Below are 42689 nucleotides of genomic sequence, written 5' to 3'. Positions count from 1 at the left end.
GCCCCTATAGCTCAGTTGGTAGAGCTACGGACTTTTAATCCGCAGGTCCTAGGTTCGAGTCCTAGTGGGGGCACCGAGAATCTGTATGAGCCCGGCTGATGCTTGAGGTCGCGGCCGACGGGTATGCCCCTCGTCATGTCCACCATCAGCCACTGCGGCTCGAGTACCGTGTCACCCCGCTGGTGAACCTCCGCTTCGCCAGCGCGCGGGACAGCCTGCGAACTCAGCTGTGGCCGCTGCCGGTAGCAGGGATCGTGCTCGCGGTCGCAGCAGGCGTGCTGATGCCACACTGGGACGCCCTCGTCGACGCCGAGTTGCCGTCGTGGTCGACCTCCCTGTTCTTCGGTGGCGACGCCGGCGCGGCCCGCAGCCTGCTCGACACCATTTCCAGCTCACTCATCACTGTCACATCCTTGACGTTCTCGCTGACCGTCGTCACGTTGCAGCTTGCCAGCAGCCAGTTCTCGCCGCGGTTGCTGCGAACGTTCACCAGTGACATCTTCGTGCAGGCGACGCTGACGATCTTCCTGTCGACCTTCACGTACGCCCTGACGGTTCTGCGCGCTGTCCGCAGCGGAGACACCGGCGGTACGGCCTTCGTGCCTAGGATCTCCGTCACGTTCGCGTTCATCCTGGTCGTCGTCAGCGTATTGGGCCTGGTGTTGTTCCTGGCTCACCTCGCCCGGCAGATCCGGGTGGAAACCATGCTGCGCGACGTCCACGACGATGCCAGCGCCACCGTCCATAGCTCGACCAATCCGCTCGACGAGGCACGCCCGCTACCCGCGCTTCCCCACCCCCCGCCCCACGCGCTCGACATCACCGCGCCCTCGTCCGGCTTCATGACAAGCATCAACGAACACCAATTACTCTCGGCAGCAACAGAAGCGGACGCAACGTTGACGATCGACTGCTACCCGGGAAACTCCATCGTCGAGGGTGTTCCGATCGGGACCGCGTGGTCGACCACCAATGACCTCGTCGGCGACGCCTTCGAGCGGCTGCAGGCGGCGGTCCGCGGCGCGATCAAAGTCGGCTACGAGCGAACGGCAGCCCAGGACGTCGGGTACGGGCTGCGCCAACTCACCGACGTCGCCAACAAGGCACTGTCTCCGGGGATCAACGATCCGACGACGGCCATCCACGCGCTGGGACACATCTCGGCGATCCTGTGTCAGCTCGCCGGCCGCGACCTGCGCTCGATCGTGCTGCGCGACAGCGACGATCGTGTTCGCGTAGTGCTGCGCCGACCCAGCTTCGCTGAGGTGCTCGACGCCGCCATCACTCAACCCCGCCGCTATGGTTCGTCGGACCCGCAGCTGCTGAATCGAATTCTGCAACTGCTTGAGGAATTGGCCTGGCATCTCGACGATGCGACGCCGATTCGTCAACAGCTGGAGCGGCTGCGAACCACGGTGGAGCACTCCGACTTCGACACGACCGAACGCGGACAGCTGACCGACGCGGCGAAGCGAGTCGAGTGGGCGATCGACCGCCGTGTCGCCAGGAGCATTCCATGATCACCGAATCGCCGCTGGCCAGCGCAGTTCGACCGGTCAGCCTTTCACCGCGTTGAGATACGTGATGTCACCGAAGGCTTGGGCGAGCTCGTCGTCGGCGTAGACGAAGCCGTTGGCGGCATGCATCTCGGCGACCGTGCGATGCGACACCTGCCAGCCCAGCTTGGTCAGGTCTTCGATGATGTGACTGCGCTCGTAGTGGTAGACAAGCTCGTCGAAGTCGACCTCGAAGCCGAGCTCGGCCATCCGGTCGTGGTGGCTGCGCCACCGAGGGTCTTTGAAAATCGTTGTGTCAGGCACGAATTCAGATGCAACCTGGCTGTCCGGCGCACTCAGCGCGGTGATGTTGCCGAACAGCGCGTCCTGCGCCTCGGGCGGCAGGTACACGACCAGACCTTCGGCGCTCCACGCCGAGGGGGCCTGCGGATCGAAGCCGGCGGTTCGCAGAGCGGCGGGCCAGTCGTCGCGTAAATCGACGGCGACGGTGCGGCGCTCGGCCCTGGGCTCGGCGCCGAGACCCCGCAGAGTCGAGGTCTTGAATTCGATCACATCCGGCAGGTCGACCTCGTAGACCACGGTGCCCTCCGGCCACGCCAGCCGGTAGGCCCGCGCATCCAGGCCGGCCGCGACGATCACCGCCTGCCGGATGCCGCTGCGCGTGGCGTCGAGGAAGAAGTTGTCGTAGAACCGTGTCCGGACCGCCATTCCGCGAGCCATCCGGGCCGGGTCGAAATCAGTGCCGTCGGTGACCGGGATCTCGCCGTTGACCAGCCGGGTGTAGACGTCGATGCCGACCGCCCGCACCAGCGGCGCGGCGAACGGATCGTCGATCAGCCCGGCGTCGGACGATAGCGCCCGCTGGGCGGCGACCATGGTTGCCGTCGCGCCGACGCTGGTCGCAAGATCCCAACTGTCGCTCTCGCTGCGTGTGGACACCCGGACTCCCCTCTCGAAGTACCAATTAATATAGAACAGCTAGTTATTTGCTCGACGCTGGGAGGGAGGACCGTGATGGACTTCGCGCAACGGACCATCGACCTGGCGCGGCAAAATGTCGAAGAGGGCGGTCGGCCATTCGCGACGGTGATTGTCCGGGATGGCGAAATTCTTGCCGAGAGCGCCAATATGGTTGCGCAGAGCCATGATCCAACTGCCCACGCCGAGATCCTCGCCATTCGTCAAGCTTGCGTGAAACTGGGCACCGAGCATCTGGACGGCGCCACCATCTACGTGCTGGCCCATCCGTGCCCGATGTGTCTGGGTTCGCTGTACTACTGCTCACCCGACTTGGTGGTATTCCTGACGCAGCGCGACCAGTACGAGCCCTACTACGTCGACGACCGCAAATACTTCGAGCTGTCCACGTTCTACGGCGAGTTCAGCAAGGACTGGCAGCAACGGCGCCTGCCGATGCGCTACGACCCGCGCGACGCAGCTGTCGACGTGTACCGCCGCTGGCACGAGCGCAACGGGACCAAGACCCACTACACCCCGGGGCAGTAGTGCTTTGGATCGCCGCGCTCGTCGAGCGGCGGCAGGTTACGGGCCGGCGTCTGCACCAGCGGGGCGTCGGCGGGAATTCGGCCGCTGGCCCGGTCCAAGCCGGCCCGGGCCCGTGGATGCTTGCGGTAGCGCGACGGCACGACCGCGAAGATCAGCCGAACAAGGTCGCCGAAGCGGCGGTGCAGCCACTCGTCGCGGCGTGACCAGCTGTAGCCCATCAGCTTTCGCACCGGCGGGTCGTAGAGACCGACCGTCACCCAGACGAAGAACGGTGACAGCAGCTTGCGCTGCAGCGCCCACAGCGGATCTGGAATCCATTCCGCGAAAGGCGGTTTCGGCAGCTCGGTCAGGTTGAGCACCTCGCGCGCCGCGACGTTGTTCTCCAGCACCTCGCTGCACATGTGATCCCAGTAGACTCCGAAGTCCTCCCACGTCGTGGGCACCGGGCGCATGCTCATGCCGTACATCCGGTACCACTGGATGTGTTCGTCGAACAGCTGCCGCTTCTGCTCTGCGGTCAGACCACCGCAAAACCGTTCGGCCACATGGATTGTGCCCATGAAGAACGTCGAGTGCGCCCAGTAGAAGACGTCGGGGTTCATCGCGTGATAGCGGCGGCCCCGGCTGTCGGTGCCCTTGATCTCCAGGTGGTAGTCACGAACTTCGGCCCCGGTGGTCGGCGCGCGCTCGCCGTCGAACACCACACCGCCGATCGGATACAGCGACCGCAGCAACCGCGGCCAACGCTCACGGAAGAACGTCGAGTGATCCTCGACCGCCGCGCCCAGTTGCGGATGCATGTTCTGCATCGAGCCGGCCCAGGGGCCCTGCAGCATGCCACGCCAGTCACCGAAATACCGCCAGGTCAGCGAGTCCGGGCCGAGCGGTTGCGGCGGGGCCTGGTATCCCAGCGGCGAAATCGGGCAACCGGACCCAACTGGGGAACACTGCGACGTATCTTGAGTCACTGCGAAGTTTCCTGTCGATCGTCAGGCAATCTGACTACATGCGTTGTCATCAAGAGCTTAGGAGAGCCGTGCCGTCCGGTCAACGTGCGCGCCGCTGGTCCGGTGTCCCCTTGGAGAACCGCCAGGCCCTGCGCCGCGATCAACTCGTCGCCGCCGGTGTGCAACTACTCGGCGAGGCAAGCGGACCGGCCGTCACCGTGCGAGCGGTGTGCCGGCAGGCCGCACTGACCGAGCGGTACTTCTACGAGAGCTTCGCCGACCGCGACGAGTTCGTCCGCGCCGTCTACGACGACGTCTGCGCCCGGGCCATGTCGGCGCTGATGTCGGCCACCACGCCACGCGACGCCGTCGAGCAATTCGTCGCGCTGATGGTCGACGACCCGGTGCGGGGCCGGGTGCTGCTGCTGGCGCCGGCGGTGGAGCCGGTGCTGGTCCGGTCGGGCGCTGAGTGGATGCCCGACTTCATCGATCTGCTGCAGGGCAAGTTGACCCAGATCGGCGATCCGGTTCGGCAGAACATGATCGCCACTAGTTTGATCGGCGGGCTGACCGCGCTGTTCACCGCCTACCTGGACGGACGACTGGCGACCACCCGCGAGCAGTTCATCGATTTCTGCGTCGACATGCTGCTCAGCAGGGCCGCGACGGGCTAGTGACGACACCGGCCGCGACACGTAATATCGAGCGCGAGCGAAACTTGATGTCACCGACGTACACAGATATATTGCCGAAACCGACAGACACAGATAACTGGGAGGTGTGCTGTGCCGGACCGCACGGACTTGGACCTGCTGCGTGAACTCGAGCCGGTTGTCGAAAAGAACTTGAACCGGCATCTGAGCGTGCACAAGCCCTGGAACCCGCACGACTACATCCCATGGTCGGACGGCAAGAACTTCTACGCGCTCGGTGGCCAGGACTGGGAGCCCGGACAGTCCAAGCTGACCGACATCGCGCAGGTGGCGATGGTGCAGAACCTGATGACCGAGGACAACCTGCCGTCGTACCACCGCGAGATCGCGATGAACTTCTCGATGGACGGAGCCTGGGGGCAGTGGGTCAACCGTTGGACCGCCGAGGAGAACCGGCACGGCATAGCGCTGCGCGACTACCTGGTCGTCACCCGCGCCGTCGACCCGGTCGAGCTGGAGAAGTTGCGTATGGAGGTGGTGAACCGGGGCTTCAGTCCGGGCCAGAACCAGCAGATTCGCGCAGACCTGTTCGCCGCGAGCCTGTTCGACTCGGTCATCTACGTCACCTTCCAGGAGCTGGCCACCCGGATCTCGCACCGCAACACCGGTAAGGCCTGCAACGAGACGATCGCCGACCAGCTGCTGGCCAAGATCTCCCAAGATGAGAACCTGCACATGATTTTCTACCGCGACGTCAGCGAGGCCGGGTTCGAGATCGCACCGAATCAAGCGATGACGTCGCTACACAAGGTGCTGCGCAACTTCCAGATGCCCGGCTACCAGGTGCCCGAGTTCCGGCGCAAAGCCGTGATGATCGCCGTCGGCGGCGTTTACGACCCGCGTATTCACCTCGACGAGGTCGTGATGCCGGTGCTGAAGAAGTGGCGCATCTTCGAGCGCGAGGATTTCACCGGTAAAGCCGCCGCGATGCGGGACGACCTGGCGGTACTGATCAAGGAACTCGAAGTGTCCTGCGACAAGTTCGAGATCTCCAAGCGGCGCCAACTCGACCGCGAGGCCCGTACCGGCAAGAAGGTCACCGCAGCCGAACTGCATCGCACCGAAGGCACGCTCAGCATGAGCCGGCGGTAGCCGGTCTTGCGTATCGGCCCCATCACGCTGGCCAGCCCGGTGGTGCTGGCACCGATGGCCGGCGTCACGAACGTCGCCTTCCGCACGCTGTGCCGGGAGCTCGAGTTGCAGCGCGTCGGCACCGTCAGCGGGCTATATGTCTGCGAGATGGTGACCGCGCGCGCCCTCGTCGAGCGGCATCCCGTCACCATGCACATGACGACGTTTTCCGCCGCCGAGTCGCCGCGGTCGCTGCAGCTCTACACCGTCGACCCGGGCACCACGTACGCGGCGGTGCGGATGATCGCCGACGAGGGCCTCGCCGACCACGTCGACATGAACTTCGGCTGCCCGGTTCCCAAGGTCACCCGTCGTGGCGGCGGAGCGGCGCTGCCCTACAAGCGGCAGCTGTTCGGCCAGATCGTCGCGGCGGCGGTGCGCGGCACCGCAGGCACCGACATCCCGGTGACCGTCAAGTACCGGATCGGCATCGACGACGAGCACCACACCCACCTCGAGGCCGGCAAGATCGCCGAATCCGAGGGCGCGGCGGCGGTCGCACTGCATGCCCGCACCGCGGCCCAGCGCTACTCGGGGAGCGCCGACTGGGAGCAGATCGCCCGACTCAAGCAGCACGTGCAGACCATCCCGGTGCTGGGTAACGGCGACATCTTCGAAGCCAACGACGCGTTGACCATGATGGCCGTGACCGGCTGCGACGGCGTCGTGATCGGTCGCGGCTGCCTGGGCCGGCCGTGGTTGTTCGCCGAGCTCTCCGCGGCGTTCACCGGCAGCCCGCCGCCGACGCCGCCGAATCTGGGCGAGGTCGCGAACATCATCCGGCGGCACGGCGAGTTGCTCAGCGCGCACTTCGGCGAGGACAAGGGCATGCGTGACATGCGCAAACACATCGCCTGGTATCTACACGGCTTCCCGGCCGGCTCAGACCTGCGGCGGGCGCTCGCCCTGGTCCGGACCCGCGATGAGCTGGACCGGCTGCTGGACACCCTCGACGGCGATACACCGTTCCCGACCGCGGCGAGCGGGCCGCGCGGCCGGCAGGGGTCGCCGGCGCGGGTGGCGTTGCCGGACGGCTGGCTGGCCGACCGCGACGACTGCACGGTTCCAGCTGGCGCCGACGTCATGCACTCGGGCGGCTGATCCCTCCCGACCGCGCAGCGGCCAGGGGCCAGGGGCCAGGGGGACAGTCGAGGGCGCTCCTGAGATCGCGTTTCCGGTGCCCCCTCTATACGATGTTGATCTTGTCGCATCACGCGCCGGTGGCCCAGACCAGAACCACCACCGCGGTACGGCTGTATGCAGGAACGACGCGACCGCCGTGCGGGTGCGGATACGGTGCGATGCATCGACGTGCGCACTCGAGCATCATCGGAGATTCGGAGGCGGAAGGACATGAGTGACGACGATTCAGCCACTCACGACGCCGACGCCGACGCCGACGCCATAGGGCTGACCGGAACGCCGCCCGGATCGCGAAGCACCGCGCCGTGGGAACGGTTCGGGGCGACCCAGACAGCCATCATCGCCCATCGACGGGTCAGGCCGTCGGCGATGCCCGAACCACCTGAACCGCACGTGCCGGCCAGGCCGGTCGAACCCGCCGGCAACGGCAACGCCCACAGCAACACTGGAAGCCACGCCGAGGGCGGACTCAGCGTCGCAGATCTGATCGCCAAGATCGGCGCACCGGTCGCCGACCGGCCACGCCATCACCGTGCCGCCCCCGACGAGACCGCGGCATTCGACCCCGAACCCCCGCCCCTGGATGAGCCGGTCAGCGACTACGACGCCGACGAAGTACTGAGCCCGGCCGACTACGCCGACGAACTTCCCGACCTGGATGCCATCCGCCGCACGTCGATGCGCGGGCATGCTGCCGACATCGAGCAGACCCCAGTGCCGCCGGGTGCCGCAGCCCGCCTGGTCGACCCCGCCACACCCGACGGCACGGTGGACGAAGACCTCGCGCCGAAGCCGAAGCGTCGCCGGCACGGTGGTGCCCTGCTCGCCGGCCGCATGGCGGTCGCCACGATCGCGGCGGCGGCGCTGGCGATGACCGGTGGGGCGTACCAATGGAGCACCTCGAAGAACCACCAGCTGAACACCGTCAGCGCGCTGGACCTCGGTTCGCACGACATCGTCGACCCGAACGCGCAGTACGGCGACGAAGACTTCCTGATCGTCGGCATGGACTCGCGCGCCGGCGCCAACGCCAACATGAACGTCGGCAGCACCGAGGACGCCGGCGGCGCCCGCTCGGACACCATCATGCTGGTCAATATCCCAGCCAACCGCAAACGTGTTGTCGCAGTGTCATTTCCGCGCGACCTGGCCATCACGCCGATCCAGTGCGAGGCCTGGAACCCCGACACCTTCGAGTACGGCCCGCTCTACGACGCGGACACCAAGAAATGGGGGCCGAAGAACGTCTACACCGAGACGAAGCTGAACTCGACGTTCTCCTTCGGCGGGCCGAAGTGTCTGGTGAAGGAAATCCAGAAACTGTCCGGGTTGAGCATCAACCGTTTCATCGCCGTCGACTTCGCCGGCTTCGCAAAGATGGTCGACGCACTCGGCGGCGTGGAAGTGTGCAGCACATCTCCGCTGAAGGACTATGAGCTGGGCACCGTGCTGGCGCACGCCGGCCGTCAGCTGATCGACTCCAGGACCGCGTTGAACTACGTGCGGGCCCGCAACGTCACGACCGAGAACAACGGCGACTACGGCCGCATCAAACGTCAGCAGCTGTTCCTGTCGTCGCTGCTGCGTTCGCTGATCTCCAAGGAGACGTTCTCCTCGCTGAGCAAGCTCAACAGCGTCGTGAACATGTTCATCAGCAACAGCTATGTCGACAACATCAAGACCAAAGACCTCGTTCAGCTCGGCCAGTCGGTGCAGGGCTTGCACGCCGGCCACGTCTCGTTCGTCACCGTGCCGACCGGCGTCACCGACGAAAACGGCGACGAGCCGCCCCGCACGTCCGACATGCGGGCGCTCTTCGACTCGATCATCAACGACGACCCGCTGCCGGGCGAGAACAACGTGAACGCGACCTCGAGCCCGCCGACCACGACGGCGAACAGCAAGGCGTCCCAAACCAATCAGCCCGCAGGCCCGCACCCGGAGCACGTCCAAGCAGTGGCCGCCGCACCCCAGAACGTCACCGTGCAGGTGTCCAACTCGACCGCCAAGTCCGGGCTGGCCGGGACGGCCAGCGGCCAGCTCAAGCGCCGCGGATTCCGGGTGAAGTCGCCCGACGACTATCCGAGCCCGCTCAAGACCACCAAGGTGTTGTTCTCTCCGGGTAACGAGGGAGCCGCCGCCACCGTTGCGGCGTCGTTCCCGAACTCCACAGTCGAGCGCATCACCGGAACCGGGAACGTGGTGCAGGTGGTCCTCGGATCGGACTTCCGCGCCGTGGGCGCTCCCCCGCCGGTCGGCTCACCGGTCAGCCTGCAGGTCGAGCGCAACGCGAGCAGCCTGCCGAGCAAGCTGCCTGACGACTTGTCGGTGACCAACGCCGCCGACACCCACTGCGAGTAGGTTCCTTGGCGGATTAGCAGCTCGACGCGCATTTACCGCGAGTTCATGCTGCACTCCGTGCCGGTTCACGCCGCACCGGGGATCCGGAACGTACGCTTGAGTTCATGCGCACGGTCTACCACGAGCAGCTCACCGAGCTCTCCGAACAGCTCGGCGCGATGTGCGGGCTGGCCGGGGCGGCGATGGAGCGGGCGACGCAGGCACTGCTGCAGGCCGACCTGGTGCTCGCCGAGCAAGTCATCTCCGACCACGAAAAAATCGCTGAGCTCAGCGGGCAGGCGGAGGAGAGCGCCTTCGTGCTGCTCGCCCTGCAGGCCCCCGTCGCCGGCGATCTTCGCTCGATCGTGAGCGCCATCCAGATGGTCGCCGACATCGACCGGATGGGAGCGCTCGCCCTGCACGTCGCCAAGATCGCCCGACGCCGTCATCCCCAGCACACACTGCCCGAAGAGGTGAACGGCTATTTCGCTGAAATGGGCAGGCTCGCAGTGGAATTGGGAAACAGCGCGCAGGAGGTTCTACGGTCGCGCGACCCGGAGAAGGCCGCCCGCATCCGCGAAGAAGACGACGCGATGGACGATCTGCACCGCCACCTGTTCACCGTCTTGATGGACCGGGAGTGGAAATACGGCGTGGCGGCCGCCGTCGATGTGACCTTGCTCGGCCGTTACTACGAGAGGTTCGCCGATCACGCCGTCGAGGTGGCGCGCCGGGTCATCTTCCAGGCGACCGGCCGGTTTCCGGAGGACGAAACAGTCGCCAAATCCAGTTAGCCGAAACGGCCCGAGATGTAGTCCTCGGTGGCCTTCTGCGTCGGGTTGGAGAAGATCTTTTCGGTGTCGTCGACCTCGACCAGTCGGCCCGGTTTCCTGACATCTTCGAGGTTGAAGAACGCGGTGTGGTCGCTGACCCGGGCCGCCTGCTGCATGTTGTGGGTGACGATCACGATGGTGTACTCCTGCTTCAACTCGGCGATGAGATCTTCGATCGCCATCGTCGAGATCGGGTCCAGCGACGAGCACGGTTCGTCCATCAACAGCACGTCGGGTTGCACGGCGATCGCTCGCGCGATGCACAACCGCTGCTGCTGACCGCCGGACAGTCCGCCGCCGGGCCGGTCCAATCGGTCCTTGGCCTCGTCCCAGAGGTTGGCAGCGCGCAGCGCGTATTCGGCGGTGTCGTCGAGCAGTTTGCGGTTACGCACCCCCTGCAGCTTCAGCCCGGCCACCACGTTGTCACGAATTGACATGGTAGGGAACGGATTTGGACGCTGGAACACCATTCCGATGGCCCGCCGCACGCCCACCGGGTCGACACCGGAGCCATAGATGTCGTCGTCGTCGAGCAGCACGCTGCCTTGCATACGCGCACCGGGCGTCACTTCGTGCATCCGGTTGAGCGTGCGCAGCACCGTGGTCTTGCCGCAACCAGACGGCCCGATGAACGCCGTCACGCTTCGCGGCAGAACCGTGAGCGTGACGTCGGCGACCGCCTGGAAAGCGCCGTAGAAGATGCTGACCTCTTTGAGGTCCAACCGCTTAGCCACCGGGACTTCCGCCTGACCGTTGGGGAGCAAAGATTTGTGAGACGACCCTGGCCGACAGGTTTATCACGGCAATCAGCACAATCAGCGTCAGGGCGGCGCCCCACAGCCGATCGGTGGGAATCGGATTGGTCCCGGCCCCAGCCGAGGTCTGGTCGTACATCATCCCCGGCAACGAACCCATGAAACCGCCGAAGATGTTGAAGTTCATCGCCTGCGAGTAGCCCACCAGGATCAGCAGCGGCGCCGTCTCGCCCATCACCCGGGCCAGCGCCAGCAGGATTCCGGTGATGATGCCGGACATCCCGGCCGGCAGCACGATCTTGGTGATGGTCCGCCACTTCGGAACGCCCAGCGCATAACTGGCTTCACGCAGTTCCACCGGGAAGATCAGCAACATCTCCTCGGTGGTGCGGACAATCACCGGGATCATCAGCAGCACCAGCGCCAGCGACACCGCGAAGGCGGATCGCGGAAGACCGAACGTGGCGATAAACAGCGCATAGATGAACAACGCGGCCACTATCGACGGCACCCCGGTCAAGATGTCCACCATGAAGCTGGTCAGTTTGCCCATCGCGCTGTCGCCGCCGTACTCGACCAGATAGATGGCGACGAAGACGCCGATCGGGATGGAGATCGCCGCGCACACCAGCCCTTGCAAGACCGTCCCGACGATCGCGTGGTAGGCGCCGCCGCCGGCCACGAAGGCCGTCATATCGGCTTGCGAATGAGTCCACCACACAGTGGATTTGACCGTGTCGAACCCTTTGGAAACCACCGAGTACAGCAACCAGCTCAACGGCCCCAGAGCCACCCCGACCGCGCACGTCACCAACACGGCGGCGACGACATTTGCGGCGCGCCGACGCAGACTCACGCCGATGAACCTTCGCGCCTTGAGCGGGCGCTCCAGCATCGACGTCATCGACCGCCCCTGCCCGCGACAGCGGCGCGCGCCATCGCATTCACCAACAACGTGAGCAAGAACAGCACCAAGCCGGCGGCAATGTAGGCGCCGGCCTTGTACTGATTGTTGAAGTCGTAGGCGGTCGCCGCGATCTTGGTGGCAAAGGTGTAGCCGCCGTCGAACAGCGACCAGCCGAATGCCGCCTGGGTGCCGCGCAGGATGATCAGCAATGCGATGGTCTCGCCCAGGGCGCGGCCCAGACCCAGCATCGCGCCGCTGACATACCCGGACCGCCCGAACGGCAACACCGCAGTCTTGACCACCTCCCAGCGGGTGGCACCGAGTGCGAGCGCGGCCTCGATGTGGCCCTGCGGCGTCTTGATGAAGACCTCACGCGTGACCGCGGTGATAATCGGCAGGATCATCACCGCCAGCACGATTCCGGCGGTGAAGATGGTGCCGCCACCGGACACCGACGCATTGCCCGTCGCGAACAGAAATACCCCGCCCAGGTGCTGGTTGAGCCACGTTGCGACCGGTCGTAACCGCGGCGCCAGCACGAAAAGACCCCAGACACCGTAAATGATCGACGGGACCGCCGCGAGCAGGTCGATGATGTAGGCCAACGGTCCGGCGACCGGCCGCGGGGCGTACTGGGCAAGAAAGATGGCAATTCCCAACGCAATTGGCATCGCCAGCGCCAAAGCGAACAGCGCCACCATCATGGTCACCTGAACCAGGTCGAATACCCCGAAGCGCAGCGCCTCGATGTTCGTGGTGGCCCAGTTACCGCCATAGGTGAAGAAGTTGACCTGGTCCCGCGCCAGCGCGGGGATCGCGCGCATCAGCAGGAACAGCCCGATCGACACGATCAGCACGATGATCAGCACGCCCGACCCCTGGGACACCCCGCGGAACAGCCGTTCACCACGGCTGTGCTTGACGACGCCCCATCCCAGCGGGGTACCCGTCAGACTGCGCGACGACGCGACGACGATCTCACCCGAGCCGGTCTCACCCGAGCCGGTCTCGGCTGGATTCGGTGTCGTCACGGTTTCCCCATCAGTCCGGTTTCCCTATCAGTCCGCAGCTCTGGATACGAGGGTAATTCGTCCGGTCACTCGATCGCGTTGATCGCCGTCAGCAGGCGCTTTTTGAGCTTGTCCGGCAGCGGGATGTAGCCGGCACTCGACAGTCCGCCCTGGGCGTCGTCGACGGCGACGGTCAGCAGCGACTTCACCGCGGCGCTGGTCGCGGGGTCATAGCCCCGGGAGCAGACGATCTCGTAGGTGGCCTGCACCAGCGGATAGGCGCCTGCCGCCCGGGTGCGGTAGATCGAATTCAGGTTGAGTTTCAGGTCGTTGCCGACCCCGGCGAAGGTGGCACCCTCGATGGCCGTGCGCGCCGAGTCATCGGTGAGCGCGACCGGACCGCTACCGTCGTTGATCTGTGCATACGGCACGCCGCTGTGATCGGCAAAGCTTTCTTCGACGTAGCCGATCGCGCCGGGCACCGAGTGCACCGCCTGGATGATCCCGGCAGACTTCTGCGCACCTTCACCGACGCCGCCCTGAAATTCGCTGCTGGCGCCGCGGGTCCAACGGTCCGGGGCAGCCGCGCCGAGGTATTCCTGGAAGTTGTCGGTCGTGCCCGAGGAATCCGAGCGGTAAATCGGGGTGATTCTGATATTCGGCAACGACCGGCCGGGATTGAGCTTGGCGATCGCCGCATCGCCCCAATTGGTGATTCCGCCGCTGAAGATCTCGGCCAGCACGCCGGCGTTGACCACGAGCTGTGTGACCCCGTCCAGGTGGAAGACGACCGCGATCGACCCGAACACCAGCGGGAGTTGCCAGGCCGGATTTCCGTTGCAGCGAGCGGCGGCTGGACCGATCTGCTCGTGGGTGAGCGGCGAGTCCGATCCGGCAAAGTCCACGTGCTTGGCGATGAACTGCTCGCGCCCGGCGCCCGAGCCGGTCGGGTTGTACGCCAACTGCTTACCTGGACACAGCTGCGACCAGTCCATGTTGAACAGAGCAATGGCGTTCTGCTGCGCGGTCGAGCCCTCGGCGGTCAGGTCGGATTTGCCGCCGCAGTTCACCGGGTCAGCCGGCACCGACAGACCGTGCAGGTTGTTATCGCTACCGCAGCCGGTGGCCACGGCCGCCGCGATCGCTGCGACCGCCAGCACAGTGCGCACCGGGTGGAGCCGCACCGATCTCGCTTCCTCGAGGATGCTGTCCGCCGGCGAAAGCATGCGTCGGGTATAAGCCGGCACCCGCCAGAACAGTAAACGCCAGGCGAACACGTCAGACCCGCGCATAGGCGGTGTCTACGCTGTACTGGGAAAACCCCAGGCGGCGATACGTGCGCACCGCCGCAGTGTTGTCCGATTCGACGTAGAGCAGCACCGTCGGACTCGGCTCTGCGGCCAGCCTGCGGGACAGGTAGGCGACGCCCACCGCCGTCAGCACGCCACCCAGACCACCACCTTGGGCCGCCGGGTCGACACCGACGACGTAGACCTCACCGAGGCCGCTTTTTTGCGCGTGCACCTTGGTCCAGTGGAAACCCAACAGCGCGCCGGTCTGTTCGCTGAACGCCAGAAACAGCCCCTCCGGAGCGAACCACGGCTCGGCACGCCGCTCGGCGATATCGGCATCGGTCCAGCCGCCCTGCTCCGGGTGCGTTGCGAAAGCAGAGTTGTTGACCCGCAACAGCTCTGCGTCGTCGGCAGCACCGGCGTAGGTCCGGATGCGTACGCCGTCTGGCACGGCGGGCTCTGCGATCCCGGCGAGGCTACGGCGCATCTGCACGAGTTCCCGAACCGCCGACAGTCCCAACGCCGACGCGGTCGCACGCGCCGGATCCAGGGTGCCGTGTGCCCAGAAACGATTCTTCTCATCGGTTTTGCAGAGCGCAGCCCGGATCATCGCCGCGCCGATACCGCGTCGTCGCGCATCCGGATGCACCACCAGCTCGGCCATCGCGGATCCATCTCGCGGCTCCGCGGACAGATTCAAGTATCCGACCACGCTGTTGCCGTCGGCGACCAGCAGATGCTCGGTTCGGTCCTGCGGCAGCTCGCGCAGCACCTGTTCGCCGACGGGTGCGACTGCATCGAAATCTGTTGCCGCAGTGATAAGTTCGCGGATTTGCCGTTGCTCGTCAGGATCGAGTGACACCCGCCATTGCGGTGCCGTCACTGGCGGTGCAGCGGGTCGGCCAACGTCTCTTGGTGATTGTCGGCGTCGGCCTCGTCATCGTCGGACACGGCACTGGGCGGTCTGCCGCGGGCCGGACGGACAGCCTTGTAACCCACGTTGCGGACCGTGCCGATCAGCGCCTCGTACTCCGGTCCGAGCTTGGCGCGCAGCCGCCGCACGTGCACGTCGACGGTGCGGGTGCCACCGAAGAAGTCGTAACCCCACACCTCGTGCAGCAATTGAGCGCGGGTGAACACCCGGCCTGCGTGCTGGGCGAGATACTTCAGCAGCTCGAACTCCTTGTAGGTGAGATCGAGGGGACGACCGCGCAGCCGGGCGGTGTAGGTGCCTTCGTCGATCACGAGGTCACCGAGGCTCACCTTGCCGACGCCCTCGTGGTCCTGCAGGTTGCCTCGCCGGCCGATCAGCAGTCGCAGCCGGGCGTCGATCTCGGCGGGCCCGGTGCCGGGCAGCAGGATCTCGTCCAGCCCCCAGTCCGCGTTGACGGCCACCAACCCGCCCTCGTGGACCACGACCACCACCGGGATCGACCGGCCGGTGGAACCCAGCAACCGGCAGAGTCCGCGCGCTGCCGGCAGGTCCAGCCGCGCGTCGACGATCAAGATGTCAGCGCTGCCGGCCTCCAGCAACGACGAAACGTCGGGCGGCGCGGTGCGCAGGTTGTGGGCGAGCAACGACAAGGACGGCAAAACGACATCCGGATTCGGCTCGGGGGTAAGCAGCAACAGGTCCAAGCAAGCCCCTCCAGCTTTCATGGGAAAGGCGTCTCCCAAAATTCATCGAGAGATACGAAGTTTAACGGCCAGGTCACTAAACGATAGCTTGCAACCAGGTCGTTCGCGCGGCGACGATGCAGACCGGCACGGTCTGAGGAGGAGGCGCGCCATCAAATCACCCGCGGCGACCACGGTGACAATGCGCGTCCGGACGTGCAGGTAGGCCACAATGTGCGGATGCGTAAGGCGCTGGTCGCAGTGGCCGCGGTGTTGTCGGCGGTCGTGCTGGTGCTGTTGGCGGTCGTCGGCGCCGACTTCGGGACCAGCATCTACGCCGAGTACCGCCTGGCGCGGGTGGTACGGGAGCAGGCCCACCTGGGCTTCGACCCGTTCGTCGCGATCATTGCGGTCCCGCTCGTCGCGCAGGCGCTGCGCCACAACTACGAAGACGTGGAGATCAAGGCCACCGCAGTCGAGCGACCAGTGATCGGAAAGGCCACCCTCGAGGCCACCATGCACTCGGTCGACCTGACCGACGCGTCCTGGCTGATCAGGCCAAATGCCAAGCTGTCGGTGGGCAAGCTGGAGAGCCGGATCATCATCGACTCGCTGCATCTAGGCCGCTACCTGGGCATTCGGGACCTGATCGTCGAGGCGCCGGCCAAAGACACCAACACCGCCAGCGGCGGCACCACCGAATCCGGCATCTCCGGCAGCCATGACCTGGTGTTCAGCGGCACCCCGCTGGCGGCCCACTTCGACAAACGCGTCAGCGTCGCCGTGGACCTGTCGATGGCCGGCGACGACAACACCACGCTGGTGTTCACCCCCACCGGTATGCTCACCGGGCCTAACACTGCCAATCAGAGCGTGCCGGACGACAAGCGCGACGCGGTGCTCGCCGCGTTCGCCGGCGAACTGCCCGATCAGAAGTTGCCGTTCGGCGTGGCGCCGACCACCCAGGGCGCCCGCGGCTCGGACGTGATCATCGAAGGTATAGCGACGGGATTAACGATCACCCTCGACGGGTTCAACCGGGCATGACGTGCGCCGGCGACGATGCAGCGCGCAGCAATGCGCAGGAGCGGTGCCGATGACGACGGCAGTTGTGACGGTTCTCGCAGCGCTGGTGGGGGCCGGGAGCGTCGGCTGGCTGATGACCCGCCGGTCGGGTGCTGTTCGCGCGATCGATCCCACCGAGGATGTCGACACCACCGGCTTGGGCCTGTCCTCGGAGGGGCCCACCGTCGTGCATTTCAGCGCATCGTGGTGCGGGCCCTGCACGCAGGTGCGCCGCGTGGTCGACCAGGTGTGTGACGGTCTCGGGCAGGTTGCACACGTCGAGATCGATATGGACGCCAATCCGGGCGCTGCACGGCGTCTTTCGGTGCTCTCGCTGCCCACCACGTTCATTTTCGACGCCGATGGCCGGCAGCAGTACCGCACCACGGGCGTGCCGAAAGCCGACGACCTGCGGTCGGCGCTGGCACCGCTGTTGGCTTCATGACGACACCATTGGGTAAGCTGAGCGACGTGTCCGCCCGCGTCGAGCTGATGCTCACCCAGCGCCGCGCACTTGTGCTGCGCCGCGTTGCGGGCTGTTGCTGTTGTAGCTGCTGAGTAGCCGCGCCTTCTCGCGCCGCGCTCGGAGCAACCAAACCCCCGTGGCGCGCCGCCACAAAGTCGTGGATAGAGCAATTCAGGAGCAGCATCATGTCCAACACCAACACCCCCGATCAGGTCGACGTCCGGGGACCGCGCTTCGCGGCCTGGATCACCACCGCGGTGCTGGTCGTCACCCTGCTCGTGTCCGGCGTGAACTCGCCGGCCGCCGCCGTCATCCTGAGCGTGCAGTCCGTCGTCTTCGCGATCGGCGCTTCTGCCGGGCCCCGGCGCCACCCGTACGGCCGGGTGTTCGCCACGCTCGTCGCGCCGCGGCTGAGCCCGGTACGCGAGCGTGAGCCCGTTCCCCCGCTGAAGTTCGCTCAGCTGGTCGGGTTGATCTTCGCCGCCCCGGCCGCGATCGGATTCGGCACCGGCGCCGCACTATTGGGCGTCGTGCTCACCGCGGCGGCGCTGGTCGCCGCTTTCCTCAATGCAGCCTTCGGCATCTGTCTGGGCTGCCAGCTCTACCCGCTGGTGGCGCATCTGAAGCCGGTCCACAGCACCTCATAGCGATCGAAAGGATCATCCATATGGCACGCTCCGATGCCCTGGTCTCCGCGGACTGGGCCCAGAGCAATCTCGATGCCGACCACGTGGTCTTCGTCGAGGTCGACGAAGACACCAGCGCCTACGACGACGGTCACATCGCCGGGGCGATCAAACTGGACTGGCGTACCGATCTGCAAGACCCCGTCCGCCGCGACTTCGTCGACGCCGCGCAGTTCGCCAAGCTGCTCAGCGACCGCGGCATCGCCAACGACGACACCGTGGTGCTCTACGGCGGCAACAACAACTGGTTCGCCGCCTACGCCTACTGGTACTTCACGCTGTACGGTCACCAGGACGTCAAGCTGCTCGACGGCGGCCGGAAGAAGTGGCAACTCGACGGTCGGGCGTTTTCCACCGACGCGGTGAGTCGGCCTGCCACCAGCTACGTCGCGCAGCCCGCCGACAACTCGATCCGGGCCTTTCGCGACGAGGTACTGGCCGCGATCGACGAGAAGAACCTGGTCGACGTGCGCTCGCCGGATGAGTTCTCCGGCAAGATCCTGGCGCCGGCCCACCTGCCGCAGGAGCAGAGCCAGCGGCCCGGTCACATCCCGACCGCCATCAACGTGCCATGGAGCAAGACCGCCAACGACGACGGCACCTTCAAGTCCGACGACGAGCTGACCAAGATCTACGCCGACGCCGGACTGGACGGATCGAAGGAAACGATTGCTTACTGTCGAATCGGGGAGCGTTCGTCGCACACCTGGTTCGTTTTGCAGGAACTGCTCGGATACCGGAACGTCAAGAACTACGACGGCAGTTGGACCGAATACGGCTCCCTGGTGGGAGCCCCAATCGAGTTGGGAAGCTAATTATGTGCTCTGCGCCGAAGCAAGGACAGACTCTGCCGGCCAGCGTCGACCTGGAGAAGGAAACGGTGATCACCGGCCGGGTCGTCGACCATCGCGGTCAGGCCGTGGGCGGTTCATTCGTGCGACTGCTGGACTCCTCGGGCGAGTTCACCGCCGAGGTCGTCGCATCGGCTACCGGCGACTTCCGGTTCTTCGCCGCTCCCGGGTCGTGGACGCTGCGTGCGCTGTCGGCCGCCGGCAACGGCGACGCGATCGTCGAGCCGCGGGGGGCCGGCATCCACGAGGTCGACGTCAAAGTCGCGTGACCGGTCCGTCGAACTAGACTCATCATCGTGATTCTGTTCTTCGAGATCATGCTCGTCGCGGCCGTCGTGTTCATCTCCTGGTTCGCGTTGTACACGCTGTATCGGCTAATCACCGACGAATCGTGATCGCCGACGACTCTGACGCCGACGACGCGGTTAGCGTGCCGGGCTCCGGTGACAGCGCGGTGGCCGCAGCGGCCGAACGCGCGAAGGCGACGGCGATGCGCAACGTCCCGGGCTTCGACGACTTGCCGATCCCCGCGGACACGGCCAACCTGCGCGAGGGCGCCAACCTGAACGATGCGCTGCTGGCGTTGCTTCCGCTGGTGGGCGTGTGGCGCGGCGAAGGCGAAGGCCGTGGGGCCGACGGCGACTATCGGTTCGGCCAGCAGATCGTCGTCTCCCATGACGGCGGCGACTACCTGAACTGGGAGTCCCGCTCCTGGCGGGTCAGCGGCGCCGGTGAGTACGAGGCACCCGACCTGCGCGAGACCGGCTACTGGCGCTTCGTCGACGAACCCGACGACCCGTCCGAGTCGCAGGCCATCGAACTGCTGCTGGCGCACTCCGCCGGCTACGTCGAGCTGTTCTACGGTCGCCCGCTCAACCAGTCGTCGTGGGAGCTGGCCACCGACGCGCTGGCCCGCAGCCGGTCGGGCGTATTGGTCGGCGGGGCCAAGCGGCTCTACGGGATCGTCGAGGGTGGCGATCTGGCCTACGTCGAAGAGCGGGTGGACGCCGACGGCGGGCTGGTTCCGCATCTGTCGGCGCGGCTGTCGCGTTTTGTCGGCTGACGCGATATCGGTGCCGGAGAGGACGTTTGCGGGCTGCCCTGGCCTGGCTGCCCTGGCCCGGCTGCCCTGGCCTGGCTGCCCTGGAAAGGGGGCAGCCCCCGAGCCGTTAGTTCCAGGGTGGACAAACCGGAGGCTCGGGGGCCGGGTGACTGCAGGGAATTCGCCAGCGCAGTGCTGCTGGTTCTTTCCAGCCAGGTGCTGCTAGCGGGCAGCCACCTCACACGTCCAATGAGCTATCAATTTCTCGGACCACCTCCTCTCCTGTGTACTGGCGAAGGTACCGTTGCGCGTCACCGGAGACAACCGATTTCAGCGATCGCTGACGATCGCGGCGTCGACCAGTTCGGCGAATTCCGCGGTCAAGGCCGCGCGCGGCAGAGCCCGGCCGTCGAGGGTGTGCACGCGAGCGGCGAGCGTCATGCTTGATACCAGCCAAATTCCCTGTGCGGCAAGCAGATCGGCAATACGCAGCGCGCGGTAGTCGCAGTCGTAGCCCTTGACGCGAGCGACAGCGAACAGGGCCTGCTGGGTGGTACCGCGCAGGATCGGATACCAGGGCGGCGGGGTCAGCAGGCACACGCTGCCGTCTTCACCGGCGGTGGCGATCACAACCGTCGAGCGTGGCCCTTCCAGGATGTAGCCGTCGGAGCTGACGAAGATGACGTCGCCTGCGCCCTGGCGGTTCGCGTGCCGCAGCGCAGCCATGTTGATGGCGTACGACAGCGTCTTGGCGCCGGCCAGCAGCCACGGCATGTGCTCGGTGCCGGCCGACGGCAACTCGCGGGGCAGGGTGATCGCGGCCAGCCCGTCTTTGCGGACCGCCGCGATCCGGTCGGCGACGGGGTTCACCGTGACGTACGCGGTTGGCGCCGAGCCGCGCTCACGGCCTCGGCTGCAGACCAGACGCATCGCGGCCTCGTCGTCGGTATCGCCCACCCACTGCTTGGTGGCCAGGTCGATCGCGTGCCGCCACGCGGGAAGGTCCGGGTCCGGCAGCTCGAGCAGCTTCGCCGAATGGCGGAGCCGGTTCAGGTGCGCTTCGACCAGGCAGGCACGGCCATCGCGGACCAGCAGCGTCTCGAAGACGCCGTCGCCCCGCACCGCGGCGAGGTCGTCGGCGAACAACAGCGGTGTCCCCGGCGGATGCACCTCGCCGTCGAGCGTCACGATCACGCCCGGATGGCCAGTCATGGAGGGAAAGACTAGTGGTGATCGCCAGAGCGGCGCAGCCGGTCGCCGCGGGTCACCACCATAGGGTCGAGTCCGCGGGCCCGTAGAGTTGGTGTGTGTTCGCTGTTCCCGTACCCGAAAACGGCCCAGACGCCGGCGCGATCTGGCACTACGGCGACCCGCTGGGCGAACAGCGCGCCGCCGAAACCGCTGCCGCTCTGGTGGATCGGTCGCATCGCGGTGTGCTCACCCTGACCGGCGCCGACCGGCAGACCTGGCTGCACAGCATCTCCACCCAGCACGTCAGCGAACTTCCGGACGGTGCCAGCACGCAGAATCTCAGCCTCGACGGTCAGGGCCGGGTCGAAGACCACTGGGTTCAGACCGAGCTCGACGGCGTCACCTATCTCGACACCGAACCATGGCGCGGCGAACCGCTGCTGGCATACCTGCAGAAGATGGTGTTCTGGTCGCAGGTGACGCCGGCCCGAGCCGACCTGGCGGTGTTGTCGCTGTTGGGGCCGCAGCTCGCGGACCCGGCAGTGCTCGGCGCGCTCGGCGTCGACGCATTGCCCGCCGAACAGACCGCGATGCCGCTGAGCGGCGGCGGTTTTGTCCGCCGGCTGACCGAGGCCAGCCCGGGCCAGATCGAGCTCGACGTGGTGGTCGACCGGAGTCGGTCCGCCGCCGTGCAACAGCGGTTGACCAGCGCCGGGGTGCGCCCGGCCGGAGTCTGGGCCTACGAGGCCCACCGGGTGGCGGCGCTGCGTCCACGGCTCGGCGTCGACACCGACGAACGCACCATCCCGCACGAGGTGGGCTGGATCGGCGGGGCCGTCCATCTCGACAAGGGCTGCTATCGCGGTCAGGAAACCGTCGCCCGGGTGCATAACCTGGGCAAGCCGCCGCGGATGCTGGTGCTGCTGCACCTGGACGGGTCGGTGGACCGGCCGGTCACCGGCGACGTGGTATCAGCCGGCGGCCGCGCGGTGGGCCGGCTGGGAACGGTCGTCGAACACGTCGACCTCGGACCGGTGGCGCTGGCGCTGCTCAAGCGCGGCATACCCGCCGACACCGCCCTGAGCACCGGCGGCGACACCGACGCGGCGGCGATGATCGACGCCGGATCGCTGCCGGCGCTCGACGGGCCGGGCGCCGGTCGGGTGGCCGTCGAGCGATTGCGGGGAGCAGCCCGATGACGGCCGTCGAACCGTGCGGGGCGCAACCGCGCACAGCCACCGGGCACGCTAAACTATCGACAGGACAATAAAGACAAGAGATCGGAGCCGCCTACTCGTGGGCCGCTCCGTTATTGCGCGAGGGGGTTCCCCCAATGGGCCGTGGCCGGGCTAAGGCGAAGCAGACCAAGGTCGCTCGAGACCTGAAATACAGCTCACCGCAGACCGATTTCGATCGGCTGCAGCGCGAGCTGTCCGGTTCCGACGGTGACGACGCGGACCAGTCCGAGGGCGACGATCCCTGGAACGACGTCCGCCGCTAGGGCGCTACGCGGCTCGCCTGACCGGCGGGCCGAATCTAGAACCTGGGGTGCTGTCCGACGAGTTTCGCTCGCGGACCGCTTTTTCCGCCTTTATTGATCGTGCCGAGGACCCAGCAGGTCAAGTGCCGGGCGGTCAAGATGGCCAGCGCGCGGTCGGTGTCTTCGGGAGCGACGACTGCGATCATGCCCACGCCCATGTTGAACGTCTTCTCCATCTCGGCTCGCGAGACGCGGCCACGCTGAGCGATCATCGCGAACACCGGCGCCGGCGTCCAGGTTCCGCGATCCATCTCGGCGAGCAGGCCGTTCGGGATGACGCGCTCCAGGTTGCCGGCCAGCCCGCCGCCGGTCACGTGACAGAAGGTGCGGACCTGAGTTTCAGCGGCCAGGGCCAGGCAGTCTTTGGCGTAGATGGTGGTCGGCTCCAATAGCTCCTCGCCGAGTGTGCGGCCGAATTCCTCCACGTAGCCTTCCAGGTTGCCCCGGTCGATCTCCAGCAGTACCTTGCGGGCCAGCGAGTAGCCGTTGGAGTGCAGCCCGGACGATCCCATCGCGATGATGACGTCGCCCGGCTTGACCCGGTCGGGTCCGAGCAGGTCGTCGGCTTCGACCACGCCGACACCGGTGGCGGAGATGTCGTAGTGGTCCGGCTCGATCAGGCCGGGGTGCTCGGCGGTCTCACCGCCGAGCAACGCGCAGCCCGCGCGCATACATCCTTCGGCGATACCGCCCACGATCGCGTTGAGCCGTTCCGGCACGATACGGCCCAGCGCGATGTAGTCCAGCAAGAAGAGTGGTTCGGCACCACAGACAACCAGATCGTCGACGACCATCGCCACCAGGTCCAGCCCGACGGTGTCGTGCTTGTCCATCGCCTGGGCGACGGCCAGCTTGGTGCCCACCCCATCGCTGGATGCGGCCAGCAGCGGCTCGCGGTAATCACCGCGCAGCGCGAAGAGTCCGGCGAACCCTCCGAGCTTGCCGACCACCTCGGGTCGGGTCGCTTTGGACGCCAATGGCTTGAACAGTTCGACTGCGCGATCACCGGCTTCGATATCGACTCCGGCCGATACATATGTCGCGCCCGGGGTGGCCGGGTCTTTTCCGCGGGCGGTCATCGCGCTAAAGGCTACCGGTCGACGCCGGCACGGGTATCTCCCACTCGTGCAAGAGGAACGTAAAACTACGGATGCCGTAGCACGGCGGCCTGCTCGACCTCCGGCGAGAGCTCGGGGACCATCTCTGCGTGCGCGGCCCCGCGCGCGGCGTTGGCCAGCATCTGCTCGATCACATTCTTGCCAAGCGCTGTCTCGCTTGGCAATTCGATCGGATACTTGCCGTCGAAGCACGCCGAGCACAGTCGCGAGGTGGGCTGCTCGGTCGCGGCGACCAGACTCCGCAACGAGATGTAGCCCAACGTGTCGGCGTTGATCGCATGCCGGACCGCTTCGAGCATTTCGTCTTCGTCTTCGACGGCGTTGGCGATCAGCTCGGCCGGCGACGGGAAGTCGATGCCGTAGAAGCACGGCCACTTCACCGGCGGCGACGCGATCCGCACGTGCACTTCGACCGCCCCGGCCTCGCGCAGCATCCTGACCAGCGCGCGCTGGGTGTTGCCGCGCACGATCGAGTCGTCGACGACGATCAGCCGCTTGCCCCGGATGACTTCTTTGAGCGGGTTCAACTTCAGCCGGATTCCGAGCTGACGGATGGTCTGCGAGGGCTGGATGAAGGTGCGGCCGACGTAGGCGTTCTTCATCAGGCCCTGGCCGTAGGGGATGCCGGACTCCTGCGCGTAACCGACCGCGGCGGGTGTGCCGGATTCCGGCACACCGATCACCAGGTCGGCCGCGATCGGATGTTCGCGGGCCAGTCGGCGGCCGATCTCCAGCCGGGCGCCGTGCACCGACCGGCCGGAAATCGTGCTGTCTGGCCGGGCCAGGTACACGTATTCGAAGATGCAGCCCTTGGGTTCGGGGTTGGCGAACCGGGTCGACCGCACGCCGTCGGCGTCGATGGCCAGCAGCTCACCGGGCTCGATCTCGCGAACGAACGATGCGCCGACGATGTCCAGGGCGGCGGTCTCCGACGCCACCACCCAGCCGCGGTCCAGTCGCCCCAGGCACAGCGGCCGCACCCCGTGCGGGTCGCGGGCGGCGTAGAGGGTGTTTTCGTCCATGAAGGTCAGGCAGAACGCGCCGCGCACCGTCGGCAGCAGCTCCAGCGCCGCCTGCTCCAGGGTGGAATCGGCAGCGCCGTGCGCCAGCAGTGCGCCCAGCACGTCAGAGTCGGTATTGGCGGCACCGGGAGCGCGCGGGTTGATCAGTCCGGCTTCACGGGCACGGGTGACGAGCTCGGCGCTGTTGACCAGGTTTCCGTTGTGCCCCAATGCGACGCCGGTACCGGCCGCGGTATTACGGAAGACCGGCTGGGCGTTCTCCCAGGTCGGCTGGCCGCTGGTGGAGTACCGGCAGTGCCCGACCGAGACGTGGCCTTCCATGGATGCCAGCGTCTGCTCGTCGAAGACCTGACTGACCAGGCCGAGATCCTTGAACACCAGCACCTGCGATCCGTCCGCGACGGCGATGCCGGCCGCCTCTTGGCCGCGGTGTTGCAGCGCGTAGAGGCCGTAGTAGGTCATCTTGGCGACGTCTTCGCCGGGGGCCCACACCCCGAATACACCACATTCTTCGCCGGGCGGGTTCTCATCGGGTATCGACTGCTGGACGGTCACAGTGTGGCGGCTCCCCAGGGAACGGATGGTGACGCGGTGAAGTCTACGTAAACGTTCGGCGTGTCCACGAATTGATCGCGCGTGTTGAAGCATGACATGAGCGACTTTTGCAGCTCGGCAGCCCCATGAGGACGCAGATGTCACATACGTCACAGCAGCCACTGCTCAGGTGTGATGGGAATCGCTCAAGCGCACGACCGGAAGCCAGGTTGCGATCTCCGCGGCCCGCGAACCGGACAGGCGCAGCGCCCCGGTGGTCGTCGCGTCGGGCACCTGCAGGAGGCCGGTCGCCAGCAGCAGCCAGGTTCGCGGATCGGTCTCGACGACATTGGGCGGCGTGCCGCGGGTGTGTCTCGGGCCCGCGATGCACTGCACGGCGACAAAAGGCGCAACACGGACCTCGACGCTGCGACCCGGGGCTTCGGCGGCCAGGGTGCGCGCGGTGAGCCGGACCGCTGAACCCAGATCGGCCCGGCTCGGCACCGGGCGGCTGTCGTTGCGCAACCAGGCTTCGATGGCGTGCACGGCGGCGCGGGTCTGGGCCGGGTCGGCGTGCTGACGGGCGGTGCTCATTTCAGCAGTGCGGCCAGCACCCCGTCGGACGTGCTGCGCAACTCGGCCAGTGACACGGTGAACAAGCCCTGCACGTCGACCGCGTCCGAGCCTTGATCGACGACGCCGATCCGGGTGGCGGGCAGGCCGCGTGCCTTGCACATCGAGGTGAAGCGGCTCTCCTCGGTGCGCGGCACCGCCACCAGCACCCGTCCGGACGACTCGGAGAACAACGCGACGAACGGGTCGGCGCCTTCGGGAAGCAGGATGCGACAACCGGTTTCACCGGCCATCGCCGACTCGACCACGGCCTGCGCCAGTCCGCCTTCGGACAGGTCGTGGGCCGCGGACACCAGCCCGTCGCGGGAGGCGGCGCTCAGCACGTCGGCCAGCAGTCGCTCGCGGGCCAGGTCGACCGCGGGCGGCCGCCCGCCCAGATGGTCGGCGGTGACCTGCGCCCAGATCGAGCCGTCGAATTCGTCGCGGGTGTCACCGAGCAGGATCAGCGTCTCGCCCGGCTCGGTGCCCATCGCCGTCGGGATACGGCGGGTGACGTCGTCGATCACGCCCAGCACCCCGACCACCGGGGTCGGCATGATCGCCGTCGTCCCGGTCTGGTTGTAGAAGCTGACGTTGCCGCCGGTCACCGGAATGCCCAGGGCCGCACAGCCATCCGCCAGGCCGCGGACCGCCTGGGCGAACTGCCACATCACCCCCGGGTCCTCCGGCGAGCCGAAGTTGAGGCAGTTGGTCACTGCGACCGGGGTGGCGCCGGTGACGGCGACGTTGCGGTAGGCCTCGGCCAGCGCGAGCTGCGCTCCGACGTAGGGATCGAGCAGCGTGTAGCGGCCGGATGCGTCGGTCGACACCGCGATGCCGCGGCCGGTGGTCTCGTCGACGCGCAGCATGCCGCCGTCGGCGTGCTCGGCCAGCACGGTGTTGCCGCGCACGTAGCGGTCGTACTGCTCGGTGATGAACGCCCGGCTGCACAGGTGCGGACTGCCCAGCAGCGCAAGCAGAGTCGCGCGCAACTCGGCACCGGAGACGGGCCGCTTCAGGGCGGCCGAGGTGTCGGCGATCAGCGCGTCCTGCGACTCCGGGCGAGCGACCGGCCGCTGGTAGACCGGGCCCTCGTGGGCGACGGTTCGGGGCGGCACGTCGACGACCGTCGCGCCGTGCCAGGTGATCTGCAGCCGGTCGCCGTCGGTGACCTCGCCGATGGTGGTGGCCAGCACCTCCCACTTGCGGCAGACCGCCATGAACGCGTCCACGTTCTCCGGTGCCACCACCGCACACATCCGTTCCTGCGACTCGCTGGACAGGATCTCGGCGGGTGTCATGTCTTTGGCCCGCAACGGCACGGTATCCAGTTGGATCGCCATGCCGCCGTCGCCGGCCGAGGCGAGTTCCGATGTGGCGCAGGATAATCCAGCCCCACCGAGGTCCTGGATACCGATCACCAGACCGGCGGCGTACAGCTCCAGGCAGCACTCGATGAGCACCTTCTCGGTGAACGGGTCGCCGACCTGCACCGAGGGCAATTTTTTTCGGCCCGATCCGGGCTCGTCGCCGCCGAAAGTCTCCGACGCCAGCACCGACACCCCGCCGATGCCGTCGAGTCCGGTCCGGGCGCCGAACAGGATGATCTTGTTGCCGGCACCGGAGGCGAACGCCAGGTGCAGGTCTTCCGTGCGCAACACCCCGACGCACAACGCATTCACCAGCGGGTTCCCGGCGTAGCAGGCGTCGAAAACGGTCTCGCCGCCGATGTTGGGCAGGCCCAGCGAGTTGCCGTAGCCGCCGACGCCGCGCACCACACCGTCGAGCACGCGGCGGGTGTCCGGGGCGTCCGCGGCGCCGAACCGCAGCTGGTCCATCACCGCGACCGGCCGGGCACCCATCGCCATGATGTCGCGGACGATGCCGCCGACCCCGGTGGCCGCGCCCTGGTAGGGCTCGACGTAGGACGGGTGGTTGTGCGACTCGACCTTGAAAGTGACCGCCCAGCCGTCGCCGATGTCGACGACGCCGGCGTTCTCACCGATGCCGGCCAGCATACCGGCCCGCATCTGGTCGGTGGTGGTCTCACCGAAGTACCGCAGATGCACCTTCGACGACTTGTAGGAGCAGTGTTCGCTCCACATCACCGAGTACATGGCCAGCTCGGCGTCGGTCGGCCGGCGACCGAGAATGTCGCGGATTCGCTGGTATTCGTCGTCTTTGAGACCGAGTTCGCGGAACGGTTGCGGCTGGTCAGGAGTGGCTGCGGCCCGCTCGACGGTATCTATCGCGGGAGTGAGCCCAGACGTCACAGCGACCAGTCTAGGTGGCCCGATTCCGACCGGGGATCGGGTGAGGAACTGCTGGTCTTGCACTAGCGGTCGGGTGACAGGAACGCCTTCAGCGCCGCCGCGTAAGCCGGCACGTCGCCGGCGCCCATCAGTTCGCGTGCGGAGTGCATCGCGAGCTGGGGGGCGCCCACGTCGACGGTCGGGATCCCGGTCCGGGCCGCGGTCAACGGGCCGATCGTGGAGCCGCACGGCAGGTCGGCGCGGTGCTGGTAGCGCTGCAGCGGCACCCCGGCCTGTCGGCAGGCCAACGCGAACGCCGCGGCGGTCCGACCGTCGGTGGCATACCGCAGATTCGGGTGCACCTTGAGCACCGGGCCGCCGTTGATCGCGATCAGATGGCCCGGCTCGTGCCGCTCCGGGTAATTCGGGTGCGTGGCGTGTGCCATGTCCGCCGAGGCCACCATGGATCCCGGCAGCCTGCGCAGGAAGTCCGCGCGCCCACCGCCGCCGGCCAGCTCGATGCGTTCCAGCGTGACCGCCAGCAGCGTCGAATCGGCGCCGTGCGCCGAGGTCGATCCGACCTCTTCGTGGTCGAACAACGCCAGCACCGGCAGGTACTGGTTGGATCGGGCGTCCAGGAACGCCTCCAGACCGGCGTAGCAGGACGCCTGGTTGTCCAGCCGTGGCGCGCTGACGAATTCGTAGTCGGCGCCGGTCAACCGCGACGGAGTCAGGTCGTGGGTCATCAGCTCGGCACCCAGCACGTCAGCGGGGTCGACGTCGGCCCGTCGGGCGACGTAGTCGATGAGCGAGGGAGCTCCGCCGGCACCCCACACGGCGTTGACGTGCCGCTGGGGATCCAGCGTGAGCGACTTGCGGTCCTCGGCCAGGTGGATGGCCAGTTGCGGCACCCGCAGGATCGGGTCGTCGATACGGACCAGTCGATGCGAGATGCCCGCCCCGTCGCGCACCGACAGCCGTCCGCTGATACCCAGATCGCGATCCAGCCACGAGTTGAGCCAGGCACCGCCGTAGGGCTCCAGCGCGACCACCTGCCACCCCGCAACCTCACGATCGGGATGCTGCTTGACCCGCAGGTTGGGACTGTCGGTGTGGCCGCCGATGATCCGAAACGGCCCAGCACCTGCGTCGTTGCCGCTGTTCCAAGCCACTAACGACCCGGCCCGGACGATGAAGAACGTGCCGGCGGGTGGCCAGTTGTCCGCCTCGGCGAGCTCGGTGTAGCCGGCCGAGCGCAGCCGCGACGCCGCGGTGGCGCAGACGTGAAACGGCGACGGGGAGGCGTCGATGAATTCGCAAAGCCCTTGCGGGGTGGCCACCATGGACCGATCTTTTCATCACGGGCCCGGCGAAGACGTTAGGGTCAGATACGTGCCCGATCCGCAGCCGGTACTCGCACCGTTGACAGCGGCCGCGATCTTTGTGGTGGTCACTATCGACAAAGGCGGCGAAAAGGCGGTGCACGATGCGCTGGCCGGAATTTCCGGTCTGGTGCGCTCCACCGGTTTCCGCGATCCCGCCAAGCAGCTGTCGGTGGTCACCTCGATCGGGTCGCACGCCTGGGACCGGTTGTTCGCCGGCCCGCGGCCGGCCGAGCTACACCCGTTCGTTGAGCTGGACGGCGACCGCCATAGGGCCCCGGCCACGCCGGGCGACCTGTTGTTCCACGTTCGGGCCGAGACGCTGGATGTGTGCTTCGAGTTGGCCAACAACATCTTGCGATCGATCGCCGGCGCGGTGACCGTGGTCGACGAGGTGCACGGGTTCCGGTTCTTCGACAATCGCGACCTGCTCGGTTTCGTCGACGGCACCGAGAATCCGACGGGCGCGCCGGCGGTCGCGGCGACCGGGATCGGCGCCGAGGACCCGGACTTCGCCGGCGGCAGCTACGTGCACGTGCAGAAGTACCTGCACGACATCAAGTCGTGGGATTCGCTGCCGGTCACCGAGCAGGAGCAGGTGATCGGCCGAACCAAACTGGAAGACCTCGAGTTCGACGACGACGAGAAGCCGGCCAACGCGCACATCGCGCTCAATGTCATCACCGACGACGACGGAGTCCAGCTCCAGATCGTGCGGCACAACATGCCGTTCGGCGAACTCGGCAAGGTCGAGTTCGGCACCTACTTCATCGGCTACTCGCGCACACCGCGAGTGACCGAGCAGATGCTGCACAACATGTTTCTCGGTGACCCGCCCGGCAACACCGACCGGATCCTGGACTTCTCCACCGCGGTCACCGGTGGACTGTTCTTCTCCCCCACCGTCGACTTTCTCGACGACCCGCCGCCGTTGCCGATCTCACCGGCACCGACTGCGGCGGTACGCACGACATCCGCGGACGGCTCGTTGGCCATCGGCAGTGTGAAAGGAAACCCGCAATGAACAACCTGTACCGCGATCTCGCTCCGATCACCGAGGAAGCGTGGGACGACATCGAAGTGGAGGCGAGGCGGACATTCAAGCGCCACATCGCCGGCCGTCGGGTAATCGACGTCAGCGATCCGGCCGGGCCGACCGCCGCCGCGGTGAGCACCGGTCGCCTGATCGACGTCGAAGCCCCCTCCGACGGTGTGGTTACTCACCTTCGGGCCAGCAAACCGCTTGTCCGCCTTCGGGTTCCGTTCGCGTTGTCGCGTTCGGAGATCGACGACGTCGAGCGCGGCTCGCAGGACTCCGACTGGGATCCGGTGAAGGACGCTGCCAAGAAACTGGCGTTCGCCGAAGACCGGGCAATCTTCGAGGGTTACCCCGCCGCATCGATCGAGGGCATTCGAAGCTCCAGCGGCAACCCACCGCTGAAGGTGCCCGAGGACCCGCGCGCAATTCCCGACATCATCGCCCAGGCATTGTCCGAACTGCGCCTGGCCGGCGTCGACGGCCCGTACTCGGTTCTGCTGTCCGCCGATGTCTACACCAAGGTCAGCGAGACCACCGAGCACGGCTATCCGATCCTCGAACACATCAACCGGCTGGTCAACGGGGACATCATCTGGGCGCCCGCGATCGACGGCGCGTTCGTATTGACCTCTCGCGGCGGTGATTTCGACCTGCAGCTGGGCACCGATGTGTCGATCGGCTACCTGTCGCACGACGCCGAAACCGTGCAGCTGTACATGCAGGAGACGTGCACGTTCCTGTGCCACACCGCCGAGGCCTCGGTCGCGCTGAGCGCGTAGGAACAGGTGGCTACGGATGATGACACGATGACCCCGTCGATTCTGGTGTTCGATGTCAACGAGACGCTGATCGACACCGAATCCATCGCGCCGGTTTTCGAGCGCATTTTCGGCGAGCCGCGGGCGATGCGGGAGTGGTTCGCCCAGCTGCTGACCTATTCGATGACCGTCACCTCGTCGGGACACTACGTCGACTTCTTCACGCTCGGCCAGGGAGTTCTGCGGATGCTCGCGACCACCCGCGGCGTGGATATCAGCGATGACGACCAGGACGCGCTCAAACACGCGATGCTCACCATGCCGGCTCATCCTGACGTCGCAGACGGTTTGACAGCTCTGCGCGACAACGGTTTTCGGCTCGTGACGCTGACCAACTCGCCGCCCAACCCGTTCGGACCGAGCCCGATCGAGCATGCTGGTCTGGGGCATTTGTTCGAGCGTCAGTTCAGCGTCGACGCCTGCCGGGCCTTCAAGCCCGCGCCGGCGCCATACCTGTACGTGTGTGAGCAACTCGCAGTTGCCCCGACGGACTGCATGATGGTCGCCGCACACCCGTGGGACGTTATCGGCGCGCAGTCCGTCGGATTCAGCGGCGCACTGATCACCCGCCCCGGTAAGGCGACGCTGCCCATCCCCGGCCTGCCGCAGCCGGCGGTTGTCGCGACGGATCTGCGGGAGTTGGCCGCCAACCTGACAAACTCCGCGCCGTAGCCGTCTACCGGATAGTCAGCACTGGATTGGAAGCTCGCCCGGGCCGCGCGAAACAACCCAGGCGATCGGTGAATCGTTCACCGAATTACGCTGCGCTGCCGGTCTTTCCGCGGATGAAGCGCGCGCGGCCTGATGACCGAGCACGCGCTGCGCTAGGCCGTCAGGACGGCGTCCAGCGCCGAGAAAAACAGCCCCAGCCCGTCATCCGACGGCCCGGTCAGCGCCTCGGTGGCGTGTTCCGGATGCGGCATCAACCCGACGACGCGGCCGTTGGCCGAGCTGATGCCGGCAATGTCGCGCAGCGAGCCGTTGGCGTTGTCGTGGTACCGAAACACCACCCGGCCGTCGCCCTCCAACTCGTCGAGCACGTGCTCGGGGGCCACATAGCGGCCCTCTCCGGACTTCAGCGGGATGAGCAGATCGGCGTCGGGCTGGTAGCGCGACGTCCACACCGTCGACGTGGACTCCACCCGCAGCCACACGTCGCGGCAGATGAAGTGCAGACCCGCATTCCGGGTCAGCGCGCCGGGCAGCAGGCCGGCCTCGCAGAGCACCTGAAAACCGTTGCAGATGCCCAGGACCGGCAGTCCGCGACCCGCGGCCGCGATGACTTCACCCATCACCGGGGCGAACTTCGCGATGGCGCCGCAGCGCAGATAGTCGCCGTAGGAGAACCCGCCGGGCACCACCACCGCGTCGACACCTTTGAGGTCGGCGTCGGCGTGCCAGAGGCTGACCGATTCGGCGCCGACGGCGCGCGCTGCCCGGGCAGCGTCGACGTCATCCAGCGTGCCGGGGAAGGTGATGACGCCGATCCGCGCCGTCACTGCGGCTCTCGGCTGACGGTCCAGTCTTCGATCACGGTGTTGGCCAACAGTGACTCGGCGATCTCGGCGAGCGCCGAGTCGTCGACGCTGTCGTCGACCTCGAGCTCGAATCGCTTGCCCTGCCGAACATCTGAGATGCCGCCATGGCCGAGTCGGCCCAATGCGCCGACGATCGCCTGGCCCTGCGGGTCGAGAATCTCACCCTTGGGCATTACGTGCACAACGACCCGGGCCACCCGCACTCCTCCTACCGTTCCGGCTGCTCGGCGCCAACTCTACCGGTCCGCACCCTGACCGCCGTGCTAGCACGAGCCCAGGTAGGCCGCACACATCGATGACGACATGGCGTCCAGCACCTGGGCATCCGAGATGATCGGCCAGGGCAGCCCGACCGGGTCCGTCGCCCACAGCGTCAGCTCGCTGATCGTGCTGTTTTCCGGGTGCGCGATCAGGTAGGTGTGCAGTATCGTCGGCCCGCTGACCACCGCGGACAGCCGGTTCGGCTCGTCGACGGTGACCGACGGCGACTCATCGGCCGCGCCCAGTTGGCAGCCGCGCAACGCTGCCGCGGCGCTGTCGAACACCGACGTGGCGCTCTGTCCGCCGCGTGCGGTGTCGCCCCGCCAGTGCAACACCTCGGCCCGCAGCTGCCACTGCCCCGGCGGCTGGTCCACCGTCGACCGGCTGGCGACCGCGGCGTTGCGGGTGTCCTGCGGCAACACCGGCGTCGCGCACACCTCTTCGAACCGGAATCGCGGGGTCGCGGCCCCCGTCATCGACAGGGCTGCACCGGCGAGCGGCGGCCACCGATAGGTCGAGTTCAGCGGTATCGCCTCTCCCGCGATCCACGCCGTGTCGGGAATCTGGTCGCACACCGGCGGGCACGTTTCCGGGTCGGCACGGCCCACGGCCGGAGAACTCGTGACCAGCAGGCCGCCCGCGATCAGCATCGCCGCCACCACTAGGCGCATTCCGCTGCTCCCATGAGCGCACAATCGTAGACATGCAACTCACGCATTTCGGTCATTCCTGCGTTCTCGTCGATTTCGGCCACACCACGGTGTTGTTCGATCCGGGTAACTTCTCGCACGGCTTCGAAGGCATCACCGGCCTGTCCGCGATCGTGATCACTCATCAGCACCCCGACCACGTGGATCAGGAGCGGCTGCCCGCCCTGCTCGACGCCAATCCCGGCGCGGCGCTGTACGCCGACCCGCAGACCACCGAGCAGCTGTCCGCGCCGTGCCAGGCCGTGCACGTCGGCGACGAGCTGTCGGTCGGTCAACTGACCATCCGCGCACTGGGCGGCAAGCATGCCGTCATCCACCCGGAACTGCCTGTGATCGACAACATTTCGTATGTCATCGGCGATGGTGAGCATCCGGCGCGTTTCATGCATCCCGGCGATGCGCTGTTCGTCCCGGACGAGCCGGTGGACGTGTTGGCCACCCCGGCCGCGGCGCCCTGGATGAAGATCTCCGAGGCGGTCGACTACCTGCGGGCGGTGGCGCCGGCCCGCGCCGTGCCGATCCACCAGGCCGTCGTCGCCCCGGAGGCGCGCGGCATCTACTACGGCCGGCTCACCGAGATGACCAGCACCGACTTCCAGGTGCTGCCCGAGGAAAGCGGGGTCACCTTCTAGACGGCGAGCAGACACAAAATCGCACGCCTGGCCCCGCTGCGATGCGATTACATGTCTGCTCGCGCACAAGAGTCAGCCGATGTCGGCCGCCGCACCGCGGCCAGCGGCGCGACCGGAGAAAATGCAGCCGCCCAGGAATGTGCCCTCCAGCGCCCGGTAGCCGTGTACCCCGCCGCCACCGAAACCGGCCACCTCACCGGCCGCGTACAACCCGTCCAGCGGGCTGCCGTCGGCGCCGAGGACTCGCGAGTCCAGGTCGGTTTCCAAGCCGCCCAACGTCTTTCGGGTCAGGATGTGCAGCTTGACCGCGACCAGCGGTCCGGCCTTGGGATCCAGCAGCGGATGGGGGGCAACCACCCGGCCCAGCCTGTCGCCCAGGAATGCACGGGCGGCACGAATCGCGGTGACCTGGCCGTCCTTGGTGAATTTGTTCACCACTTCGCGGTCGCGCGCGGTGACTTCGTCGGCGACCGTGCCATAGTCCAGCGGTGTCACATCGGGCAGCGTGTTCATCGCCGAGACCAACTCGCGCAATGACTGTGCGGTGACGAAGTCGACGCCCTTCTCGACGAAGGCCTGCACCGGGCCCGGCGCGCCGGATCCGGCCCGCGACGCCAGCAGTTGGCGCACGCTGCGACTGGTCAGGTCGGGGTTCTGCTCCTGACCCGACAAGCCGAACTCCTTGCCGATGATCCTGGCGTTCAACACGAACCAGGTGTAGTCGTGACCCGACTTGGCGATGTACTCCAAGGTGCCCAGGGTGTCGAAGCCGGGATACAGCGGCACCGGCAATCTCTTGCCGGTCGCGTCCAGCCACAGCGACGACGGGCCCGGGATGATCCGGATGCCGTGCATCGGCCAGACCGGGTCGTAGTTGGTGATGCCCTCGGTGTAGTGCCACATCCGATCCCGGTTGATCACCCGGGCACCGGTCTTCTCAGTGATCGCGATCATCCGGCCGTCGACGTGGGCGGGCACCCCGGCGAGCATCTTTTCCGGAACCCGGCCCATCCGGGTCGGCCAGTTCGCCCGCACCATGTCGTGGTTGCCGCCGATACCGCCGCTGGTGACGATCACCGCGTGGGCACGAAACTCGAATTCGCCGATCACTTTTCGCGACGACGAGACACCGCGCGGCTCGGACGACGGCTCCAGCATGCTGCCGCGAACCCCGGTCACCGCGCCACCCTCGACGACCAACTCGTCGACCTGATGCCGGTAGGCGAACTGCACCTTGGGATGGTCGATGAGGCGGCGCGCGAAGATCTCGACGATGGCCGGCCCGGTGCCCCAGGTGATGTGGAACCGAGGAACCGAATTGCCGTGTCCCTGAGCGCCATAACCGCCACGCTCGGCCCAGCCCACCAACGGGAAGATCTTCAAACCCCGGTCGCGCAGCCAGCTTCGCTTTTCCCCCGCCGCGAAATCGACGTAGGCATGCGCCCACTGCCTGGGCCAGTAGTCCTCTTGGCGGTCGAACGCCGCGGTGCCGAGCCAGTCCTGCAGCGCGAGTTCGTGGCTGTCGTGCACACCGAGTCGGCGCTGCTCGGGGCTGTCGACGAAGAACAGGCCACCGAACGACCAAAACGCCTGCCCGCCGAGGTTGGCGCTGTTCTCCTGGTCGACGATCAACACCCGCTTACCGCGATCGGCCACCTCGCAGGCGGCTACCAGGCCGGCCAGGCCCGCCCCGACGATGATGACATCAGCTTGGGTATCGCTCATGGCGCTACACAGTAGCGACCTTCAGCGTCAGGCCGCGTCGAGAATGGCCTGATCGCGCCGCCATTGGTACACGGTGGGCTCGCAACCGTGCAGCCGGGCCAGATCCACCGCGTCCAGCATCGCCTGCCGCGGACCGGGCTTGCGCAAGTGGCCGGCCGCCACCGCGACCCGGACCACCCCGTCGCGGCGCGCCACCCGTTCGGCCGAGCGCACCAACATCGCGCACCACCACGGCTCGGACAGGAAACCTTCGCCGATGCCCAACACCCGTGCCCGCACGGTCGTCTGCCGGACCAGGTCGGTGATCTCGTGCAGATCGGCGAGTAGGCGGAAACCATTGCGCGGCAACGCCATCACCGTTCCCGGCGATGCGGTCCAACGCGGCGCGGCGAACAGCCGGGTGCGCAGGCCGAGGTGTTCGAGCACCCGGTCGGCGGCCATCAGGCGCAAGTTCGCCTCGTGGGCGGGCAATGTGGCGAATTCGCCGCGGCGCTTCCTGGTGGCTGCGGCGTCGTATCCGTTCAGCAGGATGGCGTCTCCGCCGGCACGTCGGGCTGTCAGCCACTCGACGGTCACCGGGTCTTGATCCAGCTTGTAACCGCCCTTCAACCGCGGGGCGACCAGCAGCGACACCGGCACCGCGCGGGCGTCCATCTTCTCGCAGAACTCGGCGACGTCGTCGAGTGTGCGTTCACCAATCCCGGAGACCGAGACGATCAACTTCCCAGACACACCATAAGTTTGACGATGTCAGGTGTCCAAACAGTGACGTACACGCGGACAGCAGGCGTCAGTTCCCGGAAACGACCAGCTCATTCGGAAGCACGGCCTCGACGGCTGCTCGAAGTTCCACTGCACATCACCGGCTTCGCCCGCGGCGTCGGGCGTCTTGGTGAGTTCGGCGTACAGCGGATGCCGGTCCGGCCCGTTGACGTCGGTTTTCGCCAGCAGCGGAAACGTCACGCCGTAGGTGGTGGAGCAGAAGGTCTGGATCTCGTCGGCGGTGCCGGGCTCCTGGCCCATGAACTGGTTACACGGGACGCCGAGAACGGTCAGCCCGCGCTCGGCGTAGTCGGCCAGCGACATGGATCCGCCATCGAGGCCGGTCAGAGCGATCTCGGTCACAGTCATAGTCGGAGGCTACCCGGATCGCATCCACCGCAACTTAGATTGATCAGCTAGCTAGTTTGTCGTTAGGCTGGCCCATATGGTTTCTCGCGCGGCACCGGCGACGGACACGGCACCGGAGGTCGACTATCCCGATTCTCTCGACGCCGGACTGCTGAGGATCGCCGGCGTCTGCATCCTCGGCTCGGTGATGGCGATTCTGGACAGCACGGTGGTCAGCGTCGCGCAGCGCACGTTCATCGCGGAATTCTCGTCCACCCAGGCCATCGTCGCCTGGACGATCACCGGCTACACGCTCGGGCAGGCCACCGTGATTCCGCTGGCCGGTTGGGCCTCGGACCGGTTCGGCACCAAGCGGCTGTTCATCGGCGCGGCGCTGTGGTTCACGTGCGCGTCGCTGCTGTGCTCGATAGCATCAAACATCAGTCAGCTCATCGCCTTTCGCATTATCCAAGGCTTAGGCAGTGGGATGCTGGTGCCGTTGACCCTGATCATCCTGACGCGCGAAGCCGGTCCGCGGCGGTTGGGCAGGTTGATGGCGGTGCTCGGTGTCCCGATGCTGCTCGCGCCGATGTGCGGGCCGGTGCTGGGCGGCTGGCTGATCAGCGCGTATGGCTGGGAGTGGATCTTTCGGATCAACCTTCCGGTCGGCGTGATCCTGCTGGTGTGCGCGGCGTCGATCTTCCCGAAGGATCGACCGCGCCCTTCGGAGGCATTCGACTTCGTCGGGATGTTGTTGCTGTCACCGGGATTGGCGTTGCTGCTGTTCGGGATCTCCTCGATGCCACGCCGCGACAGCTTCACCGACAACCATGTCTGGATACCGGGGCTGATCGGCATCGCCTTGATCGTCGCGTTCGTTCTGCATGCGCTGCACCGCACCGGCCACCCGCTCCTCGACCTGGCGCTGTTCAAGAAACGGGCCGTCACGCTGTCCAATGCCGCGATGTTCTCGTTCTCGGTCGGGTTTTTCGGCGCCGCCCTGGTCATTCCCAGCTACCTCCAGCAATTACTGCACGAGACGCCGCTGCAGTCCGGCGTGCAGCTGATCCCGCAGGGACTCGGCGCGATGCTGACCATGCCGCTGGCCGGCACCTTGATGGACAAGCGCGGACCCCGCCATGTGCTGCTGGCCGGGGTCGCTCTGATCGCCACCGGGTTGAGCGTGTTCGCCTATGGCGCGTGGCACGAGGCGGATTATCTGCCGACGCTGTTGGTGGGACTGGTCACAACCGGCATCGGCCTGGGCTGCACACTGACGCCGCTGTCCGGGGCGGCGTTACAGACGTTGGCGCCGCACGAGGTGGCGCGCGGCTCGACACTGCTCAGCGTCAACCAGCACGTCGCCGTCGCGGTCGGCACCGCGTTGATGTCGGTGATCCTGACCGGTCAATTCAATCGCAGCGGAACCATCGGTGCCGCCGAGAAACTCGGCATCCTACGCGGGAAATTCCCCAAGCACGGCGCACCGGTGCCGGCACATCGGGAGGTCTCCGCCGAATTCACCACCCGGCTGATGCACGACCTGACCCACTCCTACACGCTCGTGTTCGTGGTCTCGATTGTGGTTGTCGTGGTGACACTTCTGCCGGTGGCGTTCCTGCCCAACAAGCCCCCGCCGGCCGGCCGTGCCCAGAGCGCGGTACCGGTCTAAAGCGTATCTACCTGACCGTTGCCGTAGTGATCACGATCGGCGGCAGCCAGCAGCCAGGCGTACTGGTAGGCGGTCTCTTTCCAGCGCTGGTAGCGCCCACTGATGCCACCGTGGCCGGCGGTCATCTGGGTCTTCAACAGCACCGGGCTGCCATTGGTATTGGTGTGCCGCAGCGCGGCAACCCATTTGGCGGGCTCGACGTAAAAGACCCGGGTGTCGTGCAGCGACGTCATGGCCAGGATGGCCGGATAATCCTGGGCGGCAACGTTTTCGTACGGTGAATACGATTTCATGTAGTGATAGACGTCGCTGTTGCTCAACGGGTTTCCCCATTCGTCCCACTCGGTGACGGTCAGCGGCAGCGACGGGTCCAGGATCGTGGTCAACGGGTCGACGAACGGCACCTGCGCCAGAATGCCGGCGAACAGGCCGGGCGCCATGTTGGCGACGGCACCCATCAGCAAGCCTCCGGCGCTTCCGCCCAGTGCCACCAACTGCTGTGGGCGGGTCTGACCGCTGTCCACCAAGTGCTGCCCGACGGCGATGAAATCGGTGAAGGTGTTCTTCTTTTCGAGCAGCTTGCCATGCTCGTACCAGAGCCGGCCCATTTCGCCGCCACCGCGGACGTGCGCGACGGCGAAGACCATGCCGCGGTCGAGCAGCGACAGCCGCGCGATGGAGAACCGGGGATCCTCGCAGATCTCGTACGCGCCGTAGCCGTATACCAGTGCCGGAGCGGGAAACTCGATGCCGGCGCGGTGCACGATCGAGATCGGGATCTGGGTTCCGTCGGCGGCCACCGCCCAGTCGCGACGTTCGACGTAGTCCTCGCGGCGGTAGTCACCGAGCACCGGTTGTTCACGCAGCAGCGTGCGTTCGCCGGTGACCAGGTCGAGGTCGTAGATCCGCACCGGGGTGACGAACGAGCCCGCACCGATCCGCAGCCTCGGCGAGTCCCAGTTCGGGTTGGCGCCCAATCCGGCCGACATCAATTCGGAGTCGAACGAGATCTCTTCGGGTTGGCCGTAGCCGTCGGCGTCGATGGGCCACAACTGAATTCGTGGCAGTGCCTCGCCGCGGTAGCTGACCACCAGGTGGCCGGCGAACGCGTCGACGCCGTCGAGTCGCACGTCGTCGCGGTGCTCGACCAGGGTGCGCTGGGCGGTGGGGTCGTCGACCGGCGCCTCGGCCAGCGTGAAGTTCACCGCGTTCTCGTTGTGCAGGATCAGGAATCGGTCCTGTCCGGCGATGATCGCGTGCTCGACCGAATACTCGACGCCGTCGCGGCGCGGCAGCACGGTGACGAATTCGGCGTGCGGGTCGGCGGCGTCGGCGTAGCGGATCTCCGAGGTGATCGCCGACCCCGCGGCGATCAGCACGTACTTGTCACTGCGGGTCCGTCCCACGGCGAGCCAGTATTTCTGGTCGGGCTCGTGGTAGACCTTCTCGGCCGGCAGACCCGACGCCAACCGGTGCCGCCAGACCGTGTCAGGGCGCCAGGCCGAGTCGACGGTGACGTAGTAGACGGTGCGGTTGTCGGTTCCCCAGGTCGCTCCCGCGCCGATGCCGACGATCTCGTCGGGATATTGCTCGCCAGTGCGAAGGTTTTTGAACCGCAACGTGTATCGCTCGTCGCCGACCACGTCGACGGAGTAGGCGAGCACATTCCCGTCGGGGCTGACACTGGCCGCGCCGAGTGAGAAAAAGTCGTGCCCCTCGGCTTCGACGTTCTCGTCCAGCAGCACCTGCTCGCCCGGAATTTCGGTGTGCTCGTCGAGGACAGGCGGATTCCAGTCGCTTGGATCGGTTACCGCACAACGGCATTGCACTCCGTACTGCTTTCCTTCGAAGCTGCGGGCGTAATACCACCAGTCGCCGCGACGGACCGGCACCGACAGGTCGGTCTCTTTGGTGCGTGCTTTGATCTCGTCGAAAATCTTCTGCCGCAGCGGCTCCAGCGGTGCGGTCGCCTGATCGGCGTACTCGTTTTCCGCTTCCAGGTAGCTGATCACCTCGGGGCTGGACTTGTCCCGCAGCCATTCGTAGGGATCGACAAACACGTCACCGTGGAATTCCCGCCGCGAGTCGACCCGTTTGGCGACCGGCGGTTCGATGCGTGAGCTCATTCGGCCGGACCTATCCAGTCGTCGAAGCCTAGCCCTGAAATACGTTCGTAGGCCTCGACGTAACGGGCACGCGTGGCATCGACGATGTTGTCCGGCAGCGGTGGCGGCGGCTGCGATCCCCCGCGATCCCAACCCGACTCCGAACTGAGCAACCAGTTTCGCACGAATTGCTTGTCAAAGCTGTCCTGCACCTCGCCGACCCGGTACTCGGCAGCGGGCCAGTACCGCGACGAATCCGGGGTGAAGACTTCGTCGGCCAGTATCAAGTCGCCGTTGGCGTCGACTCCGAACTCGAACTTGGTGTCGGCGATGATAATTCCTTTGGCCAGCGCGTGATCGGCGGCCTGCGCGTACGTCTGCAGCGTGCGATCGCGCAATTGGTTGGCGCGGACGCCGCCGACCATCTCGATCACCTGGGCGAACGCGATGTTCTCATCGTGATCCCCCAGTTCGGCTTTGGTGGCCGGCGAGAACAACGGCGTGGCGAACCTGCTGGCCTCGACCAGCCCCGGCGGCAGGGTGAGGCCGCATACCTTGCCGGTCGCCTGGTAGTCCAGCAGTCCGGAGCCGGTCAGGTATCCGCGGGCGACACACTCGACGGGCAGCATCTCGAGCTGCCGCACCACCAGCGCGCGGCCCAGCACCTCGTCGGGAATGCGCGGGTCGTCCGGTGGACCGGCCAGGTGATTGGGCGCCTCGACCAGCCCGAAGAAGAACACGCTCATCGCGGTCAGGATGCGGCCCTTGTCGGGGATCAGGCTGTCGAGCACATAGTCGAACGCCGAGATCCGGTCCGTCGCGACGAACAACAAGTGATCGTCGTCGATGCGGTACAGCTCACGGACCTTGCCGCTGGCCACGTACTGATAGTCGGACAGAGCGGGACGCATCGGGACAGCGTAGACGCCGTTCGCCGAGCGTCGAGTTGTCGGGCCAGATCACGGCGACTGGCTCAACAAGTCGACGCTGGAAATACTTGGCAGCATGAAATCGCGGTTTGTCCCCTACGCCAACACACCGGGCCGGTTGCTGGCCCAGTTGTTCGGCGACATCGTCGTCGTTATCTGGTCGTTCGCCTGGATGCTCGTCGGACTGGCTGTGCACGGCGCGGTCTCGACGATCGCCGACGTCGGTCGGCAGGTTCAGGGCGGCGCCGATGGTGTCGCCGCCAGCCTGCAGTCGGCCGGCCACAGTGCCGACGGCATTCCGCTGGTCGGCGGCGCGGTCAGCGGTCCACTCACCGCGGCCGCCAAGGCAGCGCTCGACATCGCCGGCGCCGGCCACAACCTGGACACCACCGCACGCTGGCTGGCCCTTGTGCTGGCGATGGCGGTGGCAGCACCTCCCACGCTCGGGGTAGTCGTGCCGTGGCTGGTGTTACGTATCCGGTTCGTCCGGCACAAGTTGACGGTGGGTGCGCTGGCCGCCACCCCGGCCGGCGCGCAGCTGCTGGCGTTGCGCGCGTTGGCCAACCGGCCGCTGGCCCGCCTGACCGCCGTCACGCCCGATCCGGTCGGGGCGTGGCGTGCCGGTGACCCGCACGCCATCCACGGCCTGGCCGCCATCGAATTGCGTTCGGCGGGAAT

At 66.7% G+C, this 42689-nt stretch carries 43 protein-coding genes and 1 tRNA gene; 22 read left to right on the top strand and 22 right to left on the bottom strand.

The features are described from left to right. Positions 1-73, top strand: a tRNA-Lys gene (locus tag ABDV69_RS11895). Between the two features lie 25 nt (positions 74-98). Beyond that, on the top strand, positions 99-1520 hold the full coding sequence (locus ABDV69_RS11890) for a DUF2254 domain-containing protein (RefSeq protein ID WP_343574501.1): 1422 nt from the start codon (positions 99-101) through the stop codon (positions 1518-1520). A gap of 36 nt (positions 1521-1556) precedes the next feature. On the opposite strand, the gene ABDV69_RS11885 is transcribed toward ABDV69_RS11890, so the two are convergent. Continuing rightward, positions 1557-2393, bottom strand: a complete 837-nt coding sequence (locus tag ABDV69_RS11885; protein ID WP_343574509.1) for an SAM-dependent methyltransferase — start codon at positions 2391-2393, stop codon at positions 1557-1559. A gap of 135 nt (positions 2394-2528) precedes the next feature. Here ABDV69_RS11885 and ABDV69_RS11880 point away from each other — a divergent pair, with 135 nt between their 5' ends. Further along, positions 2529-3023: a nucleoside deaminase gene (locus tag ABDV69_RS11880; protein ID WP_343574499.1), complete on the top strand. Its 495-nt coding sequence runs from the start codon at positions 2529-2531 to the stop codon at positions 3021-3023. Here ABDV69_RS11880 and ABDV69_RS11875 read toward each other — a convergent pair. Further along, complete coding sequence (locus tag ABDV69_RS11875) at positions 3005-3991, bottom strand: oxygenase MpaB family protein (protein ID WP_343574497.1); 987 nt, start codon at positions 3989-3991, stop codon at positions 3005-3007. The genes ABDV69_RS11880 and ABDV69_RS11875 overlap by 19 nt on opposite strands. Positions 3992-4059: 68 nt before the next feature. On the opposite strand from ABDV69_RS11875, the gene ABDV69_RS11870 reads away from it, so the two are divergent. The 5 genes from ABDV69_RS11870 (at position 4060) to phoU (ending at position 10091) form a co-directional block, all read left to right on the top strand. After that, positions 4060-4644 (top strand): TetR/AcrR family transcriptional regulator, encoded by a 585-nt coding sequence (locus tag ABDV69_RS11870; protein ID WP_343574494.1) that lies wholly within the window; start codon positions 4060-4062, stop codon positions 4642-4644. Positions 4645-4755: 111 nt separating this feature from the next. Further along, positions 4756-5775, top strand: a complete 1020-nt coding sequence (locus tag ABDV69_RS11865; RefSeq protein ID WP_343574492.1) for an acyl-ACP desaturase — start codon at positions 4756-4758, stop codon at positions 5773-5775. Positions 5776-5781: 6 nt separating this feature from the next. After that, positions 5782-6915: a tRNA dihydrouridine synthase DusB gene (gene dusB, locus ABDV69_RS11860; protein ID WP_343574490.1), complete on the top strand. Its 1134-nt coding sequence runs from the start codon at positions 5782-5784 to the stop codon at positions 6913-6915. Positions 6916-7167: 252 nt separating this feature from the next. Further along, positions 7168-9318, top strand: coding sequence for an LCP family protein (locus ABDV69_RS11855; protein WP_343574486.1), 2151 nt, complete (start codon positions 7168-7170; stop codon positions 9316-9318). 104 nt (positions 9319-9422) lie between these two features. Next, positions 9423-10091 carry a phosphate signaling complex protein PhoU gene (gene phoU, locus ABDV69_RS11850; RefSeq protein WP_343574485.1) on the top strand — a complete coding sequence of 223 codons (669 nt, stop codon included), beginning with the start codon at positions 9423-9425 and terminating at the stop codon, positions 10089-10091. Here the strand turns inward: phoU and pstB are convergent. The 6 genes from pstB to ABDV69_RS11820 all read right to left on the bottom strand — a co-directional run bounded on the left by pstB (position 10088) and on the right by ABDV69_RS11820 (position 15753). Then, the gene (gene pstB / locus ABDV69_RS11845; RefSeq protein ID WP_343574483.1) at positions 10088-10864 is read right to left on the bottom strand and encodes a phosphate ABC transporter ATP-binding protein PstB; all 777 of its coding nucleotides are present in this window, start codon (positions 10862-10864) and stop codon (positions 10088-10090) included. The genes phoU and pstB overlap by 4 nt on opposite strands. Next, complete coding sequence (gene pstA / locus ABDV69_RS11840; RefSeq protein ID WP_343574480.1) at positions 10857-11789, bottom strand: phosphate ABC transporter permease PstA; 933 nt, start codon at positions 11787-11789, stop codon at positions 10857-10859. Before pstA ends, pstB begins: the two co-directional genes overlap by 8 nt. Further along, positions 11786-12823, bottom strand: a complete 1038-nt coding sequence (gene pstC, locus ABDV69_RS11835; RefSeq protein ID WP_343574478.1) for a phosphate ABC transporter permease subunit PstC — start codon at positions 12821-12823, stop codon at positions 11786-11788. Before pstC ends, pstA begins: the two co-directional genes overlap by 4 nt. A 65-nt stretch (positions 12824-12888) precedes the next feature. Further along, positions 12889-14028 carry a phosphate ABC transporter substrate-binding protein PstS gene (gene pstS / locus ABDV69_RS11830; RefSeq protein ID WP_343574475.1) on the bottom strand — a complete coding sequence of 380 codons (1140 nt, stop codon included), beginning with the start codon at positions 14026-14028 and terminating at the stop codon, positions 12889-12891. 52 nt (positions 14029-14080) lie between these two features. Then, positions 14081-14977 carry a mycothiol synthase gene (gene mshD / locus ABDV69_RS11825; protein ID WP_343574472.1) on the bottom strand — a complete coding sequence of 299 codons (897 nt, stop codon included), beginning with the start codon at positions 14975-14977 and terminating at the stop codon, positions 14081-14083. Further along, on the bottom strand, positions 14974-15753 hold the full coding sequence (locus ABDV69_RS11820) for a response regulator transcription factor (protein WP_343574471.1): 780 nt from the start codon (positions 15751-15753) through the stop codon (positions 14974-14976). The genes mshD and ABDV69_RS11820 overlap by 4 nt, the downstream gene beginning before the upstream one ends. 198 nt (positions 15754-15951) lie before the next feature. On the opposite strand from ABDV69_RS11820, the gene lmeA reads away from it, so the two are divergent. From lmeA to ABDV69_RS11790, 6 genes are all read left to right on the top strand, one after another. Further along, positions 15952-16758: a mannan chain length control protein LmeA gene (lmeA, locus tag ABDV69_RS11815; protein ID WP_343574468.1), complete on the top strand. Its 807-nt coding sequence runs from the start codon at positions 15952-15954 to the stop codon at positions 16756-16758. A gap of 49 nt (positions 16759-16807) precedes the next feature. Continuing rightward, positions 16808-17221 carry a thioredoxin family protein gene (locus ABDV69_RS11810; protein WP_343574466.1) on the top strand — a complete coding sequence of 138 codons (414 nt, stop codon included), beginning with the start codon at positions 16808-16810 and terminating at the stop codon, positions 17219-17221. Positions 17222-17427: 206 nt separating this feature from the next. Then, the gene (locus tag ABDV69_RS11805) at positions 17428-17889 is read left to right on the top strand and encodes a DUF4395 domain-containing protein (protein WP_343574463.1); all 462 of its coding nucleotides are present in this window, start codon (positions 17428-17430) and stop codon (positions 17887-17889) included. A gap of 20 nt (positions 17890-17909) precedes the next feature. Next, entirely contained in the window at positions 17910-18743 is an 834-nt protein-coding gene (locus ABDV69_RS11800) for a sulfurtransferase (protein WP_343574461.1), read from the top strand. 2 nt (positions 18744-18745) lie between these two features. Next, a complete protein-coding gene (locus tag ABDV69_RS11795) occupies positions 18746-19048 on the top strand; it encodes a DUF1416 domain-containing protein (protein WP_343574459.1) in 303 nt (100 codons plus the stop codon). A 221-nt stretch (positions 19049-19269) separates the two neighbouring features. Then, on the top strand, positions 19270-19842 hold the full coding sequence (locus ABDV69_RS11790; RefSeq protein ID WP_343574506.1) for an FABP family protein: 573 nt from the start codon (positions 19270-19272) through the stop codon (positions 19840-19842). Between the two features lie 309 nt (positions 19843-20151). Here the strand turns inward: ABDV69_RS11790 and ABDV69_RS11785 are convergent, their stop codons facing one another. Then, positions 20152-21015 (bottom strand): aminodeoxychorismate lyase, encoded by an 864-nt coding sequence (locus ABDV69_RS11785; protein ID WP_343574504.1) that lies wholly within the window; start codon positions 21013-21015, stop codon positions 20152-20154. Between the two features lie 113 nt (positions 21016-21128). On the opposite strand from ABDV69_RS11785, the gene ABDV69_RS11780 reads away from it, so the two are divergent. Together ABDV69_RS11780 and ABDV69_RS11775 are read left to right on the top strand one after the other, a co-directional pair. Beyond that, positions 21129-22211 (top strand): folate-binding protein YgfZ, encoded by a 1083-nt coding sequence (locus ABDV69_RS11780; RefSeq protein ID WP_343574457.1) that lies wholly within the window; start codon positions 21129-21131, stop codon positions 22209-22211. A 134-nt stretch (positions 22212-22345) separates the two neighbouring features. After that, positions 22346-22513 carry a DUF3073 domain-containing protein gene (locus ABDV69_RS11775; RefSeq protein ID WP_343574456.1) on the top strand — a complete coding sequence of 56 codons (168 nt, stop codon included), beginning with the start codon at positions 22346-22348 and terminating at the stop codon, positions 22511-22513. Between the two features lie 35 nt (positions 22514-22548). Here the strand turns inward: ABDV69_RS11775 and purM are convergent, their stop codons facing one another. The 5 genes from purM to ABDV69_RS11750 all read right to left on the bottom strand — a co-directional run bounded on the left by purM (position 22549) and on the right by ABDV69_RS11750 (position 29433). Continuing rightward, complete coding sequence (purM, locus tag ABDV69_RS11770) at positions 22549-23631, bottom strand: phosphoribosylformylglycinamidine cyclo-ligase (RefSeq protein ID WP_343574453.1); 1083 nt, start codon at positions 23629-23631, stop codon at positions 22549-22551. 65 nt (positions 23632-23696) lie between these two features. Next, positions 23697-25247 carry an amidophosphoribosyltransferase gene (gene purF / locus ABDV69_RS11765; RefSeq protein WP_343574450.1) on the bottom strand — a complete coding sequence of 517 codons (1551 nt, stop codon included), beginning with the start codon at positions 25245-25247 and terminating at the stop codon, positions 23697-23699. 165 nt (positions 25248-25412) lie between these two features. Continuing rightward, positions 25413-25820: a sterol carrier family protein gene (locus ABDV69_RS11760; protein WP_343574448.1), complete on the bottom strand. Its 408-nt coding sequence runs from the start codon at positions 25818-25820 to the stop codon at positions 25413-25415. After that, positions 25817-28120, bottom strand: a complete 2304-nt coding sequence (gene purL / locus ABDV69_RS11755; protein ID WP_343574502.1) for a phosphoribosylformylglycinamidine synthase subunit PurL — start codon at positions 28118-28120, stop codon at positions 25817-25819. The genes ABDV69_RS11760 and purL overlap by 4 nt, the downstream gene beginning before the upstream one ends. Before the next feature lie 53 nt (positions 28121-28173). After that, a complete protein-coding gene (locus ABDV69_RS11750) occupies positions 28174-29433 on the bottom strand; it encodes a M18 family aminopeptidase (protein ID WP_343574446.1) in 1260 nt (419 codons plus the stop codon). Between ABDV69_RS11750 and ABDV69_RS11745 the strand changes: the two genes are divergently transcribed. Genes ABDV69_RS11745 through ABDV69_RS11735 form a run of 3 tightly spaced genes read left to right on the top strand, consistent with a single transcriptional unit; the run spans position 29432 to position 32001 of the window. Next, positions 29432-30496 (top strand): Dyp-type peroxidase, encoded by a 1065-nt coding sequence (locus ABDV69_RS11745; protein WP_343574444.1) that lies wholly within the window; start codon positions 29432-29434, stop codon positions 30494-30496. The genes ABDV69_RS11750 and ABDV69_RS11745 overlap by 2 nt on opposite strands. Further along, positions 30493-31290: a family 1 encapsulin nanocompartment shell protein gene (locus ABDV69_RS11740; RefSeq protein ID WP_343574443.1), complete on the top strand. Its 798-nt coding sequence runs from the start codon at positions 30493-30495 to the stop codon at positions 31288-31290. The genes ABDV69_RS11745 and ABDV69_RS11740 overlap by 4 nt, the downstream gene beginning before the upstream one ends. 27 nt (positions 31291-31317) lie before the next feature. After that, positions 31318-32001: a haloacid dehalogenase type II gene (locus tag ABDV69_RS11735; protein ID WP_343574441.1), complete on the top strand. Its 684-nt coding sequence runs from the start codon at positions 31318-31320 to the stop codon at positions 31999-32001. A gap of 152 nt (positions 32002-32153) precedes the next feature. Here ABDV69_RS11735 and purQ read toward each other — a convergent pair whose 3' ends face one another. The 3 genes from purQ to ABDV69_RS11720 form a co-directional block, all read right to left on the bottom strand. Continuing rightward, positions 32154-32828 (bottom strand): phosphoribosylformylglycinamidine synthase subunit PurQ, encoded by a 675-nt coding sequence (gene purQ / locus ABDV69_RS11730; RefSeq protein WP_343574439.1) that lies wholly within the window; start codon positions 32826-32828, stop codon positions 32154-32156. Next, positions 32825-33064 carry a phosphoribosylformylglycinamidine synthase subunit PurS gene (purS, locus tag ABDV69_RS11725; protein ID WP_343574437.1) on the bottom strand — a complete coding sequence of 80 codons (240 nt, stop codon included), beginning with the start codon at positions 33062-33064 and terminating at the stop codon, positions 32825-32827. Before purS ends, purQ begins: the two co-directional genes overlap by 4 nt. 66 nt (positions 33065-33130) lie before the next feature. Continuing rightward, on the bottom strand, positions 33131-33799 hold the full coding sequence (locus ABDV69_RS11720) for an ATPase (RefSeq protein ID WP_343574435.1): 669 nt from the start codon (positions 33797-33799) through the stop codon (positions 33131-33133). Between the two features lie 32 nt (positions 33800-33831). On the opposite strand from ABDV69_RS11720, the gene ABDV69_RS11715 reads away from it, so the two are divergent. Next, the gene (locus ABDV69_RS11715; protein ID WP_343574434.1) at positions 33832-34470 is read left to right on the top strand and encodes an MBL fold metallo-hydrolase; all 639 of its coding nucleotides are present in this window, start codon (positions 33832-33834) and stop codon (positions 34468-34470) included. Positions 34471-34542: 72 nt separating this feature from the next. Here the strand turns inward: ABDV69_RS11715 and ABDV69_RS11710 are convergent, their stop codons facing one another. The 3 genes from ABDV69_RS11710 to ABDV69_RS11700 are packed head-to-tail and all read right to left on the bottom strand — an operon-like array spanning position 34543 to position 37326. Beyond that, on the bottom strand, positions 34543-36195 hold the full coding sequence (locus ABDV69_RS11710; protein ID WP_343574432.1) for an FAD-binding dehydrogenase: 1653 nt from the start codon (positions 36193-36195) through the stop codon (positions 34543-34545). Positions 36196-36222: 27 nt separating this feature from the next. After that, on the bottom strand, positions 36223-36927 hold the full coding sequence (locus ABDV69_RS11705) for a DUF2334 domain-containing protein (RefSeq protein ID WP_343574430.1): 705 nt from the start codon (positions 36925-36927) through the stop codon (positions 36223-36225). 18 nt (positions 36928-36945) lie between these two features. Next, on the bottom strand, positions 36946-37326 hold the full coding sequence (locus tag ABDV69_RS11700) for a hypothetical protein (protein WP_343574427.1): 381 nt from the start codon (positions 37324-37326) through the stop codon (positions 36946-36948). A gap of 76 nt (positions 37327-37402) precedes the next feature. On the opposite strand from ABDV69_RS11700, the gene ABDV69_RS11695 reads away from it, so the two are divergent. Next, positions 37403-38977 (top strand): DHA2 family efflux MFS transporter permease subunit, encoded by a 1575-nt coding sequence (locus ABDV69_RS11695; RefSeq protein WP_343574424.1) that lies wholly within the window; start codon positions 37403-37405, stop codon positions 38975-38977. Here ABDV69_RS11695 and ABDV69_RS11690 read toward each other — a convergent pair. Then, a complete protein-coding gene (locus ABDV69_RS11690) occupies positions 38974-41103 on the bottom strand; it encodes a S9 family peptidase (RefSeq protein WP_343574421.1) in 2130 nt (709 codons plus the stop codon). The genes ABDV69_RS11695 and ABDV69_RS11690 overlap by 4 nt on opposite strands. Beyond that, positions 41100-41993, bottom strand: a complete 894-nt coding sequence (locus tag ABDV69_RS11685; RefSeq protein ID WP_343574419.1) for a phosphoribosylaminoimidazolesuccinocarboxamide synthase — start codon at positions 41991-41993, stop codon at positions 41100-41102. The genes ABDV69_RS11690 and ABDV69_RS11685 overlap by 4 nt, the downstream gene beginning before the upstream one ends. Positions 41994-42087: 94 nt before the next feature. On the opposite strand from ABDV69_RS11685, the gene ABDV69_RS11680 reads away from it, so the two are divergent. After that, on the top strand, positions 42088-42689 hold a 602-nt coding region (locus tag ABDV69_RS11680; RefSeq protein WP_343574418.1), incomplete at its 3' end, for a hypothetical protein.

This window comes from Mycobacterium sp. (assembly GCF_039583785.1).
Taxonomy (GTDB): Bacteria; Actinomycetota; Actinomycetes; order Mycobacteriales; family Mycobacteriaceae; genus Mycobacterium.
The sequence above is the reverse complement of the archived record's forward strand: the minus strand, read 5'-3'. Positions and strand labels throughout refer to the sequence as shown.

Bases quoted from the DNA above. Each gene is read 5' to 3' on its own strand.
- ABDV69_RS11890 (WP_343574501.1), top strand. From the start codon at position 99: ATGCTTGAGGTCGCGGCCGACGGGTATGCCCCTCGTCATGTCCACCAT.
- ABDV69_RS11885 (WP_343574509.1), bottom strand. From the start codon at position 2,393: ATGGTCGCCGCCCAGCGGGCGCTATCGTCCGACGCCGGGCTGATCGAC.
- ABDV69_RS11855 (WP_343574486.1), top strand. From the start codon at position 7,168: ATGAGTGACGACGATTCAGCCACTCACGACGCCGACGCCGACGCCGAC.
- phoU (WP_343574485.1), top strand. From the start codon at position 9,423: ATGCGCACGGTCTACCACGAGCAGCTCACCGAGCTCTCCGAACAGCTC.
- pstA (WP_343574480.1), bottom strand. From the start codon at position 11,789: ATGACGTCGATGCTGGAGCGCCCGCTCAAGGCGCGAAGGTTCATCGGC.
- pstS (WP_343574475.1), bottom strand. From the start codon at position 14,028: ATGCTTTCGCCGGCGGACAGCATCCTCGAGGAAGCGAGATCGGTGCGG.
- ABDV69_RS11820 (WP_343574471.1), bottom strand. From the start codon at position 15,753: ATGAAAGCTGGAGGGGCTTGCTTGGACCTGTTGCTGCTTACCCCCGAG.
- lmeA (WP_343574468.1), top strand. From the start codon at position 15,952: ATGCGTAAGGCGCTGGTCGCAGTGGCCGCGGTGTTGTCGGCGGTCGTG.
- ABDV69_RS11810 (WP_343574466.1), top strand. From the start codon at position 16,808: ATGACGACGGCAGTTGTGACGGTTCTCGCAGCGCTGGTGGGGGCCGGG.
- ABDV69_RS11805 (WP_343574463.1), top strand. From the start codon at position 17,428: ATGTCCAACACCAACACCCCCGATCAGGTCGACGTCCGGGGACCGCGC.
- ABDV69_RS11800 (WP_343574461.1), top strand. From the start codon at position 17,910: ATGGCACGCTCCGATGCCCTGGTCTCCGCGGACTGGGCCCAGAGCAAT.
- ABDV69_RS11795 (WP_343574459.1), top strand. From the start codon at position 18,746: ATGTGCTCTGCGCCGAAGCAAGGACAGACTCTGCCGGCCAGCGTCGAC.
- ABDV69_RS11790 (WP_343574506.1), top strand. From the start codon at position 19,270: ATGCGCAACGTCCCGGGCTTCGACGACTTGCCGATCCCCGCGGACACG.
- ABDV69_RS11775 (WP_343574456.1), top strand. From the start codon at position 22,346: ATGGGCCGTGGCCGGGCTAAGGCGAAGCAGACCAAGGTCGCTCGAGAC.
- purM (WP_343574453.1), bottom strand. From the start codon at position 23,631: ATGACCGCCCGCGGAAAAGACCCGGCCACCCCGGGCGCGACATATGTA.
- ABDV69_RS11760 (WP_343574448.1), bottom strand. From the start codon at position 25,820: ATGAGCACCGCCCGTCAGCACGCCGACCCGGCCCAGACCCGCGCCGCC.
- ABDV69_RS11745 (WP_343574444.1), top strand. From the start codon at position 29,432: ATGGACCGATCTTTTCATCACGGGCCCGGCGAAGACGTTAGGGTCAGA.
- ABDV69_RS11750 (WP_343574446.1), bottom strand. From the start codon at position 29,433: ATGGTGGCCACCCCGCAAGGGCTTTGCGAATTCATCGACGCCTCCCCG.
- ABDV69_RS11740 (WP_343574443.1), top strand. From the start codon at position 30,493: ATGAACAACCTGTACCGCGATCTCGCTCCGATCACCGAGGAAGCGTGG.
- ABDV69_RS11735 (WP_343574441.1), top strand. From the start codon at position 31,318: ATGACCCCGTCGATTCTGGTGTTCGATGTCAACGAGACGCTGATCGAC.
- ABDV69_RS11720 (WP_343574435.1), bottom strand. From the start codon at position 33,799: ATGCGCCTAGTGGTGGCGGCGATGCTGATCGCGGGCGGCCTGCTGGTC.
- ABDV69_RS11715 (WP_343574434.1), top strand. From the start codon at position 33,832: ATGCAACTCACGCATTTCGGTCATTCCTGCGTTCTCGTCGATTTCGGC.
- ABDV69_RS11710 (WP_343574432.1), bottom strand. From the start codon at position 36,195: ATGAGCGATACCCAAGCTGATGTCATCATCGTCGGGGCGGGCCTGGCC.
- ABDV69_RS11700 (WP_343574427.1), bottom strand. From the start codon at position 37,326: ATGACTGTGACCGAGATCGCTCTGACCGGCCTCGATGGCGGATCCATG.
- ABDV69_RS11695 (WP_343574424.1), top strand. From the start codon at position 37,403: ATGGTTTCTCGCGCGGCACCGGCGACGGACACGGCACCGGAGGTCGAC.
- ABDV69_RS11690 (WP_343574421.1), bottom strand. From the start codon at position 41,103: ATGAGCTCACGCATCGAACCGCCGGTCGCCAAACGGGTCGACTCGCGG.
- ABDV69_RS11685 (WP_343574419.1), bottom strand. From the start codon at position 41,993: ATGCGTCCCGCTCTGTCCGACTATCAGTACGTGGCCAGCGGCAAGGTC.